51 protein-coding genes and 1 pseudogene (1 of these 52 running past the window's edge) are annotated in these 56,618 nt (G+C 70.1%); 29 read left to right on the plus strand and 23 right to left on the minus strand.

Annotation, left to right across the window (positions count from 1 at the left end; genetic code table 11):
• From ACIBBB_RS33945 to ACIBBB_RS33960, 4 genes are all read right to left on the minus strand, one after another.
• Positions 1-491: aminotransferase class III-fold pyridoxal phosphate-dependent enzyme (locus tag ACIBBB_RS33945; RefSeq protein WP_398988919.1), on the minus strand; the 491-nt coding region annotated here is incomplete at its 3' end.
• Positions 492-632: 141 nt separating this feature from the next.
• Positions 633-1,391, minus strand: a complete 759-nt coding sequence (locus ACIBBB_RS33950) for a hypothetical protein (protein WP_398988921.1) — start codon at positions 1,389-1,391, stop codon at positions 633-635.
• Positions 1,392-1,531: 140 nt separating this feature from the next.
• Positions 1,532-2,401: a hypothetical protein gene (locus ACIBBB_RS33955; protein ID WP_398988923.1), complete on the minus strand. Its 870-nt coding sequence runs from the start codon at positions 2,399-2,401 to the stop codon at positions 1,532-1,534.
• A complete protein-coding gene (locus tag ACIBBB_RS33960; RefSeq protein ID WP_398988925.1) occupies positions 2,394-3,044 on the minus strand; it encodes an RNA polymerase sigma factor in 651 nt (216 codons plus the stop codon). The genes ACIBBB_RS33955 and ACIBBB_RS33960 overlap by 8 nt, the downstream gene beginning before the upstream one ends.
• Before the next feature lie 58 nt (positions 3,045-3,102).
• On the opposite strand from ACIBBB_RS33960, the gene trpS reads away from it, so the two are divergent.
• From trpS to ACIBBB_RS33975, 3 genes are all read left to right on the plus strand, one after another.
• Complete coding sequence (gene trpS, locus ACIBBB_RS33965) at positions 3,103-4,122, plus strand: tryptophan--tRNA ligase (RefSeq protein ID WP_398988927.1); 1,020 nt, start codon at positions 3,103-3,105, stop codon at positions 4,120-4,122.
• A gap of 67 nt (positions 4,123-4,189) precedes the next feature.
• Complete coding sequence (locus ACIBBB_RS33970) at positions 4,190-4,456, plus strand: hypothetical protein (RefSeq protein WP_398988929.1); 267 nt, start codon at positions 4,190-4,192, stop codon at positions 4,454-4,456.
• 10 nt (positions 4,457-4,466) lie between these two features.
• On the plus strand, positions 4,467-5,063 hold the full coding sequence (locus ACIBBB_RS33975; protein WP_398988931.1) for a 2'-5' RNA ligase family protein: 597 nt from the start codon (positions 4,467-4,469) through the stop codon (positions 5,061-5,063).
• A gap of 37 nt (positions 5,064-5,100) precedes the next feature.
• Here ACIBBB_RS33975 and ACIBBB_RS33980 read toward each other — a convergent pair whose 3' ends face one another.
• Together ACIBBB_RS33980 and ACIBBB_RS33985 are read right to left on the minus strand one after the other, a co-directional pair.
• Entirely contained in the window at positions 5,101-5,856 is a 756-nt protein-coding gene (locus ACIBBB_RS33980) for a decaprenylphospho-beta-D-erythro-pentofuranosid-2-ulose 2-reductase (protein ID WP_398988933.1), read from the minus strand.
• Positions 5,857-5,937: 81 nt separating this feature from the next.
• The gene (locus ACIBBB_RS33985; RefSeq protein ID WP_398988935.1) at positions 5,938-7,359 is read right to left on the minus strand and encodes an FAD-binding protein; all 1,422 of its coding nucleotides are present in this window, start codon (positions 7,357-7,359) and stop codon (positions 5,938-5,940) included.
• A gap of 166 nt (positions 7,360-7,525) precedes the next feature.
• Here ACIBBB_RS33985 and ACIBBB_RS33990 point away from each other — a divergent pair, with 166 nt between their 5' ends.
• Positions 7,526-8,494, plus strand: coding sequence for a YihY/virulence factor BrkB family protein (locus ACIBBB_RS33990; protein ID WP_398988937.1), 969 nt, complete (start codon positions 7,526-7,528; stop codon positions 8,492-8,494).
• Here the strand turns inward: ACIBBB_RS33990 and ACIBBB_RS33995 are convergent.
• Entirely contained in the window at positions 8,491-9,780 is a 1,290-nt protein-coding gene (locus ACIBBB_RS33995; protein WP_398988939.1) for a D-alanyl-D-alanine carboxypeptidase family protein, read from the minus strand. The genes ACIBBB_RS33990 and ACIBBB_RS33995 overlap by 4 nt on opposite strands.
• 181 nt (positions 9,781-9,961) lie before the next feature.
• Between ACIBBB_RS33995 and ACIBBB_RS34000 the strand changes: the two genes are divergently transcribed.
• Positions 9,962-10,252, plus strand: a complete 291-nt coding sequence (locus ACIBBB_RS34000) for an SCO4848 family membrane protein (protein WP_189107532.1) — start codon at positions 9,962-9,964, stop codon at positions 10,250-10,252.
• Between the two features lie 35 nt (positions 10,253-10,287).
• Positions 10,288-11,568: a metallophosphoesterase gene (locus ACIBBB_RS34005; protein WP_398989050.1), complete on the plus strand. Its 1,281-nt coding sequence runs from the start codon at positions 10,288-10,290 to the stop codon at positions 11,566-11,568.
• Between the two features lie 256 nt (positions 11,569-11,824).
• On the opposite strand, the gene ACIBBB_RS34010 is transcribed toward ACIBBB_RS34005, so the two are convergent.
• Together ACIBBB_RS34010 and ACIBBB_RS34015 are read right to left on the minus strand one after the other, a co-directional pair.
• Positions 11,825-13,333: a sensor histidine kinase gene (locus ACIBBB_RS34010; protein ID WP_398988942.1), complete on the minus strand. Its 1,509-nt coding sequence runs from the start codon at positions 13,331-13,333 to the stop codon at positions 11,825-11,827.
• Positions 13,330-14,061, minus strand: a complete 732-nt coding sequence (locus tag ACIBBB_RS34015) for a response regulator transcription factor (protein WP_398988944.1) — start codon at positions 14,059-14,061, stop codon at positions 13,330-13,332. The genes ACIBBB_RS34010 and ACIBBB_RS34015 overlap by 4 nt, the downstream gene beginning before the upstream one ends.
• A 150-nt stretch (positions 14,062-14,211) precedes the next feature.
• Between ACIBBB_RS34015 and ACIBBB_RS34020 the strand changes: the two genes are divergently transcribed.
• Complete coding sequence (locus tag ACIBBB_RS34020; RefSeq protein WP_398988946.1) at positions 14,212-16,722, plus strand: MMPL family transporter; 2,511 nt, start codon at positions 14,212-14,214, stop codon at positions 16,720-16,722.
• On the opposite strand, the gene ACIBBB_RS34025 is transcribed toward ACIBBB_RS34020, so the two are convergent.
• Positions 16,682-17,416, minus strand: coding sequence for a TetR family transcriptional regulator (locus ACIBBB_RS34025; protein ID WP_398988949.1), 735 nt, complete (start codon positions 17,414-17,416; stop codon positions 16,682-16,684). The two genes, ACIBBB_RS34020 and ACIBBB_RS34025, sit on opposite strands and share 41 nt — an antisense overlap.
• An 86-nt stretch (positions 17,417-17,502) precedes the next feature.
• On the opposite strand from ACIBBB_RS34025, the gene ACIBBB_RS34030 reads away from it, so the two are divergent.
• Entirely contained in the window at positions 17,503-18,261 is a 759-nt protein-coding gene (locus ACIBBB_RS34030) for a nucleotidyltransferase domain-containing protein (RefSeq protein ID WP_398988951.1), read from the plus strand.
• On the opposite strand, the gene ACIBBB_RS34035 is transcribed toward ACIBBB_RS34030, so the two are convergent.
• From ACIBBB_RS34035 to ACIBBB_RS34060, 6 genes are all read right to left on the minus strand, one after another.
• Complete coding sequence (locus ACIBBB_RS34035) at positions 18,248-18,772, minus strand: hypothetical protein (protein ID WP_398988953.1); 525 nt, start codon at positions 18,770-18,772, stop codon at positions 18,248-18,250. The genes ACIBBB_RS34030 and ACIBBB_RS34035 overlap by 14 nt on opposite strands.
• Positions 18,773-18,898: 126 nt before the next feature.
• Positions 18,899-19,678 carry a succinate dehydrogenase iron-sulfur subunit gene (locus ACIBBB_RS34040; protein WP_398988954.1) on the minus strand — a complete coding sequence of 260 codons (780 nt, stop codon included), beginning with the start codon at positions 19,676-19,678 and terminating at the stop codon, positions 18,899-18,901.
• Positions 19,678-21,432 (minus strand): succinate dehydrogenase flavoprotein subunit, encoded by a 1,755-nt coding sequence (gene sdhA / locus ACIBBB_RS34045; RefSeq protein ID WP_398988957.1) that lies wholly within the window; start codon positions 21,430-21,432, stop codon positions 19,678-19,680. Before sdhA ends, ACIBBB_RS34040 begins: the two co-directional genes overlap by 1 nt.
• A gap of 21 nt (positions 21,433-21,453) precedes the next feature.
• Positions 21,454-21,945: a succinate dehydrogenase hydrophobic membrane anchor subunit gene (locus ACIBBB_RS34050; RefSeq protein WP_398988959.1), complete on the minus strand. Its 492-nt coding sequence runs from the start codon at positions 21,943-21,945 to the stop codon at positions 21,454-21,456.
• Between the two features lie 3 nt (positions 21,946-21,948).
• A complete protein-coding gene (sdhC, locus tag ACIBBB_RS34055) occupies positions 21,949-22,329 on the minus strand; it encodes a succinate dehydrogenase, cytochrome b556 subunit (RefSeq protein WP_189107523.1) in 381 nt (126 codons plus the stop codon).
• Positions 22,330-22,498: 169 nt separating this feature from the next.
• Positions 22,499-23,227: a 2-oxo-4-hydroxy-4-carboxy-5-ureidoimidazoline decarboxylase gene (locus tag ACIBBB_RS34060; protein ID WP_398988961.1), complete on the minus strand. Its 729-nt coding sequence runs from the start codon at positions 23,225-23,227 to the stop codon at positions 22,499-22,501.
• 130 nt (positions 23,228-23,357) lie between these two features.
• On the opposite strand from ACIBBB_RS34060, the gene ACIBBB_RS34065 reads away from it, so the two are divergent.
• From ACIBBB_RS34065 to ACIBBB_RS34080, 4 genes are all read left to right on the plus strand, one after another.
• Positions 23,358-24,998 carry a family 20 glycosylhydrolase gene (locus tag ACIBBB_RS34065; RefSeq protein ID WP_398988963.1) on the plus strand — a complete coding sequence of 547 codons (1,641 nt, stop codon included), beginning with the start codon at positions 23,358-23,360 and terminating at the stop codon, positions 24,996-24,998.
• Between the two features lie 245 nt (positions 24,999-25,243).
• Positions 25,244-25,867 (plus strand): hypothetical protein, encoded by a 624-nt coding sequence (locus ACIBBB_RS34070; protein ID WP_398988965.1) that lies wholly within the window; start codon positions 25,244-25,246, stop codon positions 25,865-25,867.
• A gap of 354 nt (positions 25,868-26,221) precedes the next feature.
• Positions 26,222-26,980 carry an RNA polymerase sigma factor gene (locus ACIBBB_RS34075; RefSeq protein WP_398988967.1) on the plus strand — a complete coding sequence of 253 codons (759 nt, stop codon included), beginning with the start codon at positions 26,222-26,224 and terminating at the stop codon, positions 26,978-26,980.
• Positions 26,980-28,269 (plus strand): hypothetical protein, encoded by a 1,290-nt coding sequence (locus ACIBBB_RS34080; protein ID WP_398988969.1) that lies wholly within the window; start codon positions 26,980-26,982, stop codon positions 28,267-28,269. Before ACIBBB_RS34075 ends, ACIBBB_RS34080 begins: the two co-directional genes overlap by 1 nt.
• 340 nt (positions 28,270-28,609) lie before the next feature.
• On the opposite strand, the gene ACIBBB_RS34085 is transcribed toward ACIBBB_RS34080, so the two are convergent.
• Positions 28,610-29,485 carry a L,D-transpeptidase family protein gene (locus tag ACIBBB_RS34085; protein ID WP_398988971.1) on the minus strand — a complete coding sequence of 292 codons (876 nt, stop codon included), beginning with the start codon at positions 29,483-29,485 and terminating at the stop codon, positions 28,610-28,612.
• Positions 29,486-29,855: 370 nt separating this feature from the next.
• On the opposite strand from ACIBBB_RS34085, the gene ACIBBB_RS34090 reads away from it, so the two are divergent.
• Both ACIBBB_RS34090 and ACIBBB_RS34095 read left to right on the plus strand, forming a co-directional pair.
• Positions 29,856-30,773, plus strand: coding sequence for a class I SAM-dependent methyltransferase (locus tag ACIBBB_RS34090; protein ID WP_398988973.1), 918 nt, complete (start codon positions 29,856-29,858; stop codon positions 30,771-30,773).
• A gap of 65 nt (positions 30,774-30,838) precedes the next feature.
• The gene (locus ACIBBB_RS34095) at positions 30,839-32,446 is read left to right on the plus strand and encodes a methylmalonyl-CoA mutase (RefSeq protein ID WP_398988975.1); all 1,608 of its coding nucleotides are present in this window, start codon (positions 30,839-30,841) and stop codon (positions 32,444-32,446) included.
• Positions 32,447-32,473: 27 nt separating this feature from the next.
• Here the strand turns inward: ACIBBB_RS34095 and ACIBBB_RS34100 are convergent, their stop codons facing one another.
• Positions 32,474-32,866, minus strand: a complete 393-nt coding sequence (locus ACIBBB_RS34100; protein ID WP_398988977.1) for a VOC family protein — start codon at positions 32,864-32,866, stop codon at positions 32,474-32,476.
• Positions 32,863-33,189 carry an ArsR/SmtB family transcription factor gene (locus ACIBBB_RS34105; RefSeq protein ID WP_398988979.1) on the minus strand — a complete coding sequence of 109 codons (327 nt, stop codon included), beginning with the start codon at positions 33,187-33,189 and terminating at the stop codon, positions 32,863-32,865. Before ACIBBB_RS34105 ends, ACIBBB_RS34100 begins: the two co-directional genes overlap by 4 nt.
• 65 nt (positions 33,190-33,254) lie before the next feature.
• On the opposite strand from ACIBBB_RS34105, the gene leuE reads away from it, so the two are divergent.
• The 3 genes from leuE (at position 33,255) to ACIBBB_RS34120 (ending at position 38,125) form a co-directional block, all read left to right on the plus strand.
• Positions 33,255-33,914 (plus strand): leucine efflux protein LeuE, encoded by a 660-nt coding sequence (gene leuE / locus ACIBBB_RS34110; protein ID WP_398988981.1) that lies wholly within the window; start codon positions 33,255-33,257, stop codon positions 33,912-33,914.
• Positions 33,915-34,202: 288 nt separating this feature from the next.
• Entirely contained in the window at positions 34,203-35,741 is a 1,539-nt protein-coding gene (locus ACIBBB_RS34115) for a hypothetical protein (RefSeq protein ID WP_398988983.1), read from the plus strand.
• Complete coding sequence (locus ACIBBB_RS34120) at positions 35,738-38,125, plus strand: glycosyltransferase (protein ID WP_398988985.1); 2,388 nt, start codon at positions 35,738-35,740, stop codon at positions 38,123-38,125. The genes ACIBBB_RS34115 and ACIBBB_RS34120 overlap by 4 nt, the downstream gene beginning before the upstream one ends.
• A gap of 76 nt (positions 38,126-38,201) precedes the next feature.
• Here ACIBBB_RS34120 and ACIBBB_RS34125 read toward each other — a convergent pair whose 3' ends face one another.
• From ACIBBB_RS34125 to ACIBBB_RS34135, 3 genes are all read right to left on the minus strand, one after another.
• Positions 38,202-39,032, minus strand: a complete 831-nt coding sequence (locus ACIBBB_RS34125) for a hypothetical protein (RefSeq protein ID WP_398988987.1) — start codon at positions 39,030-39,032, stop codon at positions 38,202-38,204.
• A gap of 166 nt (positions 39,033-39,198) precedes the next feature.
• Positions 39,199-40,560 (minus strand): polysialyltransferase family glycosyltransferase, encoded by a 1,362-nt coding sequence (locus ACIBBB_RS34130; protein WP_398988989.1) that lies wholly within the window; start codon positions 40,558-40,560, stop codon positions 39,199-39,201.
• Positions 40,560-41,540 carry a glycosyltransferase family 2 protein gene (locus ACIBBB_RS34135; protein WP_398988991.1) on the minus strand — a complete coding sequence of 327 codons (981 nt, stop codon included), beginning with the start codon at positions 41,538-41,540 and terminating at the stop codon, positions 40,560-40,562. Before ACIBBB_RS34135 ends, ACIBBB_RS34130 begins: the two co-directional genes overlap by 1 nt.
• Positions 41,541-41,727: 187 nt before the next feature.
• Between ACIBBB_RS34135 and ACIBBB_RS34140 the strand changes: the two genes are divergently transcribed.
• The 12 genes and pseudogenes from ACIBBB_RS34140 to ACIBBB_RS34195 form a co-directional block, all read left to right on the plus strand.
• The gene (locus ACIBBB_RS34140; protein ID WP_398988993.1) at positions 41,728-43,053 is read left to right on the plus strand and encodes a DUF6716 putative glycosyltransferase; all 1,326 of its coding nucleotides are present in this window, start codon (positions 41,728-41,730) and stop codon (positions 43,051-43,053) included.
• Between the two features lie 191 nt (positions 43,054-43,244).
• Positions 43,245-44,462, plus strand: coding sequence for a cytidylyltransferase domain-containing protein (locus ACIBBB_RS34145; protein ID WP_398989052.1), 1,218 nt, complete (start codon positions 43,245-43,247; stop codon positions 44,460-44,462).
• Positions 44,463-44,473: 11 nt separating this feature from the next.
• Positions 44,474-45,403 carry an N-acetylneuraminate synthase family protein gene (locus tag ACIBBB_RS34150; RefSeq protein ID WP_398988995.1) on the plus strand — a complete coding sequence of 310 codons (930 nt, stop codon included), beginning with the start codon at positions 44,474-44,476 and terminating at the stop codon, positions 45,401-45,403.
• Positions 45,404-45,408: 5 nt separating this feature from the next.
• Positions 45,409-46,479: a hypothetical protein gene (locus tag ACIBBB_RS34155; protein ID WP_398988997.1), complete on the plus strand. Its 1,071-nt coding sequence runs from the start codon at positions 45,409-45,411 to the stop codon at positions 46,477-46,479.
• Positions 46,480-46,726: 247 nt separating this feature from the next.
• Positions 46,727-47,968 carry an amidohydrolase gene (locus ACIBBB_RS34160; protein ID WP_398989054.1) on the plus strand — a complete coding sequence of 414 codons (1,242 nt, stop codon included), beginning with the start codon at positions 46,727-46,729 and terminating at the stop codon, positions 47,966-47,968.
• 158 nt (positions 47,969-48,126) lie between these two features.
• Complete coding sequence (locus ACIBBB_RS34165; RefSeq protein ID WP_398988999.1) at positions 48,127-49,176, plus strand: BMP family protein; 1,050 nt, start codon at positions 48,127-48,129, stop codon at positions 49,174-49,176.
• A gap of 271 nt (positions 49,177-49,447) precedes the next feature.
• Positions 49,448-50,974 (plus strand): ABC transporter ATP-binding protein, encoded by a 1,527-nt coding sequence (locus tag ACIBBB_RS34170; RefSeq protein WP_398989056.1) that lies wholly within the window; start codon positions 49,448-49,450, stop codon positions 50,972-50,974.
• Positions 50,974-52,146, plus strand: coding sequence for an ABC transporter permease (locus ACIBBB_RS34175; protein ID WP_398989001.1), 1,173 nt, complete (start codon positions 50,974-50,976; stop codon positions 52,144-52,146). Before ACIBBB_RS34170 ends, ACIBBB_RS34175 begins: the two co-directional genes overlap by 1 nt.
• Complete coding sequence (locus tag ACIBBB_RS34180; protein ID WP_398989003.1) at positions 52,143-53,408, plus strand: ABC transporter permease; 1,266 nt, start codon at positions 52,143-52,145, stop codon at positions 53,406-53,408. Before ACIBBB_RS34175 ends, ACIBBB_RS34180 begins: the two co-directional genes overlap by 4 nt.
• Positions 53,405-53,815, plus strand: coding sequence for a cytidine deaminase (locus ACIBBB_RS34185; RefSeq protein ID WP_398989005.1), 411 nt, complete (start codon positions 53,405-53,407; stop codon positions 53,813-53,815). Before ACIBBB_RS34180 ends, ACIBBB_RS34185 begins: the two co-directional genes overlap by 4 nt.
• A gap of 30 nt (positions 53,816-53,845) precedes the next feature.
• Positions 53,846-55,123: a thymidine phosphorylase gene (locus tag ACIBBB_RS34190; protein ID WP_398989007.1), complete on the plus strand. Its 1,278-nt coding sequence runs from the start codon at positions 53,846-53,848 to the stop codon at positions 55,121-55,123.
• Between the two features lie 191 nt (positions 55,124-55,314).
• Positions 55,315-55,569, plus strand: a pseudogene (locus ACIBBB_RS34195) (STAS domain-containing protein); the annotation flags it as partial.
• Between the two features lie 83 nt (positions 55,570-55,652).
• On the opposite strand, the gene ACIBBB_RS34200 reads toward ACIBBB_RS34195, so the two are convergent.
• Positions 55,653-56,618, minus strand: the 3' portion of a protein-coding gene (locus ACIBBB_RS34200; RefSeq protein ID WP_398989009.1) for a sigma-70 family RNA polymerase sigma factor. It continues 36 nt past the right edge of the window; the window shows 966 of its 1,002 coding nt (coding positions 37-1,002); the start codon falls outside the window, past its right edge — the gene reads right to left on this strand; its stop codon occupies positions 55,653-55,655.

Below are 56,618 nucleotides of genomic sequence, written 5' to 3' on the forward strand. Positions count from 1 at the left end.
TAGGGCCCGTAGTCCGCACGGGCCTCCTCGTCGGTGGAGAAGCTGATGACCGTGGTCGTACGCCCGTGGAAGTTGTCCGCCGCGACGATGATCCTTGCGGCGCCGTCCGGCACCCCCTTCCTCCGGTAGCCCCACTTGCGGGCCGTCTTCACGGCCGTCTCCACCGCCTCCGCGCCCGTGTTCATCGGCAGCACCATCTCCATGCCGCACAACTCGGCGAGCTCGGTGCAGAAGCCGGCGAACCGGTCGTGGTGGAACGCCCGTGAAGTGAGCGTCACCCGCTCCAGCTGGGCCCTGGCGGCGTCGATCAGACGCCGGTTGCCATGGCCGAAGTTGAGCGCCGAGTAGCCGGCGAGCATGTCGAGGAACCGGCGCCCCCCGACATCCGTCATCCACGCACCGTCCGCCGACGCGACGACGACGGGCAGCGGATGGTAATTGTGCGCACTGTGCGCCTCCGCAGACGCGATGGCACTCTCCGTTGTCGCCACGGGTTCTCCGTTCGGTCGGGACAAGCCATCCGGTCGGGGCGGGGTAGCGCCCCTGTTTCTATCGTTACTCGCCAGTGTGGACGAAGAAACCTTCCCCCCGGCGTGGCCTGGGAGACAACCCCACGAGCGGGGCCGGTTGGATCACGTGTCCAGCAGCTGCCGGCGAGGGCCTGCCTCGGGCCTGTCCCCTCCCCGCCCGAACGGCGGGCGGGGCAGCCGGCCCGCCAGCGGGCGCAGCACCAGACCCAGCACCACGCCGGCTCCCAGCGCCGGTATCGCCCACCACCAGCCGTCCGTGCCGCCGGAGGAAGCCCCCGCCGCCCCGGACCGCTCCTCCGGTGTCCGCTTCTGATCTTGCGAGGGAGCGTCGGCGGCGGTGGCCGGGTCGTCCGCCTCCGAGGTGGGAGGCACCGCCGCACCGTCAAAACCCCGCGGCTCACCCATGACGCCGATTTTCTCCAGCAGCGCGTGCAGCGAGGCCGGTTGCTTCGCCTTGTGCCAGACGCCGGTCTGGGCTCCCTGGGTGTCCGTCGACGTATATATCCAGACGGTCGAGAGGTCCGCGCTCGGATATACCTGGTCCAGCCGCCAGGGGTGCACATCGTGGGCCATCCACGTCACGTTGATCTGCCGGGAGCCCACCGCCGAGTCCACCGACGACGGGCGCTTCTTCTGGCCGTCCGGCAAGACCCCCACGCCTTGGGCGCCGAGCTGCTTCGACAGCGCCTCGTACTCCGCGTCGCTGTAGTAGAGAGCGGCCGTCTCCTGGCTCTCCGGGGAGGCGACCAGCACGCTCGTGGGCCCACCGGCCACCGCGCTCGGAGCGAACACCCAGGTCAGCGCCGTCACCGCGATCAGGGCCGCGAACCGTCGGACCGTGCCCGTACATAGAAGTCGCATGATTCCCCCTGCCGACGCCCGGCCCGGACCCTCCGGACCGCCTTCGCGTCACTTCCTGTACACCGCCCGACCCGAACCGGTTCCGTATTCCCGGAACCCTTTTCCGGGTGTCCGACGAGCGAGGGAGGGCCTTGACCGAATCAGGGCATCGACTGCGCGACGGCCGTCGCGCGAGCCGACGAGTCCACGCCCTCCAGCCGCAGCGTCAGCCGTTCGTCGGTGCTCCCTCCCGGGCCGGTTTCCTCCCAGAGCAACGTCGGACCCGTCAGCCGCGCCGAATGGGACCAGCGCGCCCCCCGCTCGTCGATCATCCGGAACCGCAGGAGATGAGGATCGGCGAACCACAGGGCCGTGGTCTCGTTCAACTCCCCGACGTTGAGGGGCACCCACTCCGGCATGTGCCGCACCTGCTTGGCGAACATCATGTCGAGGCCGGCCCGGAACTCGTCCAGGCGTATGGTCCGCCCGCCGGAGTCCGCCCAGCACAGGCTCATGACCGGACGGTCCGCCGACACCCACTCCAGCGACACCTGGTCTGGCGCCCCGAGCTCGGCCGGGATCCGGGGCGTGAATCCCGCTCTCCGTGTCGCTTCCCCGATCGGCATCGGATCGGCGCATCCAGGCACTCGCGCGCTCGGAGCGGGTGTCGCCTTCGGGTCGTACCGCACCTGGACCCCGCCGAAGTCGAACCAGTCGGCCACCGCCGCGCGCACCGGCGGCGTCAGCACCAGCACGACCAGCAACCCCGACAGACCGGCCACCAAGGCACGCCATCTGCGGCGCAGCAGGCGACGGAGCCGTACGCCACGAGCCGCCCACCCCCGGACCGGAGCCGAGGCCGGGGTGGGCGTCGGCGCGGGCGCCGCGTCGGCGAGGAGCTGTGCCAGGACACGCTCGGCCATCGTCTCGCCGTCGACATCCGGAACCGGCATACCGCGACCCAGCGCCCGCAGCTCCTCCGCGAGATCCCCCGCGCGCCCGTCCTCGTCCTCACGCTCGCCGTCAGTCATGCCCGCCACCTCCTCCCCTCTCCGATTTCTCCGACCCCGACCCCGACCCCGACGCGGGCGCCAGCAGCCCGCCCATCAGCTTCAACGCGCGACTCAGCCGCGACTTCACCGTGCCGCGCGGCCAGCCCAGCGCCTCCGCTGTCTCCGCCTCGTTCATCTCCAGCAGATAGCGGCACGCCACCACATCGCGGTGGTCGTCGCTCAGCTCGTCGAGCGCCGCCCACAGCTCGGCGCTCCGCTCCTCCTCCACCGCGGCCACCGCCGGATCGGCGGAATCCGGTATCCGCGGCTCGCCCCGCAGCAGCGCCGCCTCGCGCCCCGCCACGGCCCGCAGCCGGACCGCCGACCGCACGGTGTTCCTCGTCTCATTGGCGACGATCCGTATCAGCCAGGGTCGGAACGGCGCGCCGTCCTTGAAACTCCCCAGGGACAGGTACGCCTTGATGAACGCGGTCTGCACCACATCCTCCGCATCCGCACCCGCGCCGCAGGCCACCGCCACCCGGAGCGCGATCCCCGTATGGGCGCGCACCAGCTCCGCGTACGCCTCCCGCTCCCCGGAACGCACGCGCGCGATCACAGCCGACTCATCCGCAACCGTCAGGATGCGGCCCCCCTCCAGGGTCCCCTCCCGTGTCCTCACGCTTTGATACACCGCTCACCGGAGATCCGTTCCCGACTTGGCGGTGCCACCTGAGAGAATGTTCAGCATGGCCACTCGTCCTCGCGCGCTCTCCGGTATCCAGCCCACCGCAGGCTCGTTCCATCTCGGGAACTACCTCGGTGCGATCCGGCAGTATGTGGCGCTGCAAGAAACCCACGACGCGTTCTACATGGTCGTGGACCTTCACGCGATCACCATGCCGCAGGAGCCCGCCGACCTGCGCGCCAACACCAGGCTCGCGGCGGCACAGCTCCTCGCCGCCGGTCTCGACCCCCAGCGCTGCACCCTGTTCATCCAGAGTCACGTACCCGAACACGCCCAGCTCGGCTGGGTGATGAACTGTCTGACGGGCTTCGGCGAGGCCTCACGTATGACGCAGTTCAAGGACAAGTCAGCCAAACAGGGCGCCGACCGCGCCACCGTCGGGCTCTTCACCTATCCGATCCTCCAGGTCGCAGACATCCTGCTCTACCAGGCGGACTCGGTCCCCGTCGGCGAGGACCAGCGTCAGCACGTCGAGCTGACACGTGACCTCGCCGAGCGGTTCAACACCCGCTTCGGGAGCACGTTCACGATCCCGAAGCCGCACATCGTCAAGGAGGTCGCGAAGATCTACGACCTCCAGGACCCGTCGATCAAGATGAGCAAGTCGGCGTCCACGCCGAAGGGCCTGGTCAATCTGCTCGACGACCCCAAGGTCACGGCGAAGAAGATCAAGAGCGCCGTCACCGACACCAGCACCGAGATCCGTTTCGACGCCCAGGCCAAGCCGGGAATCAGCAACCTCCTCACGATCTACTCCACCCTCACCGGCGCGGGCATCGCGGATCTTGAGCGGAGGTACGAGGGCAAGGGATACGGCGCCCTCAAGGTCGACCTGGCCGACGCCATGGTCGACTTCGTCACACCGTTCCGCAGCCGCACCCAGGAATATCTGGAGGATCCCGAGACGCTGGACTCGATCCTGGCCGAGGGTGCGGAGAAGGCCCGCGCGGTCGCCGCGGAGACGCTGGCCCAGGCGTACGACCGGATCGGCTTCCTGCCCGCGAAGCACTGAACCCCTCCGGGGCGGGCCGGCCGATCCCGGACCGCCCGCCCCGGTCGGCTGCCCGGCCCCTTACCGCATGCGCGCCACCCGCGTACTGCTGACCAAGGACTCTGGCCAGCCGGGCGGTGCGAGCGTCACACTGACGCAGGGACGGAATCGGCCACACCGCATCCAGGGTGTGGCCATACGTACCACCCGAGGCGGCACGCACCACCGCCTCACCACGCAGTACCGCGACACCACGCAGCACCGCGACACCACGCAGCACCGCGACACCACGCAGCACCGCGACACCACGCAGAAGTACCAGGCAGCACGCACCACCCGCACACACACGGAATGAGGAGAACGACGTGGGGACCGTAACGCTCGGCGTTTCGATCGCGGTCCCGGAGCCGTACGGCAGCCTGCTCCAGGAGCGCCGCGCGAGCTTCGGCGATCCCGCCGCGCACGGCATCCCCACCCACGTCACGCTTCTGCCGCCGACCGAGGTCGACGCCGCGACGCTGCCCACCATCGAGGCGCATCTCGCCTCGGTCGCCACGGCGGGCCGCCCCTTCCCGATGCGGCTCTACGGCACCGGCACCTTCCGCCCGCTGTCGCCGGTGGTCTTCGTCCAGGTCGTCGAGGGCGCCGCGGCGTGCACCTGGCTCCAGAAGCGCGTCAGGGACGCGTCGGGGCCGCTGGTGCGGGAGCTCCAGTTCCCTTATCACCCCCATGTGACCGTGGCACACGGCATCTTTGAGGAGGCGATGGACCGGGCGTACGAGGAGCTGGCCGACTACACGGCCCAGTGGAGCTGCGCGTCCTTCGGCCTCTACGAGCAGGGCGCCGACGGCGTGTGGCGGATGCTGCACGAGTACGCCTTCGGGGGCGGTACGGAGATCACGGGAGTGCCCTCGCAGAGCACCCCCGCCGACCTGCCCGCCACCTCGTCCCTGCGCCAGTAGCCGCCGCCTTCCCAAGAAGCCAGAGGCCCGGCGTCCGTCAGACCGGCAGCCGCCGGAAGAGAGACCTCGGCAGATGCCTGAGCACCGACATCGCCACCCGCAGCGCGCCCGGCACCCACACCGTCTCCGAGCGCCGCCGCAGCCCCAGCTCCACGGCCACCGCGACCGCCTCCGGGGTCGTCGCCAGCGGTGTCTCCTCCCGCCCGGCCGTCGTCCTCGTCCGTACGAAGCCGGGCCGCACGACCATCACATGCACCCCGGTGCCGTACATCGCGTCCCCGAGCCCCTGCGCGAACGCGTCCAGGCCCGCCTTGCTCGACCCGTAGATGAAATTGGCGCGCCGCGCCCGCTCACCGGCCACCGACGAGAGCACCACCAGTGAACCGTGCCCCTGCGTCTGCATCGCCGCCGCGCACACCAGACCGGCCGAGACCGCCCCCGTGTAGTTGGTCTGCGCGACCCTGACGGCGGCGGCCGGATCCGCCTCGTCGTGAGCCTGGTCGCCGAGCACGCCGAAGGCGAGCAGTGTCATGTCGATGTCGCCCTCCGCGAAGACCTTGCCGAGCACTTCGGCGTGCGAGGCCGGATCGAGCGCGTCGAAGTCGACGGTGTGGACGTCCGCGCCCTGGGCACGGAGATGGTCGGCGGCGGCGTCGAGCGCGGGTGACGCGCGGCCGGCCAGCCAGACCGTACGCGTACGGCGCGCGATCAGCCGGCGCGCCGTGGCCAGCGCGATCTCGGACGTCCCACCGAGGACGAGCAGGGACTGCGGGATGCCGAAGGCGTCCTTCATGGTGCGGTGCTCCTTGCAGCGAGGGTGCGGGGCGAGCGTCACAGAGGGGTCAGTGGGGTCGAAGCAAGTAGGGAGAGAACGTCAGATCGAGAGTCGGCGGGAGAGATCGGAGACGAAGACCGCGCGCGGGTCGAGTTCGGCCCGCAGCGCCCGGAACTCGTCCAGCCGCGGATACATCGCGGCCAGCAGTTCGGGACGCAGCCGGGAGTCCTTCGCGAGACAGACCCGGCCCCCGGCGGCGGCGACGTCCTCGTCCAGCTCGTCGAGGAAGGGACCCAGTCCGGTCCGGTCGGTGGGGACGTCCAGCGAGAGAGTCCAGCCGGCCATGGGGAAGGACAGCCAGCCGGGATCGCCCGCGCCGAAACGCTTGAGTACGGCGAGGGGGGAGGGACAGCCGCGCCGGACGATGCGCCGCACGATCCGGATCAGCGCCTCCTCCTGGCCGCGTCCGACCACGAACTGGTAGCGGACGAAGCCGCCGCGCCCGTACAGGCGGTTCCAGTGCGGCACGCCGTCCAGCGGGTGGAAGAACGCCGAGATCCGCTGGAGTTCACCGGTCCGCCGGCGCCCGGCCCCGCGGTACCAGAGCTCGTTGAAGAGCCCGACCGTCGTTCGTCCCAGCAGCCCCTGGGTTACGTAGGAGGGCGCGCCGGGCAGCTGTCCGGGCCGGAAGGCGAGCGGCTGTCTGCGGGCGCGCGCCGCCGCGCCCCGGCTGCCCCACTCACCCCAGCCACCCCAGCCGCCGCGCCCCCGCGCGGCATGCGCGGACAGCGTGTCAAGTGTCGTGTGTTCGCCGTGCGTCAGGACGGAGCGTCCCAAGGAGGAGCCGCCGGCCAGCAGATCGACCCAGGCGACCGAGTAGCGGTGGCGCCGGCCGGACGTGGTGAGACGGGCCATCAGATCGTCGAGGTCCGTGGCGCGTTCGGTGTCGACGGACATCAGGGAGGTCTCGACGGGGTGCAGCCGGAAGGCCGCGCTGAGGATCACTCCCGTCAGCCCCATGCCGCCCGCCGTCGCCTCGAACAGGGGCGTGCCGGGGACGACCGTACGTACGTCGCCGTCGGCGGTGATCAGGTCCAGGGAGAGTACGTGGCGGGAGAACGAGCCAGACACCTGGTGGTTCCTGCCGTGGATGTCGGAGCCGATCGCCCCGCCCACCGTGACATGGCGGGTCCCGGGGGTCACCGGCACGAACCAGCCCAGCGGCAGCAGCACCTCCATCAGCCGGTGCAGGCTGATCCCCGCCTCGCACTCGACGATCCCGGCCTCGGCGTCGACCGACAGGACGCGGTCCAGGGCGGTCATGTCGATGAGGGAGCCGCCCGCGTTCTGCGCCGCGTCGCCGTACGCGCGGCCGAGACCGCGCGGGATGCCGCCGCGCGTACCGCAGTCGCGTACGGCGCGGGCCGCCTCCTCATAAGAACGCGGCCGGACGAGACGGGCGGCGGCCGTGGGGGCGGTGCGGCCCCAGCCGGTGACAGGGTCGGCGATCTCGGCAGGCATGGTCGAGACGGTATCGCCCTAAACGTCATTCTTTGCGTTGTAAGCCGTATTTGCTGCTGTGCTCGTATGAATGGGTGGTTGGCTGGGTGTCGGTGAATGATGACGTGAGGATCGGCTCTCGGGGTACCTGACCGTTGGTTCTCCGATCCGAGGGCAGGTCTCCGTCATGGACTGGCTGAAAAAACTCCCCGTCGTCGGCCCGCTCGTGGCCAGGCTGATGCTGACCCATGCCTGGCGTTCCTTCGAGACCCTCGAACGCACCCACTGGACCCGGCTCGCGGCGGCGATCACCTTCATCAGCTTCCTGGCGCTCTTCCCGCTGATCACCGTCGGCGCGGCGATCGGGGCCGCGCTGCTCAGCACGGACCAGCTCGACCGTCTCAAGCACAACATCACCGAGCAGGTCCCGGGCATCTCCGACCAGCTGGACATCAACTCGCTGGTCGACAACGCGGGCACGGTGGGGCTGGTGGCAGGCGCCCTGCTGCTGTTCACCGGAATCGGCTGGGTCGGCCAGGTGCGGGAGTGTCTGCGCGCCGTCTGGGAGCTGGACGACGTGGACGAGGGCAACCCCTTCCTGATGAAGGGCAAGGACGCGATCATCCTCGTTGGCCTCGGCGTCACCGGTCTCGCCTCGATCGGCGCGTCGGCCCTCGGCTCCACGGCCATCAGCTGGACCGCCCACCGGCTCGGCATCAAGGAGGACGGCGTCGGCGGTGTGCTGCTCCAGATCGCGGCGATCGCGATCGCCGCCACCGCGGCCTTCCTGATCCTGCTGTACGTACTGACGCTGCTGCCCGGCGTACGGCCCCCGCGGCGCCGGCTGATCGTGGCCGGGGTCATCGGCGCCGTCGGCTTCGAAGTGCTCAAGCTGCTGCTGGGCGGCTACGTGCGGGACGTCGCGGGCAAGACCATGTACGGCGCTTTCGGCGTGCCCGTCGCGCTGCTGCTGTGGATCAACTTCACGGCGAAGCTGATGCTGTTCTGCGCGGCCTGGACGGCGACACCGAGCAAGCCGGACCGGGAGGAGCGGCCGGACGGACCGCCGGAAGGGGAAACGGACGGGGAAAGGGACGGAGAGACGGACACACCGAGCACCCCGCCGCCCGGCGCGACCCGGTACGCCGGTGGCTAACGCCCCGGCAGGCGCTTGACCAGGTCCGGCAGCGGCCATCGGCGGTTCACCAGGAACACGGCCGCCGCGAGCAGCAGCAGCGCACCGCCCGCGATGGCCACCGCGGTCCCCGCGCCGTTCGACCCCGACGCGGAAGCCTTGTCGCCCAGCCCGGCCTGGTCCGTGCCGCCGCTGCCGCCGGCCTCGCCCTTGTCGCCCGAGTCGTTCCCGACGGCCTCCTTGTCGGAGCCGCCGTCGGCGGATCCGGGCTTCACCAGCTCACCGATCGGTTCGACCTTCCCGGCGGCGGTGAAGCCCCAGTCCAGCAGCCGGGCCGTCTCCTGGTAGACCGCCAGGCCCTCCTCCTCGGACGGGTTCATGACGGTGACCAGCAGGACCCTGCCGTCGCGCTCGGCGACGCCGGTGAAGGTCGAGCCCGCGTTGGTGGTGTTGCCGTTCTTGACCCCGGCGATGCCCTTGTACGGCTCCAGGCCGGAGTCCCCGGTCAGCAGCCGGTTGGTGTTCTGGATCTCGAAGGTCTCCCGCTTCGGGGCCTTCTTGCCCTTCTTCGGCTTCTTCTCCTCGCCCGGGAACTGCACCCGGACGGTGGAGGAGTACTCCCGGAAGTCCTTCTTCTGCAGCCCGGAGCGGGCGATCAGGGTGAGGTCGTACGCGCTGGAGACCTGCCCCTTCTCGTCGTAACCGTCCGGCGAGACGACATTCGTGTCGAGCGCCTGGAGGTCGGCCGCGTGCTTGTTCATGTCGGCGACCGTCTTGCCGACGCCGCCGTTCATCCGGGACAGCACGTGCACCGCGTCGTTGCCCGAGCGCAGGAAGACACCCATCCACAGATCGTGGACGGTGTACGTGCTGTTCTCCTTCACCCCGACGAGACTGCTGCCCTCGCCGATACCCGCCAGGTCCTCGGGCGTCACCTTGTGGGACTCGGTCTTCGGCAGCACGGGCAGGACAGTGTCGGCGAACAGCATCTTCAGTGTCGACGCCGGCGGCAGCTGCCAGTGCGCGTTGTGCGAGGCGAGGACCTCGCCGCTCTCGGCGTCCGCGACGATCCAGGACTTGCCGGTCAGCTTCTTCGGCAGCACGGGCACGCCGGGGGCGAGATTCACCTGGGTACCGGGTTTGCCGAGGAGAGTGCCGCCGACCGTCGACATCGCCGCCGGTGGCTTCGGCTGCTTGTCCTCGGACTTCTCCGCGTTCACGTCGTCCGCCAGGACGGGCGCGGCGGTCAGAACGGGCAGCAACGCGGCGGCTAGGACCGTCAAGGCGGTCTTTCTCAATGCGGACACGGTCGAGAACGTACATGGCCTGACGGGCGATCCGAACACCGGCGGGCGGACCGGTCGCTTCCACCGGCGGGACAGACCACTTTCCGGCCACCGGCGAACTGCCGCGTCGGTGGACTCGCCGCCTCCCTGGCCGGGCAGCCCCCGGCGAAGCGTCGGGGAGGGCTCCGGCGATACTGGATCCATGAAGCTCAGCCGCCCCGTGTCCTGGTTCCTGCTCGCCTTCGGGGTGTGGAGCTGGTTCATCTGGATCACTTTCGTCAAGAACTTGTGGCAGGACGGCAGCGGACTCGCCTTCGACGACGCCGGTGACCCCACGGGTTACTTCTGGGTCCATCTGCTGCTCGCCATCACGTCCTTTCTTCTGGGGACGGGAGTCGGGGCGGTGGGGTTCCGTGGAGTCCGCGCCTGGCGGGGCGAGTTGAGGAACGAACGCGGTGACGAGCACGTAGTACAGAGACAGCGACAGGGATAAAGGGGAATCGGCTCGTGATCGTCGTGGTAGTCCTGATGGCGCTTGTCGCCGTCACACTGGTGGCAGGCGCGCATTACTACATATGGCGGCGCCTGGTCCGCGACACGACGGCGGCGGGAGGTACGGCCCGCAGGACGGGCACCGCCGTGATCATCCTGCTGCCGGTCATGACCTTCGCCGGCGTGGGGATGAGCCGGGGCGACGTGCCGTTCTCCCTGAAGCAGATCTTCGGCTGGCCCGCGTACATGTGGCTGGCGACGCTGCTGTATCTGCTGCTGGCGCTGCTGGTGGGCGAAGCCGTACGGCCGCTGCTGAGCCGGGTGCTCGACCGCCGGGCGGCGGCAGCGGGGGCGGCGGGGGGTACGGCGACGGCCACCGCGCCCGCCGAGGAGCCGGTGACCGTCGGCGCCGGGTCGACCGCGCCCGCCGCGCCGGAGACCGACACCGACACCGACACCGCCGAGGTCTCTCCGGCCGCCCCGGCGCCCGATCCCTCCCGGCGGCTCTTCGTCTCCCGCGTCGTCGGCGGCGCCGCTGCCGCCGCCGCGCTCGCCACGGTCGGCTACGGCACGGCGAACGTTCTGCGCGGCCCCAGCGTCAAGCGCGTCACGGTGCCGCTCGCGAAGCTGCCGCGCGCCGCGCACGGCTACCGGATCGCGGTCGTCAGCGACATCCACCTCGGCCCGCTGCTGGGCCGGGCCCACGCGCAGCGCGTCGTGGACACGATCAACTCCACCAGCCCCGACCTCGTCGCGATCGTCGGCGACATGGTCGACGGGACCGTCGCGGACCTGGGGCCGGCGGCCGAGCCGCTGGCCCAGTTGACGTCACGGCACGGTTCGTACTTCGTCACCGGGAACCACGAGTACTTCGGCGACGCGGCCGAATGGATCGACCTCGTACGCGAGTTGGGCGTGCACCCGCTGGAGAACGCCCGCGTGGAGATCGCCGGATTCGATCTCGCGGGCGTCAACGACATCGCGGGCGAGGAGGAGGGCCGGGGCCCCGACTTCAAGAAGGCGCTCGGCGGACGCGACCCGGCGCGCGCGTCCGTACTCCTCGCGCACCAGCCCGTCGTCATCCATGACGCGGTGAAGCACGGCGTCGACCTCCAGCTCTCCGGGCACACGCACGGCGGTCAGATGTGGCCGGTGAACTACATCGCGGCGGCCTCCAACCCGACCCTGGCCGGTCTGGAGCAGTACGGCGACACGGCGCTCTACGTGACGCGCGGGGCCGGGGCGTGGGGCCCGCCGGTACGGGTCGGTGCGCCCTCGGACGTCACGGTCGTGCAGCTGGCGTCCCGCCAGGCCTAGGGCGTGTCCGCAGAGTCCCGCCTGGCCCGCGACGCCTGGCACGGACCTCGCCGCGTTGTCTTCAGCCGGCCACGTACGTCCGGTCCATCCACAACGCCGATCCTCCGCCTCGCGACGCACCGCACCAGCCGCCGCGGGCCCCGCCCTGCGGGCGGACGGCGCTACTTCGCGGACACGCCCCAGGAAGAGAGGCGGAGGCCGAGCACGGCGTGCGGCGTACGGCCGGGGACGGCGTACGGGGAGGGCAGCCCGTGCGTCATCTCGGCAGCGTGACCGTCACCGCCAGGCCCGCTCCCGGTGCCGTCCGGATCGCCACCTCGCCGCCGTGGGAGCGGACCACCGCGTGGACGATCGCCATCCCGAGGCCGCTGCCGGCACCGCCACCACCGGCCCGGAAGAAACGGTCGAATATCCGGTCCGCGTCCTCGTGGGTCATCCCCGGGCCGTCGTCGGTGACGCACAGCCGCACCACGCCCTCGTCCGAGCGGCCCAGCTCCACCCGGACGGGGGCTTCGGCCGGTGTGTGGGTGCGGATGTTCGCCAGCAGGTTGCCGATGACCTGCCGCAGCCCGGACTCGTCCGCCCGGACGAGCATCGAGCCCGCCGCCGCCACGTCGAGCGGCCGGTCCGGCTGCTGCGCCCGCAGATCGTCCGCCGCGTCGCGGACCAGCCGGCTCAGGTCCACCGGGCGCAGCCGCAGTACCGGCCGCTGGTCGAGCCTGGCCAGGGTGAGCAGTTCGTCGACGAGGCGGCCCATCCGGTCCGCCTCGCCGGTCATCCGGGCCAGGGCGCGCGTGCGTTCCGCCGGTTCGCCGAGCATGCCCTTCTCGTACAGCTGGAGGTAGCCGCGGATCGCGGACAGCGGCGTACGCAGCTCGTGCGACGCGTCCGCGACGAACCGCCGCAGTTGCGTCTCGCTGCGTTCGCGCGTCACGTACGCCGACTCGACCTGCTGGAGCATGGCGTTGAGGGCGAGCCGCAACTGCTCGATCTCGGTCACCGGGTCACGCCGGCCGGGGACCCGGCGGGTCAGATCGCCCTCGGCGATGGCCGTCGCCGTCTCGACCATGTCCCCGAGCGGCCGCAGCGTACGGTTCGCACTCATCAGGGTGATCAGGGCGAGCAGCACGAGCAGCAGACCGCCGATCGCGGCGTCGAACTTGAACGCCAGGAAGAGACTCTTCTGCACCGCCTTGGTGGAGGTCGACATCAGCACGGTGGAGCCGTCGCTGAGGCGGGCGCCCACCACCCGGTACGGGTCGCCGTCCACCGTCACGTCGCGGACGCCGTCCTCCTGGCTCAGCGCCGTGGGGTCGGTCACCGCCCGCGCCAGCGCGATCTGCCGCTCGGTCACCACGACCCCGGCGAAGTTGATCGGCCTGCGCTGCGCGTCGACGAGGACGAAGACCGACTCGGGGGGCGGCAGCATGCCCGTGCCCGGCCGGCGCGGGGATATGTGTTCCACGATGGTCGCGAGCGAACTCAGCGACTCGATCTGACTGACCGTCAGCTCCGTACGCTGCAACCCGTCTCGGGACCTGGTCAGTTCGGAGTCGATGTTCTGGAGCAGGTAGTGCCGCAGCCCGAAGAGGCTGACCCCGGTCGCTATGGTGATGCCCAGAGCGAGCAGCACCACGTTGATCAGCGTCAGCTTCGTACGCAGCGAGTGCGTACTGGGTCCGGGCCCCCGCGGGGACCACGGACGGCCGATCCGGACCGCCCCGCGCGACACCGCACCACGCCACGCCTCGGCGCGCAGCCTCATCGTGAACCCGGGCTCGCGAGACCGTAGCCCACCCCGCGTCTCGTCATGATCAACGGCGGCCCGTACACGTCGAGTTTGCGCCTCAGATAGCTGATGTAGGTCTCCACCACCGTGGACTCCGCCGCGTGCTCGTACCGCCAGACATGCCGCAACAACTGCTCCTTGGTCACCACCGCACCGGCGTTGCGCACCAGGAACCTCAGCAGCGCGTACTCGGTCGGGGTCAGGTCCACCGCGCGCCCGGCTCTTCGCACCGTGTACGTCGCCTCGTCCAGCTCCAGATCGCCGTACCGCAGCGGCGGCCGCACCGCGATCCGGTCGCCCGGCAGGGTCCTGCGAAGCACCGCGCGGACCCGGGCGACCACCTCGTCCACGTTGAACGGCTTGGTGATGTAGTCGTCGCCGAGCGACAGCCCGCCGACGATCTCCGCGGGCGCGTCCCGCGCGGTGAGGAAAACCACTGCCATCTCCGGTCGGGACACCCGTAGTTGGTGGGCGATGTCGCGGCCGTCGCCGTCCGGGAGCATCACGTCGAGCAGCGCCACGTCGGGGCGTGTGCGCCGTACGGCCTCCGCCGCCTCCCGTACCGAGCCCGCCACCACCACCTCGAACCGGTGGTAGCGCAGGGCGATGGTCAGGACGTCGGCGATGCTCGGCTCGTCCTCGACGAGGAGCACGGTGGCCGCCGCGTCGGTCGTGCCCGCGTCCGTCAGGGCTGCATCCGTCATGGCATCAGTATCCGCGCGCCCCCCGCGCCGATCGCCGGGCGCCGTCTTGGAGTTCCTTGAGAGTCACGCCGACGACACCGCCCCCGCCGGTGCCTCCACCCGATTCTGGGTCTGTCCGAAGCGGCCGATCATCAGCGGAAGGAACAGATCGTGGAGGCATGGGCACGGTGGTGCTACCGGCACAAGCTCCTGGTCCTGGTGCTGTGGGTGTCGGCGCTGGCCGGTCTCGGGGCGGCCGGGACCGCGGCGGGCGGCAGTTACGCCAACATGTTCGGCATCCCGGGCACCGACTCCTCCCGGGCTTACGACCGGATGGCCGAGGTCTTCCCGGAGAGCGCGGGCGACACGGTCAACGTGGTGTGGCGTGTCGACTCGGGGGCCGTCGGCGACAGTTCCGTACGCGACCGGCTCGAACCGGCACTCGACCGCATCGGCTCCCTGCCCGGCGTCGGCGACGTCGTCGGCCCGTACGGTCCGGGCCCCGACGGGGCCGCGCGGATCAGCGAGGACGGGCGGACGGCGTACGCGCAGGTGACCTTCGCCCAACAGGCCGACGCCGTACCGAAGGAGCTCGTCCAGGACGTCGTGGACACCGCGCGGAGCGCCGAGCGTGCCGGACTCCAGGTGGAGCTCGGCGGGCAGGCGATCACCCGCATCTCCGCACCGCCCACCGGCATCGCCGAGGTGGTCGGCATCCTCGCCGCGGGCGTCGTCCTCTTCCTCGCCTTCGGCTCGCTCTTCTCCATGCTGCTGCCGATCACCGTGGCGGTCTTCGGAGTCGGTACGGGACTCATGTCGACGCTGCTGCTGAGCCATGCCGTCGACGTGCCCGAAGTGGCCTCGCTGCTCGGCTCGTTGATCGGTCTCGGCGTCGGTATCGACTACGCGCTGTTCATCGTCACCCGGCACCGCAGAGCACTCCTCGGCGGCAGATCACCCGAGGAATCGGCCGTCCAGGCGCTCAACACGGCAGGCCGCGCGGTGCTCTTCGCGGGCGGCACCGTCTGCGTCGCGCTCGCCGGCATGCTGGTGACGCGGATGAGTTTCCTCGAAGGCGTCGTCATCGCCACGTCGTTGACGGTCGTCCTGAGCGTGCTGGCCGCGATCACCCTGCTGCCCGCGCTGCTCGGACTCCTCGGCGAGCGGGTACTGAGCCGCGGGCAGCGCCGCAGGCTCGCGGCCGAGGGACCGGAGCCCGCCGAGGCGAAGGGCGCGGCGGCCCGCTGGTCGGCCACCGTGCAGAAGCGCCCCAGGGCCGTCGCGGCGGTCGCGGCAGTCCTGATGGCCGCGCTGGCGATCCCCGTCCTGTCGCTGCGGCTCGGCGCGACCGACCAGGGCAATCATCCCGAGGACCGGACGACCCGGCAGGCGTACGACCTGCTCGCCGAGGGCTTCGGCCCCGGCTTCAACGGACCGCTCCAGCTCGTCGTGGAGACGGGTGAACTCGGCGCCCCCGGCGACCCGGACGTGAAAGCGGCCGTGGACGCGCTGGTCGAACGGGTCGCCGCCGACGACGGCGTGGCGATGGCCGCCGCGATGCCTCCGCCGCCCGGCTCGAAGGTCCCCGTGACGGTCGTCCAGGTCGTCCCCACCACCTCGCCGCAGGACGTGCGGACGGACCAGCTGATCGACCGGCTGCGCGACGACGTCATCCCCGGCTCCGGCATGGAGGTCCATGTCGGCGGAGTGACCGCCGTGTTCAAGGACTTCTCCTCGGTCACCGCCGACCGGATGCCCCTGTTCATCGCCACGATCATCGGCCTGGGCTTTCTGCTGCTGCTTCTCGCCTTCCGCTCCGTCGTGGTGCCGCTCACGGCCGCCGTGATGAACCTGGTGGCCGCCGCCGCGTCCTTCGGGGTGCTGGTCGCGATCTTCCAGTGGGGCTGGGGGGCGGAACTGCTCGGCTTCGGGAGGGAGGGCCCCATCACCGCGTTCCTGCCGGTGATCATGCTGTCGATGCTCTTCGGGCTCTCGATGGACTACCAGGTCTTCCTCGTCAGCCGTATGCACGAGGAGTGGGTGCACACCAAGGACAACGCCCGCGCCGTACGGGTCGGGCTCGCCGAGACCAGCCGCGTCATCAACTCCGCCGCGCTCATCATGATCTGCGTCTTCGGAGCGTTCGTACTGAGCGGCGACACCGAGGGGGCCGTGGCGGGGGTCGGACTGGCCGCCGCCGTCGCGCTGGACGCGTTCGTCCTGCGTACGGCGCTGGTCCCGGCGGCGATGCACCTGCTCGGAAGGGCCAACTGGTGGCTGCCGGGCTGGCTGGAGGAGCGGCTGCCGCACCTGGCCGTGGAGCCCCCGGAGCCGGCCACGCGGACGACGGCTCAGGTCCCCGGCACGCACGCGGACAAGGGAACGGCCTCCGGCGGCGGCACCACTGTCGTACACGGCTTCGTCCTCGACCAGGAGGGCGCGCCCGTCGCCGACGCCGTACTGACCTTGGTCTCGCCCGCGGGCAAGCAGCTCGACCGGGTGGCGACCCTCGCCGACGGCGGGTACATTCTCAGCGCCCCGGCCGGCGGCTCGTATCTGCTCGCCGTGACCTCCGACGGCCACGAACCGTGGACCAGGCACATCCTGGTCGGCGGCGAGCCGCTGATCCACGATCTGACGCTCAGCCCTTCGGAGGCCGCGTCACCATCGCACCCGGCATGAACTCCAGCAGAAGTTCGTGGAGTTGATGTACGACAGGGCGCAACAGCCGGTACCGGGAGAGTGCTATCACGCGGGCGACCACCGGTGTGGCACGCACCACCAGCCTGCGGCTGCGCCCGGCGTCCTCCGTCCGGTCGTACACCCAGTACAGGACCAGACCCATCTGCATCAGCCACAGCAGGTGCGGCAACTGCTCCGCCAGTTGGGGGTCGATCCGGGCCGACGAGCCGGCGAGCACCCGCTCGTGGATGGCGACGGCGGCCTCGCGGGCCGGGGCCGAGTCCGGCGAGAAGGGGCTGAGCGGGCTGTCGGGGTCGGCGGCGTTCTTGAAGAACTGCGCGGCGAAGCGGTGGTACGGCTCCGCGATGTCCAGCCAGGTCAGCAGGACGCCCGTCAGGCGGACCGCCAGATCGGTCTCGTCCGCGAGGACCGGCCTCACGGCGGCCGCGTGCTCGGCGGCTATTCGGTCGTAGAAGCCCTGGACGAGATGTTCTTTGGAGGAGAAGTAGTAGTACGCGTTCCCGACGGAGACGCCGGCCTCCCCGGCGATGGACCGCATGGTCGTCCGGTCGTAGCCCTTCTCCTCGAAGAGGCGCAGCGCTGTTTCGAGGATGAGTGTGCGGGTCTGCTCGCTCCGGGAGGCCTTGATGTCGTCTCTGTCCTTCGGATCCTCGGGGCCCGTCGCTTCCCTCACGCCGAGCGGGCCTGAACGGTGGAGCACGCCGCACCACCCGTCGAAATATGATGCCGTCCGCCGCCTCTTCGGGAAGAGTCGGGCCCATGATGCGTGCGGAGGATGTGCTGGCCGTCCTGGACCTGCTCGACCGGGCCGGTGTCGAGGTCTGGCTCGACGGCGGCTGGGGCGTCGACGCCCTCCTGTGCGAGCAGACCCGTCCCCACGACGACCTGGACGTCGTCGTACGGGCCGAGAGCCTGGCCCACCACGAACGGACGATGCGCGACCACGGCTTCCGGCCGCTGTGCGAGGACGGGCCGTACAACCACGTGCTGGTGGACGACGCCGGCCGAACGGTCGACGTCCACGTGGTGGACCTGGGCGCCACCCGGACGGACGAGCGGGGCGTCAAGGTGCACGGGCCCGGCGGGCTGCCCTATCCGGTGGGGTCGCTGACCGGCGGCGGCCGGGTCAGGGGCCGCCGGGTCGGCTGCTGCACGGCGGAGTACCAGGTCGCCTCGCACACCGGGTACGCGATCGACGAGGACGACGAACGGGACGTCCTGGCCCTGCACCACCGCTTCGGCGTACCGCTGGCCGGGCGGGTGCGCGCGTGGCACGAGGAGGAGGGCTGGGGCGTGCTGGACGCCGCCAACCTCCGGGAGGACGTGTGGGCGCACTTCTCGGCCGTCGCCGGCGAGGAGTATGCCGAGCCGACGGTGGGTCAGGCCGTCACCTTCTCCGTCGAGGAATCGGAGCGGAACGGCTACCGCCGCCGCGCGGTGGCGGTCTGGCCGGAAGGCACCGCGCCCGAAGGCACGGCGCCCGACGGCGCCGCGCCCTCCACCGTTACATCGAGCTGAGCGAACGGGCGTAGCTGATCTGCCCCATGACGATCTGGAAGCTGTCCGGACCGGTCGCGGGGAGCATCGTCGAGTGGTGCTTGCCGCCGCTGGTCACCGTGACCTGGATGAAGCCGGTGGTCGTCTTCTCCTTCATCAGGAGGAAGAGCAGACCGAGCAGACAGAAGATGAAGAAGACGATCGCCAGGATGATGGCGTGGGTCGGGATCTTCTCCTCCGTCCGCGACATGTCCGTCGCGTTCCACACCGCGCCGCGCAGCGGCAGCGTGCCGGACGGCGTCACGATGCCGTCGTTCATGACGGTGATGTCCCCGATCGACACCAGCGGCGTGCCGCCGTAGGACGTGGGAACGAGCTGGCCGGCCGCCAGCGTCGGGTCGTACCCCGGGCTGCCCTGACCGGGATAGCCGTACCCCGGCGCCGGATTGGGATAGCCGTAGCCCGGCTGGGTGGGGCCCCATCCATAGGCCCCGTCCCCGTCCGGATTCGGGTTCGGATTCGCCTGGCTCATGTCTCCCCGCTTCCCCTGTTTCCGCTTGGTCTGACTGAATCCTGGCACAGAAAGGGCCCGTACCGTACTGGCCGTTACGGCTTTGTACGGAAACGGGCCCTCACCGCGCGGGCGGGCGCCGGGCGCTCAGAAGCGCCGTGTGATCAGCGCGCGCTTCACTTCTTGGATCGCCTTGGTGACCTCGATACCGCGCGGGCAGGCGTCGGTGCAGTTGAACGTCGTGCGGCAACGCCACACGCCGTCCTTGTCGTTGAGGATCTCAAGACGCTGCTCGCCCGCCTCGTCACGCGAGTCGAAGATGAACCGGTGCGCGTTCACGATGGCCGCCGGGCCGAAGTACTGCCCGTCGTTCCAGAACACCGGGCACGACGACGTGCACGCGGCGCACAGGATGCACTTCGTCGTGTCGTCGAACCGCTCGCGGTCCTCCGCCGACTGGAGCCGCTCACGCGTCGGTTCGTTCCCGGTGGTGACCAGGAAGGGCATCACGTCGCGATACGCCTGGAAGAACGGCTCCATGTCCACGACCAGGTCCTTGAGGACCGTGAGGCCCTTGAGGGCCTCGACCGTGATCGGCTTCGTCGCGCCGGTCTTCTTGTCGAACGACGTGATGTCCTTGATCAGCGTCTTGCACGCGAGACGGTTCTTGCCGTTGATCCGCATCGCGTCCGAGCCGCAGATCCCGTGCGCGCAGGAGCGCCGGAAGGTCAGCGAGCCGTCGACGTCCCACTTGATCTTGTGGAGGGCGTCGAGGACGCGCTCCTTGGGGTCGATCTCTATCGAGAAGTCCTCCCAGTGGGACTCGTCGGAGATCTCCGGGTTGAAGCGGCGGATCCGCAGCGTGACCGTGATGTACGGCGATGCCGCGGCCTCGGCCTCGACCTTGTCCAGTAGGGGAGTTGCCATCAGTACTTACGCTCCATCGGCTGGTAGCGGGTCTGGACGACCGGCTTGTAGTCGAGACGGATGGACTCCGTGCCGTCGTCGCCGACCTCGCGGTACGCCATGGTGTGGCGCATGAAGTTCACGTCGTCCCGGTTGGGGAAGTCCTCGCGGTAGTGGCCGCCGCGCGACTCCTTGCGGGCGAGCGCCGACACGGCCATCACCTCGGCCAGGTCGAGCAGATTGCCCAGCTCGACGGCCTCCAGCAGATCCGTGTTGAAGCGCCGGCCCTTGTCCTGGATGGACACGCGCAGATAGCGGTCGCGCAGCTCGCCGATCTTCTCGACGGCCGTCTTGATCGTCTGCTCGGTGCGGAAGACCATGACGTTCGCGTCCATGGTCTCCTGGAGCTCGCGGCGGATGTCCGCCACCCGCTCGTTGCCGGTCGAGGAGCGCAGCCGCTCGACCTGCGCCTCGACCAGCTCGGCCGGGCTCTCCGGGAGTTCGACGTGGTCGTGCTTGGCCGCGTACTCGGCGGCGGCGATGCCGGAGCGCTTGCCGAAGACGTTGATGTCGAGCAGCGAGTTGGTGCCCAGCCGGTTGGCGCCGTGCACCGACACGCACGCGACCTCGCCTGCCGCGTACAGACCGGGCACGACCGTCGTGTTGTCGCGCAGGACCTCGCCCCGGACGTTGGTCGGGATGCCGCCCATCGCGTAGTGCGCGGTGGGCTGGATCGGGATCGGGTCCGTGTACGGCTCGATGCCCAGGTACGTACGGGCGAACTCGGTGATGTCCGGGAGCTTGGCGTCCAGCTGCTCCGGCGGCAGGTGCGTCAGGTCGAGGTAGACGTGGTCGCCCTCGGGACCGCAGCCGCGGCCCTCGCGGATCTCGGTGTAGATCGACCGCGAGACGACGTCACGCGAGGCGAGGTCCTTCATGACGGGCGCGTACTTCTCCATGAAGCGCTCGCCGTCCTTGTTGCGGAGGATGCCGCCCTCACCGCGGGCGCCCTCCGTAAGGAGGATGCCCATGCGCCAGATGCCCGTGGGGTGGAACTGGAAGAACTCCATGTCCTCCAGCGGCAGTCCGCGCCGGTAGCAGGCCGCCTGGCCGTCGCCGGTGAGCGTGTGCGCGTTGGACGTCACTTTGAAGAACTTGCCGGTGCCGCCGGACGCGTAGATGACCGCCTTCGCCTGGAAGACATGGATCTCACCGGTGGCCAGCTCGTACGCGACCACGCCCGCCGATGTCTTGACGCCGCCGATGTCCACGATCAACTGGTCCAGGACGTAGAACTCGTTGAAGAACTCCACGCCCTCCTTGACACAGTTCTGGTAGAGCGTCTGGAGGATCATGTGGCCGGTGCGGTCCGCCGCGTAGCAGGACCGGCGGACCGGGGCCTCGCCGTGGTTACGGGAGTGGCCGCCGAAGCGGCGCTGGTCGATGGTGCCGTCCGGCGTCCTGTTGAACGGCAGACCCATCTTCTCCAGGTCCAGGACCGCGTCGATGGCCTCCTTCGCCAGGATCTCGGCGGCGTCCTGGTCGACCAGGTAGTCGCCGCCCTTGATCGTGTCGAAGGTGTGCCACTCCCAGTTGTCCTCCTCCACGTTGGCGAGCGCGGCGGCCATGCCGCCCTGCGCGGCGCCCGTGTGGGACCTGGTGGGATACAGCTTCGTCAGCACGGCGGTACGGCTGCGCTTGGTCGACTCGATGGCCGCGCGCATACCGGCGCCGCCGGCGCCGACGATGACGGTGTCGTACTTATGGATCTTCATTGCTCTCGTCAGCCCCGGGCCTTAGCGGATGTTCGGGTCGAAGGTGAAAATCACCAGCGTGCCCAGAAGGATGGTGAACACCGTGGCGGTGTACAGCAGACCCTTGAGCCACAGGCGGGTGTTGGCACGCTCCGCGTAGTCGTTGATGATCGTGCGCATGCCGTTGCCGCCGTGCAGCATCGCCAGCCACAGCATCAGCAGATCCCAGGTCTGCCACCACGGGGACGCCCAGCGGCCGGCCACGAAGGCGAAGCCGATCCTGGCCACACCGCCGTCCAGCACCAGTTGGATGAGCAGATGGCCGACGACCAGGACGACCAGGACGACGCCGGACAGGCGCATGAACAGCCAGGCGGCCATCTCGAAGTTGCCGCGCGTCGCCTTCGGCGTCTTCGCGGTGCGTTTGCGTGGCGGCTCGATGAGCGGAGCCGGGTGGTCGACGTCGAAGACGCTCACGCCCTCGACGGGACTGATCGCGGCCGTGGAGCCGTTCGCGGTGGTGTCTGCGGACATCGGTCAGCTCCCCCAGAGTTCGCGTGCGGCATGACCGAGTACGGGGTAGATGGCGCCCAGCATGAGGACGAGCCAGACTCCCACGACGCTCCAGAGCATCTGCTTCTGGTAGCGCGCGCCCTTGGACCAGAAGTCCACGGCGATGACACGCAGGCCGTTGAGCGCGTGGAAGAGGACGGCGGCCACGAGGCCGTACTCCAACACGCCGACGATGGGCGTCTTGTAGGTCGCTACGACGTCGTCGTAGGCCTCGGGGGAGACGCGGACGAGTGCGGTGTCCAGTACATGGACGAACAGGAAGAAGAAGATGGCGACGCCGGTGACTCGATGAGCCACCCATGACCACATTCCTTCCCGGCCGCGGTACAGCGTTCCAGCCGGCACGGAAAAGCCCTCCGGGAGCGGGGATCGGGGCCGGCCGCCATCTTCTACTCGATGAAGCACAGTGGTGTCGGTCGCGCCCGGCCGGGTACGGTCCACCGGCCCTGGCCATCGTAGCGACGCTTTGTCGGCTCGACTGCCCGGGGGCCCGCTCGTGTGATCAAACAGGCAGTCAAACAGCCACGGACGGGCTATCCGGACGGCCGTAGTCGTTCGATTCCTGCGAAACACGGGGAGCGGGCGGTTCCGGTTGGCGGCCCGCCAGGTGCCCGTCGGGGTGGTCGGGCTGGTGGGGCTGGTCCACCAGGCGCGCGACCCTGGAGCGCGCGAGCCGGCGCAGTTCGTCGGCGGCGACGGCGCGCTCCTCGTCCGGGTCGTGGGCCAGCCGCTCGCGGATCCGGGTCAGCACCTGGTTCAGGCGTTCCTCGGGGCGGTAGTGGTCGAGACTGATGACGAACGCGTGGCCGAAACTGCTCTCGTACGCGGCGTGCGCCGCCCGCAGCGCCGTCCGGGCGGCGAGCGGCGCCCCGTGGTGCGGGTCGGCCGACGTCTCGTCGGCGAGTGCTCCGGCGAGGTCGGCCAGGGACAGGTCGTAGCTCGCCTCGTCGGCGGCGGCCAGGAGCGCGTCGACGGTCGGATAAGGGCGATGGTCGGTGAGCCGGCGGGCCCAGCGGCGGTTTCCGCAACAGGCCAGCAGCGCGTGCTCGACGGTGTCGGCCGGGGCGGCGTTGAAGCGCGCCAGACCGGCGTGGGAATCGCTGGACAGCGTGGGCTCCTCGGACGCGGCGTCACAGCTCGGGCGGCAAAGGCCGCAGGCCGAACGGGTGACAGGAGGTGATAGGAGTAGTGACGGAAGTGAGGGCCGATAAGGGCGAGACGGATGTTTCGCAACGCTAACCATGGCCGGTGGCGGGCGCCCGACAGATGCGCGAATTTCACCCGGACGGGACGGCTTCGGCTCGCGCGACGGACGCGGACATGGGACGTTCGCCCTACTTCCTTCCTCTTTCTTCTATTAGGGATGGTCACGGATGAGGTGGAACTCCCCAGGGACTCTGGTGGGCGGCGCCGCTGTCGTGGCGGCCGCCGTCACCCTCACGGTGGTGGCCTGGCCCGACGCCACCCCGCCCGACCGCGGCGCGTCGGCGGGAACCACCGCAACGGCGCCCGCCGCCACCAGCGAGGCGTCGTCGGCACGGTCCGACACCCGCCCGGCCGCACCCGACCCCTCGCGCAGCTTCGCGCTCTCCAAGGCGCCGCGCACCGTGCCCTCCGTACGGCAGCACGAGGCGGCCCGCGGGCCCGGCTGGCGGCCCGGCGGCGACAGCGGTGTCGTCATCGCGAAGAACAGCGGGAAGCTGGCCGACGAGGGAAAGCTCCTCGCCACGGAGCTGAAGATCGACTACCGGGGCGCGGTCGCGGCCAAGGCCGGTGACGTCGAGCTGGCCCTGGAGTCGGGCAAGCAGGCGGGCCCCGAGTCGTACACCCTCACCGCACGCGACGGACGCGTCCGGATCGCCGGGCCCGATGAGGCCGGGGTCTTCTACGGGACGCGCACGCTCAAGCAGTCGGTACGCGCGGACGGAGGGATACCGGAGGGTGTCGTACGGGACCGGCCCGACCGCCCGCAGCGCGGACTCAACCTGGACATCGCGCGCAAGTACTACACACCCGGCTGGATCGAGGACCGGCTGCGCGAGATGGCCGACCTCAAACTGAACCAGCTGGGCCTGCACTTCTCCGACGACCAGGGCTTCCGTATCGCGTCGGACACCCATCCCGAGATCGTGTCGGAGCAGCACCTCACCAAGGCCGAGGTCCGCGGGATCGTCGCCCTCGCAGGGCGGCTGCACATCAACATCATCCCGGAGATCGACTCACCGGGGCATCTGGGCGCCGTGATGGCACCCCATCCCGAGCTCCAGCTCCGGAACGTCAACGGGCAGCCCACCCGCGGGGCCATCGACATCTCGAAGCCCGCCGCCGCGAAGATCGTGGACGAACTGCTGCGTGAGTACGACACGTTGTTCCCCGGGCCGTTCTGGCACATCGGCGCCGACGAGTACCAGGCGCTCGTGGTCCGTAACCCCGAGGCGTCCTTTCCCCAACTGGCCGCCGCCGCACGGAAGAAGTACGGCGCCGACGCCAAGGTCCAGGACCTGACGACCGGTTGGATGAATGACCGCGCGGCCGTGGTGCGGGCGCAGAAGAAGGACGTCCATGCCTGGAACGACGGCTTCTTCGCCGGCGGTGTCGTCAAGGCCGACCAGAACCTCCAGGTCGACTACTGGACCGGCAAGGAGATCGGCGCGCGGCCCCCGCTGGACTATCTGCGGGAGGGCCGGCCGGTGGTGAACCTCAACGACGAGTTCCTCTACTACGTGCTAGGCCAGCCGAACGACTTCGTGTACCCGACCGGGCAGCGGATCTACGAACAGTGGACCCCGTTCGTGCTGCGCGGCACGACGCCGGTGCCGGAGAGGTACTCGAAGCTGATCCTCGGCGCGCGGTTCGCGGTGTGGGGCGACATCGCGACCGCCCAAACACAGGACCAGGTGGCGGACGGGATCCGGCTGCCGCTGGCGGCGCTCTCGCAAAAGGTGTGGAACCCGGTCAAACCGGGGCTCACCTGGGCGCAGTTCAGATCGCTGGCGAACGAGGTGGCCGGGTAGGCGCCGGAGTTCTGTCCTTGATCGCCGAACCCGCTGTGTTCTGTCCTCAATCGCCGGACGGGCTTGCTGTGTTCTGTCCTCAGTCGCCGGACGGGCTTGAATCAGCCTGTCCGGCGATTGAGGACGTAGCGGTCGTTGGGTGGGTCTTCCTCGCGAACCGAACCGGTTTTTCTGAGCCATCAGTGACGTTTTTCAGCCGCCGGGCGCTTTAATGAGCAGTATTCTGCCCGCGACGGGAGACGTGAATGAGCCTGGTGGAACTGATCGTTCAGGCGGATGAGCGAGGGCTCGCCGCGAGTGGGGTCGCCTGCCTCGACCGCTGCCTGCCGCTGCTCGCCGACGAAGGCGAGGTACTGCGCCCGCTCTGGTCGGGCATCGCGGACGGCGCCGAGACCTGGGCCCCGCGCCTCGCGGCGGCCAGGGAAACCATGGAGGCGGCCGTCATCAACGACGAAACGGCCGTCCTCGTACGGAAGATGCTCGCCGCCGCGCCCTCCGAGTGGTCGGCCGAACCACTGCGCGCCTGGTCCGACAGCTGCTCGGTGGTGGCGCTGGAGATCCACCAGCAGTTCGATGTGGTGGGCGACCGGGTCATCGGCGCGGCCGGCACCGCCGTGGGCGGCGCGTACAGCGACTGGGTCGAGCGCTGCCGTACGGGAGTGGCCGACGGCGACGAAGGGAAGCCCGGCATCGGACCGTTCACCGCCGGGCCGCTGGTCTCCGGTGAACTGCGCCGGCAGATCCAGATCCTGGAGATCCTGTCCGAAACAGCGGGCGCGGCGGGCTTGCGCCAGGCGCTCGACCTTTCGATCGAGGGCCAGCGGGTGCTGCGTGCCGTCGTGTCGCGCCGGGCCAGGGCCCAGGGCTGACCCCGGGCTCGTACGGCATCGCGGCCACGGGTGTCAGAGGCGCCACAGGGCCGCTCCACGTCTGCTGAGAATCAGCGAACGGGCAGGTCACAGCTGTGCACGCGGGGGGTGGAGAGGACGACCGGGGCCGCCACCCCCCACAGGAGAGGCCCCGGTCGTCTTCCGGCGGGGACGCTCTGCGGCCCCGTACTCATGTCAGCGTCAGGAGAGCGTTTTCTGTCACACCGGGGTCGGTCAGTTAGTTGTTGCCGGTTGTACAAAATATGGACTTGGGCATCCGAGAGGCCGTAGCGTGCAGGAGCGCGTGGGGGCGCGCGGCAGTGACCAGCCGCGATTCAAGACAGGTTGTGTGGAGTGCTGGGGGACGACGCGGAGCTCACCGCCGCGGTGCTCGCGGCACAGGACGGGGACGAGACTGCGTTCCGGACTGTGTACCGCGCAGTGCACCCGCGGTTGTTGGCTTATATACGAACGCTCGTCGGCGAGCCTGATGCCGAGGACGTGGCTTCTGAGGCCTGGCTCCAGATAGCCCGCGACCTCGAACGCTTCAGCGGCGACGCCGACCGCTTCCGCGGCTGGACCGCGCGCATAGCCCGTAACCGCGCCCTCGACCTCATACGGATGCGCGGCAGGCGCCCGGCGGCCGGCAGCGACGAGACCGAACTGGCAGGCAAGCCCGCCGATTCGGACACCGCCGACGAGGCGATGGAGGCCCTGTCCACCGGCACGACCATGGCACTGATCGCGCAACTGCCGCAGGACCAGGCGGAGGCCGTCGTGCTGCGCGTCGTGGTCGGGCTCGACGCGAAGAGCGCGGCCCGGACACTCGGCAAGCGGCCCGGCGCCGTACGGACGGCGGCCCACCGAGGGCTCAAGCGGCTGGCCGAGATGCTGGGCGCCGACGGCCCGGAACCGCTGGACGGCCCCGACGGATCCGACCGTTCCTCCTCGGCGGACGCCGCCGAACGCACCCCACACGGTGCCATCGCGCACGGTGGTGCGGTCAACGGCCTGGAGCTCGGATCCGTACCGCCGCAGCGCGGCCGTCACCAGGACGCTCCCGAGCCCGCCGGTGTGACGCATTCGCCGCCGGGGACGCAGAAGGACATGTGATGGCGCACGAGCGTGAGACGTGGCTCAACCACGGCGTCGCGGAGCTTCTGCTGCGCGGCCGGCCGGTCGAGACCGCCGATGAACACGCCCAAGCGCAGGCCGACCGGCTCGCCAGGGTCCTGGCGGAAGCCGCGCGCGTCGCGAGCCCGAGCGAGGGCGGGGGCGACCGCGAGGGCGGGGACGCGCGCGCCGGTGTCGCCGCGGGCTCGGGCGAACTGCCGGGCGAGGAAGCCGCGCTGGCCGCGTTCCGGCAGGCCGTCGGGACGTCGGGACGGACCGTTGCGCGGAACCGGGTCACGGACGCCGATGCCGACGCCGATGGGATCGGGACCGTACGCCTCGGACCCGAGCAGCGGCGCCGGGTAACTCTGCCGAGCTTCGGACGCCCGATCCGGCTGGGTCTGGCCGCGGCCATGGCCGGGTGCGCGCTCAGCGGGGTGGCCGCCGGAGCGGGTTATCTGTACGCGCCGTCCGCCGGTGAGAGTTCGCCCAGGCCGGCGAATTCCGTCTCGGGCGCCATGACTCCGGAGGCCCTGGTGTCCGAATCGCCGAGCACCGGCGTCAGCCCGCCGCCCCTTCCGGGCGAGTCGTCGGGCAGCGACGGCTCGGGCTCGGTAGTGCCCGGGGCCACGGGCACGCACTCGACGGCGGGTACGCCCGGCTATGGCGGCCCGAAGGGCGGCAAGGACAAGGGCGACAAGGGGCAGGTGGCCGGCGACGGCTGGAAGAGCGGAGACGGCGAGAAGCGGTACGCCAAGCTCGTCCAGGCCTGCCACGAGTACCGGAACGGCACGATCGCCGCGGGAAAGAAGAAGCTGCTGGAGGAAGTGGCCAAAGGGCCCGAGGGTGTCACCCGGTTCTGTGACGAGTTGCTGAGCAGCGGCTCGGGCGGCGACGGCCATTACGAGGGCGCTCCCGGCCACGGCGACGACGGCGGCAGTACCGGTGGCGACGACGGCGACGACGGTGGCAGTGGCGGTGGCGACGACGGCGACGACGGTGGCAGTGGCGGTGGTGACGGGCCGCAGAACGGCGGCCCAGCCGACGGTGGCGGCACCGGCGGAGGCACCGACGGTCCTGGCACGGACGGCGGCGGTACCGACGGTGATTCCGGACAGCCGTCGACCGGCTGGCCGGGCGGCAACTACGGCGAGACCATCGGGATGGACCCGGACCCCGAGGGAACGGACTTGCCTCCCCTGCTCCCGGTGACGCCCAACGAGGGTACGGACGCCGGTACGGACTCCGACGCGGGCTCGGATCCCGGTACGGACCAAGCCACCCCGTAGCCACGCGCAGGGTGACCGCGCACGTGGCCGGTTCCCGTCATCCGCTCCCGAAACTTATTCCGGGTCATCGCGCCCGCATCCACCCGAACCGCCCGCGCCGCCCTCGATTTTCGGCCAGGATCGGCGCCCGGGACGCCGGTGTGACGTTTTTCCGCGCAGTGACGCAGTAAAGAGTGAGCCGACTGGTCATCGGCCGCGTCTGAGCCGGGGTTCCCCCCGTACCTTCGGCTCGACGCACATTGGCGCGGGCGGGATACGTTCCCCCGGTCCCGCCCGCGCCTCTCAACTCCCACCGCTTCGGGCCGGTCCGGTCACTCCGGCCGGCCCGTCGCTGTCACCGTCACCAGTAGACGACGACCTTGTCGCCGGTCCGCACCTGGCCGAAGAGCGACGCGAGCTTCTTCTCGTCCCGTACGTTGACGCATCCGTGCGAGGCCCCGCTGTAGCCCCTGGCCGCGAAGTCCGCCGAGTAGTGCACCGCCTGGCCGCCGCTGAAGAACATCGCGTACGGCATCGGGGTGTCGTACAGCGTCGAGACGTGGTGCCGGGACTTCCAGCCCACCTTGAACGTGCCCTCGCGGGTCGGCGTGTACTGCGAGCCGAACCGGACGTCCATCGTCGACATCACCTTGCCGTCGATCACCCAGGACAGCGACCGGCTCGTCTTGCTGATGCACATCACCCGGCCCGTCATGCACCGCGGGTCCGGCTTGGGCGCGGGCTTCTCGACGGCCGGCGGGCGCAGCTCGGCGGCCGTCGGCTTCTTCGTCATGCCGAGAAGCCGCTCCCAGGTGACGGTGTCGGTCGTGCCGGTGAGCGGCAGCCCGCGCTTGGCCTGGAACGACGTCACGGCATCGGCGGTGACCGAGCCGTAGTAGCCGGTGGGCGCGCGGTTGAAGTGGGCGATCTGCCGGAGCCTGGCCTGGAGTTCACGTACCTGCTCGCCCTCGGCGCCGCTCGCCATGACCGTCTTCGGCTTCGGCTCGGGCTTCGGCGGCGCCGGCTTCCGGCTCGCGCTCTTCGACGGCTCCGCGGACGGTGTGACCGGCGGCTTCGACGCGGCGGCCGGCTTCGCCGAAGGGCTGCTCGACGCGGGTCCCGCCGGCTCGATCCTGACGCCGCTGCCGGCCTTCTCGTCGGCGCCACCGGCCGGATCGGTCACCACCTGCGCCGAGCAGCCGACGGTGACAGCGAGCACGGCACCGGTGGCGAGCACGGCGCGGAGCGTGGCCGTGCGCGGCTGCCGCGGTCCCGTCCGCGTCCGCGTTGCGGGCCGCGTGGATGTTCTGGGCACGTTCGTCCCCCTGTCTGCCACTGAGCTGTCCGATGGCGAGTATCTCCGAGCCGGTTGAGCCGGCATATATCTCCTGAGACAACTCAGGACCCGTTCCGGTTGCCCGGACGGCCCCGTCGTCGCCGAAAACTTACCGGCAGATGAATTTCACATTGCCGATCCGCGAAAGATAAGCATGTCTCGACCGGTGAGCCTTCCTGACCGACGCCGTCGCGCGCAACCATGCGAAACCGGAAATCACAGCCGGAGCCCAGGAGAAGCGCGCCCCGACCGACCGAAGGTTCATATCACCATGACGACAGTTCACGACGACAAGCCGCGCCCAGGCGAACTCGCCGACGTACGAGGCTGGTTCCCCCATCTCGACCAGCTGATTTTCGGCACACTGCTCGACCGCCAGGAGGAACACGGAGAGCCGGGTGATCTGCTGGAACTCGGTGTCTTCATGGGCAAGAGCGCGATCTTCCTCGGACACCATCTGCGCGACGGCGACCGCTTCACCGTCTGTGATCTCTTCGAGTCCGACGCCCCGGACGCCGCGAACAGCGCCGAGACGTCGCGGTCCTACCGGATGCTCACGCGCGAGGCATTCGAACGGAACTACCTCTCCTTCCACGACACGCTCCCGCGCGTGCTCCACGGACCCAGCTCGATGGTCCCCGGCGAGGTCGAGCCGCGGTCGTGCCGATTCGTCCACATCGACGCCTCGCATCTGTACGAGCACGTCCGCGGTGACATCGTCGCGGCCCGCGACATCCTGCTGCCCGGCGGCATCGTCGTCCTGGACGACTTCCGTTCCGAGCACACACCGGGCGTCGCCCTCGCCACCTGGGAGGCGGTGCTCGACGGCGATCTGCGCCCGGTCTGTCTGACCACACAGAAGCTGTACGCCACCTGGGGCGACCCCGAGCCGCTGCGCAAGGCCATGATCGCCCTGGCCGACAGCCGTACCGACTGCGACGTGAGCGTGGAGGAGGCAGCCGGGCAGCAGCTCGTACGGCTGAAGGCGCGTGGCATGGAGGCGCCGCCGTTCCCCCGCTCCAAGTACTACGAGGAGCCCGCGGCGCCCGAGCCCGACCCCGCGCCCGCCCGGCGGTCGCCGCGGGCGCGGGTGCGCCGTGTCGTCATCGACCTCCTGCCGCCGCTGGTGACACGCGCGGTGATGCGCTCCCGTGCGCGGCGGCGGGAGGCGGACGCGCGCAAGATATAGGGGGACGGCACCCCCGAGCGCGGGGCCGGCCACCCCGAGTGCGAGCGAGCGATGGAGGCGGAGCGATGGCACCCGAGCCCGGCGAGAAGGGAGCGGCCCGGCGGACGGAGAGCGGGGTGCCGATCGAGCCCGTCTACGGCCCCGGCGCGCGGGCCGGCTGGGACCCGGCCGAGCGGCTCGGCGAGCCGGGCTCGTATCCGTACACCCGGGGTGTGCACCCGTCGATGTACACCGGCCGGCCGTGGACCATGCGCCAGTACGCGGGCTTCGGCACCGCCGTCGAGTCCAACGCCCGCTACCGGCGGCTGATCGAACACGGCACGACCGGCCTCTCCGTCGCCTTCGACCTGCCGACCCAGATGGGCCACGACAGCGACGCGCCGATCGCGAGCGGTGAGGTCGGCAAGGTCGGGGTCGCGATCGACTCCATCGACGACATGCGGATCCTCTTCGACGGGATTCCGCTGGACCAGGTCTCCACGTCGATGACGATCAACGCGCCGGCCGCGCTTCTGCTTCTCCTCTACCAATTGGTGGCCGAGGAGCAGGGCGTACCGGCCGCCGCGCTCACGGGCACCGTGCAGAACGACGTACTCAAGGAGTACATCGCCCGCGGCACTTACATCTTCCCGCCGAAACCCTCACTGCGGCTGATCGCGGACATTTTCCAGTACTGCCGGACGGAGATTCCCCGCTGGAACACGATCTCGATCTCCGGCTATCACATGGCCGAGGCGGGGGCGACGCCCGCGCAGGAGATCGCGTTCACGCTGGCGGACGGTATCGAATATGTTCGTACGGCCGTCGCCGCCGGAATGGACGTGGACGACTTCGCCCCCCGGCTCTCGTTCTTCTTCGTCGCCCGTACGACGATTCTCGAAGAAGTGGCCAAATTCCGTGCCGCGCGCCGTATTTGGGCGAGGGTGATGCGCGAGGAATTCGGTGCGAGGAATCCCAAGTCCCTGATGCTCCGCTTCCACACCCAGACGGCGGGGGTGCAGCTCACCGCGCAGCAGCCCGAGGTGAATCTCGTACGGGTGGCGGTGCAGGGGCTGGCCGCCGTCCTCGGCGGTACGCAGTCCCTGCACACGAACTCCTTCGACGAGGCGATCGCGCTCCCGACGGACAAGTCGGCGCGGCTCGCGTTGCGCACGCAACAGGTGCTCGCGTACGAGACGGATGTCACCGCGACCGTCGACCCGTTCGCCGGTTCGTACGCCGTCGAGAGCATGACGGACGATCTGGAGGAGGCGACGCTGGCGCTGATGGCCCGCGTCGAGGACCTCGGCGGCGCGGTCGAGGCCATCGAACGCGGCTTCCAGAAGGGCGAGATCGAGCGGAGCGCGTACGCCGTCGCGCGTGAGCAGGACAGCGGGGAGCGTGTCGTGGTCGGCGTCAACCGTTACCGGCTGGCCGAGGAGGACCCGTACGAGCCGCTGCGTGTCGACCCGGCGATCGAGGCCCAACAGGCGGCCCGGCTGGCCGCGTTGCGCGCGGAGCGTGACCGGGACGAGGTGGACGCGGCGCTCGCCGAGCTGCGGCGGGCGGCGGGGGGTACGAGCAATGTGCTCCACCCGATGAAGCGCGCGCTCAAGGCGCGGGCGACGGTGGGCGAGGTGTGCGGCGCGCTGCGGGAGGTGTGGGGCGCGTATGTGCCGACGGAGACGCTCTGACGCGTCCCACGGCCCGGCCCCCCTGTGCTATTGGGGCGCCGTCGCGATCTGGATCAGATTGCCGCAGGTGTCGTCGAAGACGGCGGTGGTGACGGGGCCCATCTCCAGGGGCTCCTGGGTGAAGCGCACGCCGAGGCCGCTCAGACGCTCGTACTCCGCCGTCACGTCATCGACGGCGAACTGGGCGAGCGGGATGCCGTCCGTGACGAGCATGGAGCGGTACGGCTTGACGGCCGGGTGGCCGGCGGGCTCCAGGAGGAGTTCGGTGCCACCGGGCTCGTCGGGCGAGACGACGGTCAGCCACCTGTCCTTCTCGCCCACCGGGACGTCGTGCTTCTTCACGAATCCGAGGATCTCGGTGTAGAAGCGCAGGGCTTTGGCCTGGTCGTCGACGAAGACGCTGGTCAGATGGATCTTCATGGGGTGCTCTCCTCCGGTGTGGATGTGCGGGCGGATGTGCGGGCGGATGTGCCGGGCACGGGCCATCGCTCGGCGATCTGCCGCAGCGGGGCTGTGTTCAGGTCATGGAACTTGTAGCGGCCTTCCCGCCTGGTCTCGACGAGCCCGGCGGATTCCAGCACGGCGAGGTGCTGGGAGACCGCCTGGCGCGAGATGCCGAGGTGGTGCTTCATGCTCAGTCGCGAGCAGATCTCGAACAGGGTCTGTCCGGACTTGTCGGTGAGCTCGTCGAGGATGGTGCGGCGGGTCGGGTCGGCCAGGGCTTTGAAGAGGTCGTCGGCCACACCCACAGTATAGGCAAGTCCATGCTTGCCTATCAAGCTGTACGACGCGTGCCATACTCCGCCGCATGCTGGGTGCCACGGATCTGCCGACCTACCTCGTCGGCGTTGTCATGATCATTCTGCTGCCGGGACCGAACTCGATCTATGTGCTGTCGCTGGCCGCCCGACGCGGCGTCCGCGAGGGCTACAGAGGCGCGGCCGGGGTCTTCTGCGGAGACGCCGTGCTGATGGTGCTGTCGGCGGCGGGCGTCGCCTCGCTGCTCCAGACCAACGAGCTGACCTTCTCCGTGGTGAAGTACGCGGGCGCGGGCTGTCTCGTCTATCTGGCCGTCGGCATGATGCGTACGGCCTGGTCGATGTGGCGGACGCGGCACGAGAGCGTGCCGGACGAGCCCGTGGCCGAGGCGCCTGCGGTCACGGGGGAGGAGCGGCCGTTCCGGCGCGCGTTCGTGATCTGTCTCTTCAATCCGAAGGCGATACTTTTCTTCGTCTCCTTCTTCGTGCAGTTCGTGGACCCGGCCTACGCCCATCCCGCGCTGTCGTTCCTGGTGCTCGGCGTGATAGCGCAGGTGGTCAGCCTCCTGTACCTGACGGCGCTGATCTTCGGCGGCACGGCTCTCTCCACCGCCTTCCGCCGCCGCAAGCGCCTCTCGGCCGCGGCGACGTCCGCGATCGGCGCGCTGTTCCTGGGCTTCGCGGCGAAGCTGTCGCTGAGCGGCGCGTAGCGCGCGCCGCGCCGCGGGTCGCCGGGCCGCGCAATCCGCCGGCCGCGGCCCTCGCGTGCCCCGTCTCCGGCGTGTGGCGCGCAGGATCACGCCAAATCCCGTGCGCCGTACGGAAATCGCGTGCGGTCTCCGCACCCCCTTCCACCGGCCCCTATGTACCCGTGACCATGTTTCGGGTTCCCGGCGTTCCTCCTGTCGACGCAGTCAGTTCACCTTCCCGTCGTGCGGGTTTCCTAGCCTGTCGCCGACCCGCAACCTGATCGCGGGCAGACAGACGCTGGGAGCACCATGACGAAGGTCCGCAACCGATGGCTCAGGCCGCGCGACGGGGACGGTCCGGCCGGGCCGCCCGACGGGGCCGGGCAAGCCCCGGGTCGGGGGGACCGGATCACACCGACCGAGCTGGACGTGTGCCTGCGGGCCTGCGCCGTGCACAGCGGGAAGATGGTCGGCAGCCTCGACCGCAAGCGCGGTGAACTCGCCGAGAAGCTGCGCCTCGTCCTCGCCGCCCACGCCGCAGGCTCCGGCGAGAGCGCCCAGGCCGCGCCCGCGAGCACGCCGCTCATCCGGCGGGCGGCCAAGAAAGTGGTCGCCGGGCCGACGGGCTCCCTCAGCGGAGAGCTGCTGGACGCGCTGCTGGCCGTCGGCAACAAGTCCCTGGAGTGCGGGTACGACGACGAGCTGAAGCTGGCGCTGCTCATCAGCGACGCCGTGCTGACCCAGCGCAAGAACTCGCGCGCGGGCTGGCGCCTGCGCGCCCGCACGCTGGAGGCCATGGGCGACGAGTCGGCGACCATCGCCGCGTACCAGCGCTATCTCGACCTGACCGAGGAGGACGGCTTCGGTGTCGCCCCCCGGATCGCCGGTCTGCACACCGGCGGCGAGAAGCAGGACGAGATCCTGCGGCTGCTCGAACGCGGCTGCCCGGGGGCCGCGGTATACGCGGACGGCCCCGCCACCGACGTCTGGGCCGACGGTGTCGCGCTGCACGACGCGGGCGACGTCGCCGGCGCCGAGGCGCGGCTGATCGGCGCGCTGCTCGCGATGCGCGGTGAGAACAGCCCGGTGACGGACCTTCAGGTGTCCATCGGGCAGTACCTCGACCTGCGGCTGAGCCGTCCCGACGCCCTCACGGCCGACGGCGATGTGCGCCAACTGGCCGAGCTCTACGGTGAGATGCGCCGGAACCGGCAGCGCGGTCCGGTCCCGGACCCCACCTTCGGCGATGTCCAGTGGCTCACCCTGGGCGAGTTCCGCAACCAGATCGCGGGCAAGTCCATCTGTCTGATCGCCAATTCGCAGAGTGTCGGGCGCGGTTCGCTCGGGGCCGAGATCGACGCGTACGACCTGGTGGTCCGCTTCAACTCGTACAAGATCGACGCGGCGGCGACCGGCAAGCGCACCGACATCCACGCCTCGATCCACAAGCACGGCTTCAACTGGGACAAGAAGGTCACCACCCGGCTGATCTTCGGCGGCCTCAGCGGCGACTGGAAGAACTCGCTGCGCAACCGGCTCGTCCCCGGCGCGCAGACCTACGTCAACGACGAGTCGCTGCGCTGGCCGCTGCGGAACATCGGCCGCGTCGGCAACGACGAGTGGTCCGCCATCCCGACCAGCGGCTTCAACATGCTCTGGCTGCTGGACTTCCTGGACGCCAGCCCGAAGCTGGACCTGATCGGCTTCGACTTCTACGAGAGCGGCGCGTACCGCATCAAGGAAGCGATGCGCATGCCCATCACGTCCGTGCACGAGTACACCAGCGAAAAGGCGTGGGTCATGGAACGCGCCCAGAGCGTGACCGACACGAGGATCTCCCTGCGATGACCGCCACCCCCCATGCCCCGGTCGGGGCGGCCTCGGCCGCAGCCGCCACCGCGCCGCTGTCCGCCAACGCCCTGACCGGCAAACGACGTCTGGCGTTCGCGTCCTTCGTCGACGAGAACTATCTGCCCGGTTTCCTGGCGCTGCTGCGCAGCCTCGCGCTGTCCAACCCCGGTGTGTGCGAGGACTTCATCGTCCTCCACGACGATCTGCGGCCCCAGTCGGTCGCCTCGATACGAGCACTGCACCCACGGGTCCGGTTCCACCGTGTCGACGCCGCGCGCTACGACAGCTACGAGAAGGGCGACCAGGACAACTACCTGGTCCGCAAGGCGTACTTCATCCTCGACGTCTTCCGGCTCCGCGACTACGACACGATCATCACCCTCGACACCGACATGGTGGTCCTCGGCGATCTGTCCGAACTGCTCCAGCTGCGCGAGGGTCTCGCCGCGGTCCCGCAGTTCTTCTACGGGCAGCACAAGCTCAACAGCGGGCTGCTGGTCATCCAGCGCGAGTATCTGAGCGACGAGTTCTGCGCGCGGATCGACGCCACGGGACGCAGCGGCGACTACGAGCTCGACAAGCACGACCAGGGCATCCTCAACTCGGTGCTCGACGGCGACTTCGTGCATCTCGACTCGCGCTACAACTTCGTCAAGCGGCGGCTCTCCGGCGACAAGCCCGTCCCCGACGACACCGCGATCCTGCACTTCACCGGGCGCCACAAGCCGTGGCAGGGCGGCGAGTCCGGTTACACGCAGGCCGAGGACCGCTGGCGGGAGTTCGAGCTGACGGACGCGGAGTTCTACGCCGCGTACATGGCCGTGTCCGGCACCATGCACCACGACCTGGTCGTCAAGTACGGCACCGAGCACGTCGCGCGCACCGGGGACGTCGAGAGCGCCCGCAAGGTCGCGCACGCGCACATCAACGCCGGCGGGTTCCAGGAAGCCGCCGACATCCTCGGGGGCGTGCACATCCCGGTCGACGACACCTGGCCGCACGAGGTGCTCGGCCACGCCCTGATGAGCGTCTCCCGCTACGAGGAGGCCAAGGTCCAGCTGCACCTCGCGGCGGGCTCGCCCGTCCGCGCAGCCACCTCCTTCGGGCGGCTCGCGCAGATCGCCTGGATTCACGGCGACGACTCGGCGGCGCACGCGTACGCCATGCAGGGGCTGGCCGTCGACCCCACGCACCGGCCCAACCGGCTGATGCGGCTGCGCACCCAGGGCCACGATCTGCCGGCCCCGCGCGAGGGCAGGCCCGAGGACCAGCTCGCCCATGTGGCCTTCTACATGCCGCAGCAGGGCAACGCGGGCGACAAGCTGCTGCCGGAGTCCGTGCGGCTCGCCGTCGGCACCAGCACCGGTGCGAACGGCGGCGCCGACACCGAGACCGGTGACCGCCGCTGGCACTCCATCCATGCCCACCGGCTCTTCGACAAGGCGGCGCTGGAGCGCGTCAACGCCCGTCGCGGCCTGGTCATCGGCGGCGGCGGACTCTTCATCCCGGACACGGCGCCCAACGGCAACAGCGCCTGGCAGTGGAACGTCCCCGACGAGAACCTGAACGCCATCGACGTACCGATCGTGGTGTACGCGGTCGGCTTCAACGCCTTCGACGGCCAGTCCTACCGCGCCGGCCGCTTCAACTCCTCGCTGCGCCAACTGGTAGAGCGCAGCGCCTTCTTCGCGCTCCGCAACCACGGCTCGATCCAGAAGGTCCGCGCGCTGCTGCCGGCCTCGCTCCACGACAAGGTGCGCTTCCAGCCCTGCCCGACCACGGTCACCCGGCAGCTGGTCGACGGCTGGACGGACCCGGCCCCCTCGCAGCGCGAGAACACCGTCATGATCAACGCCGCGTACGACCGGGCGGGGCTGCGCTTCGGCCACGACTACGCGCACTTCCTCGCCGAGATGGCGAAGGCGGTACGGGCGCTGGACCAGCACGCCGAGGTCCAGTGCGTGGCGCACTCGCTGGACGACGAGAAGATCGCCTTCGACCTGCGGCGCGAGCATGACGTGTCGCTGCCGGTCATCCCGATGTACGACTTCGACAACGACGCGATCAGGGACACCTACGCCCGTACGAAGCTGGTCATCGGCATGCGCGGCCACGCGGGGATGATCCCGTTCGGCTGCGGCACACCGATCATCTCGCTGATCTCGCACCCGAAGATGGCGTACTTCCTCAGCGACATCGACCGCCCGGAGTGGGGCGTCTCGGTCCATGACAAGAACCTCGGCTCGGTGCTGACCGAGCGGGCCCTGGGGCTGCTGGACGACCACGCCGGGTCGGTCGCCGACGTGCACGGCAGGCAGCAGGAGCTGTGGAAGGTGACGCAGTCGAACGCGGCGGACCTGCGGGCGATCCTGGGGGCCTGATCCCGGGGACGTACAGAGCACGAAGGGGGGCGGGGCGCCGAAAGCGCCCCGCCCCCTCGTGCTGTCGTCCCGTCCGTCAGGAGTGGACCTGCGTGGGGAACGTGGCCGTGGGGCTGAAGAGCGCCGCGTAGGCCTCTTCGTGGTGTCTGCGGTGCCGGCCCGACCGGTTCGCGTCGGTGGCCTGGGAGGACGCCGGAGTCAGCATGCCGCTGTCGGCCAGGGCCTGTACGCGCAGCAGCAACGCCCGCACGTCCAGGCCCAGTTCGCCGGCCACCGTCTGGAGGTCGAGTCCGGACTGCCAGCTCCAGAGCAGTACCGAATCCATGCTCGACGACCAGACCACCGGGTTGTTCTCGGCCTCGGAGGTGTGCAGCACGGGGGAGGCGGAGTCCTGGTGGGCCATCTCCTGGAGCGGCGCTGCCTCGGTGCGCGGATGCGGCAGATGGACCTCGCCGGGACCGCCCGGGGACGCCTGGTGCTGGTGATATGCCTGCGATGACTGGTTTGCCTGAGATGACTGGGCCAACAGGGAAACGTGGGGTGTCTGGTCGGTAAAAGGTTCCTCCACCGGCTGTGCGAGCGGCGCCGACGCCGCGGAGGCCGGTTGTGCCTGCGGGATCGGCTGTGTGCTGGCCCCCGGGTAGCGGTCCAGCAGCTCTTCGGCGACGCTGCGCGCGTTGGTCTTGCCGACCGTGCGCCGCGCCAGCCGTACCTCGCGCTCGTTCAGACCCATCAGATCCGCGACGGCCCCGTCGTTGCCTACGGTGACGGCGAACGCGGCGAGCGTACGGCTCCGTTCGGCCTGTGCCTCGTCCAGCACGGCCTGGGCCTGCCGCACCTGCTCGTCGCTGGCGCAGAAGGCCTCGGCGAGGACGCTGTTCCGATCCCAGAGTTCACGTGGTTCCACGTGGCTATCAACGCTGTCGCGGCGATGAGGAATACGACTTTCCGTCGATTGCCGCCAAATGGATCAAAACTTCACTATCGTCCGAAAGGGTGGCAGATTAACGGTTAGCAGATGAACGGGCGACAGAAGGCCGTCCCCGGCCGAAGACACCGCCCGCGGACAGGGCTTAGGCGCGCAGCCTCAGTACCGCCCTGCGCAGCCGCCTCGCCCGGCGCACCACACGCTGCGCCGCCGCGTTCTGCGGGATACGGACGAGCTGTGGGCCGACCGCGCCCGGCAGTCCGAGCGTGGTCAGCCGGCGCCGCTTGAAATACCGCAGCGTGTGCGGATCCAGCCGCGTGGCCAGGAACTTCTCGGCCCCCGGCCGCAGTTCGGGGTGCATCTGCGGCTGCATCACGAAGCCGACGGCCGCGACCAGTTCGGCGGGGTGCTCCTCCGGCCGGTACGTACCGTCGTCGTCCAGCGGCGGGACCAGCGCGTCCACCAGCGTGACCGGCACCCGGTTGCTGTTCTGGTACGGGGAGAGCCGGTCGAGCAGCATGTCCGTGCCCGTGCGGGCCACCGGGACGCCGTAGAACGCCGACGCCGTGAACAGCGCCGTGGAGAAACAGCCCACGACCAGGGCCGGCTTCAGCCGCATGTACAGCACCTCGGCGAGCACCGGGCTGTCCAGCACGGTCAGTTCGGCGCCGAGCTTCGACGCCTCCTCCTCCAGCCGCCGGGACCAGATCGCCGGCGCGGTGGGGTGCGGCTTGAACACCACGTTCCTGTGGCCGAGTTCGACCACGCCCCGCACCATCCGCAGGTGCAGCTCTTCCTCCTCGCGCTCGGTGATGATGCCCAGCGTGGAGAGGTACTGCCCCAGCAGCAGCGCGGGGGCCACGTCCGGAGTCTCGAAGTCCCGTGCCGCGTCCGCCAGTTGGTCCAGCACCCGCAGGAAGTCCGGCGTCGGCACCGTCTCGGCCGGAACGCCGAACTCGGTGAGCAGCAGCGGTACGAGACCCGGTACGAGGTCGAGATGCAGCAGCCTGCGGATGCGCGCGCCGACCTGGAGGTCGAGCCGGTTGCGGGTGGGGCCGTAGCTCATCAGCCCGTCCGCGTACACCTCGATCCGGGCGGCCGTGAAGATCTCCGCGAGCGTCAGCGCGGGACTGACCTGGATCGATTCGAGGACCAGCTCCACGGTGTCGTCGCCCAGGCCCCAGGCGAGCCGCAGATGGCGTTCCCAGATCGGCAGGTCGTCCTCGCGGGGGACCCAGCCGCCGGGATGGAACGGCGCGATCGTCTCGTTCCACGACAGGATGTCGTCGAAGCGGTGGCGCAGCCGCCGGAAACCGGGCATCTCATGGACGGCCGGGGTCAGTTCGGGCGTACCGGCGTTGTTGCTCACGACCAGGACGGTGCGGTCGACGGCCGGGAAGAGCCCGGCGTCGATGGCGGCGGTCAGCGTGGCGGCGCCGTACAGGGTGGAGGCGTAGAAGACCCGCGTCGTACGGGAGCCGGCGGTGCGGGAGAAGGAACTGGTCATCAGGCCGCCGCCTTCCCGGTCGCGCCCTGGCGCCTGCGCAGCCTGCGCAACTGGGTCGAGCGGTCCAGGTCCATGGAGTTCAGCGCTTCTTTCAGTACGTCCTGCGGGAGCCGTTTCATGGCGGCGGCGCTCATCGTGCGCAACTTGCGTGCCACGGCGGGTTCGAACCGGTCCTTCGCCGCCAAGTGGTGCGAAATGATGGCCAGATAGGTCCGTACGGCCTTCAGCAGGAACCGCTCGCCCTCCGGGTCGGCCGCCGTCTCCTCGATGACCTGGTCGAAGGCGCGGATGAAGTCCAGCTGTCGTACGTCGCCGATCTGGGTGAGTGACGAGGCGACGCCGCGCCGGTAGAAGAGGCCCAGCAGCCCCACGGCGGCGAAGGACTCCGCCTCACGGTGCAGCCGCCAGATCCACGGCCGGTCCTCGGCGGTCCGCAGCCCGTCGGTGAAGTGCAGCAGCCCCCGGTCGGCGAGGCGGCGGTGATACATGCCGGCCCAGGCGTACGCGTAGTCCACGGACGTCGTCTTGTCGGCGGGCAGGATCGTCTCGCGCGGCTTCAGGACCTCGCCGCGCGGGCCGACCGGCACACGGTGCACCGTGCGGACCCGGCCGGTGAACTGGACGTGGTCGGTGCGCACGAAATCGCAGCCCAAGTCCTCGATGGCGGCGAGCAGTTGCCCGAAGTAGCCAGGCGCCACCCAGTCGTCGCCGTCGAGGTAGGTGATGTACTCACCGCGCGCCGCTTCGAGACCGGTGTTGCGCGCGGTGGCCAGCCCGCCGTTCTTCTCGTGTCTCAGCAGGACCGCGCCGGGGAGATCTCGCTCCGCCCGCCGCAGAAGTTCAGGGGTCCCGTCGGTCGAGCAGTCGTCGACGAGGAGGAACTCGAAATCTTCCCGCTTGTTCGCCGAGAGGCTTCGAAGGGTTTCTGGGACGTATGTCTGCACGTTGTAGAACGGCACGACGACAGAGAGCTTGACCACCCGGGTGACGCTAGGCGGCGGCTCGTCATTCGTTCCGACATCCACGGGTATGCGAGGTGAACGAAGGATGGCGGGATGGTTAACCCACGCCGTTCCTGAGCCATTTCGCTCGCTGTCGACCCTCTGTTAACCCTTTATTGCTGTTCCGTTGGGCCGCCAAACGGAATGCCTTCCTAACGTCCAACACGTGCCATCACGTACCAGCAACGCGGTCCGGGTCGCTGTGCTCGCCGACTCCGACACACGGTGGAAGTGGGGCGCGCTGACCGCGCGCCGCATCACACCCGAAGACCGCGACATCGAGCTCAGTGGATTCCTGCTGCGCGGACGAGCGACGCCCACCGCCCGTCAGCTTGAGGAGGTGGGGGCGGAGGCCGACGCGCTGCGCGAGATGACCGGGACCGATTTCCTGGACCTGCTGCGCGCGGAGTCGTACGACGTCATCGTCCTCGCCCTCGTCGGTGGTGCCGTACAGGCGATGCTCCACGGGATATCCGCCCTCGGTCTGCCCGACCGGCCGGCGCTGGTCACCGGCTACGTGGGCGTCGTCTACGAGAAGCTGTCCGACGGACTCCTGCTGCGCCACGGCGCGGACATCGTCCTCGCCAACTCCCGCCACGACGCGCAGCGTTTCCGCGCCGTGTACGAGGGTGTGGGCGCCGGATCCGACTCGGTGACCGAGGCCGCGCTGCCCTTCCTCGGCGGCGCCCGCTACACCCCCGAAGAGGGCCGGGACACGGTCGTCTTCGCGGCCCAGCCGTCCGTCCCGCTGACCCGCTCCGACCGTATGTACCTGCTGCGGCGGCTGGTCGAGCACGCGAGACTGCACCCGCGCCGCGAGGTCCTGCTCAAGCTGCGCAGCCGCGTGGGGGAGCAGACCACGCACGTCGAGGAGTACCCGTACCAGCGCCTCGCCGAGAAGCTGCCCGGCGGTCTGCCGCCCAACTTCCGCCTGGTGTACGGGAACATGGGCGAGGTCCTGGACGGCACCGACCTGCTGGTCACCGTCTCCTCCACGGCGGCGCTGGAGTCCCTGCACCGCCGAATCCCCACCGCGATCCTCACCGACCTCGGGATCCGCGAACCGCTCGGCAACCACCACTTCATCGGCTCCGGCTGCCTCGCCTCCTGGGACCAGCTCGACGGCGGGCAGCGGCCGAAGGCCGACCCCGTCTGGGCGGACCGGCAGGGCGTCGCCGCCGACGGTTCGTACGCCTCCGCCTTCGACCTGGCCCGCACGCGCGTCGCGAAGCTGCTGGCCGACAGTGATCTGCCGCCGATCACCCCGTACTACACGGCGACCACCGCGCCCGGCTATCTGCCCGGCCTCCTCGCCCGCTACCACCTGGCGCCCGACGGCCACCCGCTGTCGGCGTCGAACCGCACGGCGGCGGCGGGCGCGACCGGCGTCCGCCGTGTGGTCCGCGACACGGTGCGCGCCGCCGCCCGCGGCGCCTACCGCCACGGGGTCCAGCGCGTGGCCCCGGTGATCCGCCGGATGGGCGAGCTGTGACCGCGGACCCGCCGGGCCAGGGCGCGGCCCCCGCCCCCCGGGTACGCCGCCCCCTGCCGGCCGACGTACTCGCCGGTTACGGCTGGACCGGCTGGGCCGCCGAGACCCCCAACGCCGCGTCGGGGGAGCGCCCGCCGGGCCGGCCCGGCGCGGAGAACCAGCAGGACGCAGTGAACCAAGGAGAACCGTCCATGACCGTCCTCGCCGTGATCCCCGCCCGCGGTGGATCCAAGGGCGTCCCCGCCAAGAACCTCGCCCAGGTCGGCGGTGTGCCGCTCGTCGTACGGGCCGTGCGCGCCTGTCGCGCCGCCCGGCTGGTGACCGACGTCGTCGTCTCCACGGACGACGCGGCCATCGCCGACGCCGCCCGCGCGGCCGGGGCCGAGGTCGTGCTGCGCCCGGCCGCCATCGCGGGCGACACCGCGACCAGCGAGGCCGCCGTCCTGCACGCGATGGACGCCTACGGGGCGATGCGCGGCGCCGCGCACCGGGCCGAGGTGGTCCTGCTCGTGCAGTGCACCAGCCCCTTCATCACCCCGGGGGACCTCGACGGCGTCGTGTCCGCCGTGACGGAGAACGGCGCGGACAGCGCGCTGACCGTCGCCCCGACCCACGGCTTCATCTGGCGCTCCGAGAGCGACGGCTTCGGCGTCAACCACGACAAGTCGAACCGTCCCCGCAGGCAGGACCGCCCCCAGGAGTTCCTGGAGACGGGCGCCGCCTACGCGATGCGCGCCGAGGGCTTCCGCGAGGCCGGCCACCGCTTCTTCGGGCGCACCGAGCTGGTGACCACCGACCCGGAGCGGGTGCTGGAGATCGACGACCCGCACGACCTGGAGCGCGCCCGCGCCCTCGCGCCGCTCCTCGACACCCCCGCGCTCCCCGGCCGCGCCGACATCGACGCGGTCGTCCTGGACTTCGACGGCACCCAGACGGACGACCGGGTGCTCGTCGATTCGGAGGGCCGCGAGACCGTCGCCGTACACCGCGGTGACGGCCTCGGTATCGCCGCCCTCCGTCGCGCCGGCCTGGAACTGCTCATCCTCTCCACCGAGCAGAACCCGGTCGTCGCCGCACGCGCCCGCAAGCTGCGCGTGCCGGTGCTCCACGGCATCGACCGCAAGGACCTCGCACTGAAGCAGTGGTGCGACGAGCACGGAGTCACACCCGAGCGGGTGCTGTACGTCGGCAACGACGTCAACGACCTTCCGTGCTTCGCGCTCGCCGGCTGGCCGGTGGCCGTCGCGAGCGCACACGACGCCGTACGCGCGGCGGCGCGTGCCGTCACCACGACCCCCGGCGGCGCCGGCGCGATCCGCGAGATCGCCACCTGGCTCCTCGGACCCGGTCTGGACGTCAACACCCCCACCGCCCCCCATGGCACCACCGCCGACATCTCGACCAGTTAAGGAACCCTCTGATGAGCACCAACTCCCGCCTGCGTACCCTCGGCACCCGTACCGCGGGTCCCGGCCGCCCCGTCTACGTGACCGGTGAGATCGGCATCAACCACAACGGTGACATCGACAACGCGCTCGCGCTGATCGACGTCGCCGCGGAGGCCGGCTGCGACGCGGTCAAGTTCCAGAAGCGCACCCCGGAGATCTGCACCCCGCGCGACCAGTGGGACATCGAGCGGGACACCCCCTGGGGCCGGATGACGTACATCGACTACCGTCACCGCGTCGAGTTCGGCGAGGACGAGTACGCGACGATCGACGCGCACTGCAAGAAGCGCGGCATCGACTGGTTCGCCTCCCCGTGGGACACCGAGGCCGTCGCCTTCCTGGAGAAGTTCGACGTGCCGGCCCACAAGGTCGCCTCCGCGTCGCTCACCGACGACGAGCTGCTGCGCGCCCTGCGCGCCACCGGCCGCACGGTCATCCTCTCCACCGGCATGTCGACGCCGAAGCAGATCCGTCACGCGGTCGAGGTGCTGGGCAGCGAGAACATCCTTCTCTGCCACGCCACTTCGACGTACCCGGCCAAGGCCGAGGAGCTGAACCTGCGGGTCATCAACACCCTGCAGTCCGAGTTCCCGAACGTGCCGATCGGCTACAGCGGCCACGAGACCGGTCTCCAGACGACTCTCGCCGCCGTCGCCCTCGGTGCCGCGTTCGTCGAGCGTCACATCACCCTCGACCGCGCCATGTGGGGCTCCGACCAGGCCGCCTCCGTCGAGCCGCAGGGCCTCACCCGCCTCGTCCGCGACATCCGCACCATCGAGGCCTCCCTCGGTGACGGTGTCAAGAAGGTCTACGAGTCGGAGCTCGGCCCGATGAAGAAGCTCCGCCGCGTCGCCGGTGTCATCGCCGACTCCGCGGACGGCGCGCAGCCCGTGGCGGTCTGACAGCCATGAGCCGTCCCTCCGGGGTGCGCACCCCGTCGCCCCGCACCATCGCATTCGTGGAGAGCCCGGTCCAACTCCTGAACGTGCTGGAGTGGGCGCGGGCGAGCGCGGCCGGTGAGGAACTCACCGTGATCGTCCTGTCGCCCACCGACCCCATGTCGCGCGGCCAGCTCAGGCGGATGGCCGAGCTGGCCCGCGACGCGGGTTTCACGGTGCGCTGGCAGGAGGCCCGCGGCGGCGCGAGCGCGCCGCTGCGGACGATACGGGAGCTGGCTCCGCTGCTGCGCAAGGCGGAGCGGATCGTTATCGGGGATCCGTTCTCCCGGTACGTACAGCTCATGCTGACCCTCGTCAGCAGCAAGGAGCTGACCGTCGTGGACGACGGGACGGCGACGATGGAGTTCATCGCGCAGCTCGTACACGGCGAACCGCTGGTGCGCTGGCACCGGAGGGGCGGCAGGCGCGGGCCGCGCGAGCTGGCGCTCGCGCCGGTCTCCGCCGTGGCGCGGCGTCGGCTCACGCCGTCACGCACCCGCAGCGTCGAGGTCTTCACCTCGATGCCCGTGGAGGCACCGCCGAACATCACGGTGACGGCCAACACCTTCGAGTGGACCAAGGCGACCTTCGGGCCGCCGCGGATCGCGAAGGGCGCCGACATGGTCGGAACCTCGCTCGTCGAGACGGGCGTGGTCGACCTGGAGAGTTATGTGACGGCGGTCGGCTCGCTCGCACGCACCCATGGCGCGACGCGGTACTTCGCGCATCGCAGGGAGAGCGTGGAGAAGCTGCACCGCCTCGCCACGGAGACGGGTCTGGAGATCGTCCGGCCCGATCTGCCGCTGGAGCTGATCGCACGGCGCGGCCCGATCGGGTCGACCGTGCTGAGCTTCCCGTCGACGGTCGTGCACACACTGCCGCTCGCGCTCGCCGGTACGGGCGTGCGGGTGGCCGTGTGGGACATCGCACCGGAGTGGCTGAAGGACAACGCCTCGCCGCGCGCGCACGGTTTCCTGTCCGGAGTCACGGGCACGGCCAGGGACGTACACAGGCTGCCGAGGCTGCCCGCCTCCGCGTGAGGTGGCGGGCAGCCGCAGCCGGAATCAGGGCCGGGGCCCGGACCGCGTACCCCGGAATCTCACCGTCCGGTAATCGCGGGCCGTAACTTTCCGTCGCCGCTTCGCGACGGAGGGCCGAGCTTACCCATCCGGACATGCGGCTATTCGTTCCCCGCCCGGTTTTCTTACGCCTTTCGGGCTGAAGTTTTGTTGATCGTCGGGCAGTTGCCCCCTCCGGGGGCCTACCCTTCAACAGGTGAACCAGTTGATGTCCCGTGAGTCCCAGGCCGACCTGTCCGGTGAGCCCAGCGCGACGGCGCTGCCCGGCACGCTGTCCGAAAACCTGCGTACCGAGCTGATCGCCTTCCGGCGTGACATGCACATGCATCCGGAGCTCGGCAACCAGGAGTTCCGTACCACCGCCGCGCTGAAGCACCGCCTGGAGCGGGCCGGCCTCACGCCCCGGGTACTCACCACCGGCACCGGACTCTTCTGTGACATCGGCACCCGCGAAGGCACCACGGGCGTACGCCCCATGCTCGCCCTCCGCGCGGACATCGACGCACTGCCCATCCCGGACACCAAGGCCGGTGTGGCCTACCGCTCCACCGTGCCCGACCGCGCGCACGCCTGCGGTCACGACGTCCACACCACCGCCGTCCTCGGCGCCGGTCTGGTCCTGGCCGAACTCGACCGCGAGGGCCTGCTGCCCCAGCCGGTGCGGCTGATCTTCCAGCCCGCCGAGGAGGTGCTGCCCGGCGGTGCGCTCGACGCCATCGAGTCCGGCGTCCTGGAGGGTGTCGGCAGGATCATCGCGGTGCACTGCGACCCGCGTGTGGACGTCGGCACCATCGGCCTGCGCACCGGCCCGATCACCTCCGCCTGCGACCGGCTGGAGGTCGCCCTCGACGGCCCCGGCGGCCACACGGCCCGCCCGCATCTGACCACCGACCTGGTCACCGCCGCCGCGAAGGTCGCCACCGAGGTGCCCGCGCTGCTGGCCCGCCGCGTCGACGCCCGCTCCGGCCTCGCGCTCACCTGGGGCCGTATCGCCGCCGGCCATGCCTGCAACGTCATCCCGCAGCACGCCGAACTGTCCGGCACCGTCCGCTGCCTGGACCTGAAGTCCTGGCGCGAGGCGCCGGACCTGGTGCACGCCGCGATCGACGAGATCTCCGCGCTCTACCACGCCAAGTCGCAGATCAACTATGTGCGCGGGGTGCCGCCGGTCGTCAACGACCTGGTGATGGCGGAGCTGCTGCGCGACGCCCAGACCGCGCGCCGCGGCCCGCAGTCGATCGAGGACACCGAGCAGAGCCTCGGGGGCGAGGACTTCTCCTGGTATCTGGAGCAGGTCCCCGGCGCGATGGCGAGGCTCGGTGTACGGACACCGGGCGACACCGCCCGGCACGATCTGCACAGGGGGGATTTCGACGCGGACGAAAGGGCGATTCAGGTCGGTGTGGAGCTTTTCACCGCGGCCGCGCTCATCGACGGCGACCGTTCGTAACCGGCGGTGCGCCTTCCCGTAATCGGACGTCACACCTCCTGTTCGCGACGATCCGATAACAGCTTCCGTACGGGGCTTTATCTGACATCTACGCGCGTTACGATCGCGGCGAAACCAGCGCCGGAAGAGGCGCTTAGGTCGCTTTGAAGGAGCCTCCCTTGCGCCGGATCACCAGGATCGCAACCGTGGGCGTCGCGTCCGCGGCGCTCGCGCTGACCGCCACCGCGTGTGGCAACACCTCCTCGTCGGACGCCGCGTCCGACTCGAAGGAGAAAAGCGTCGCCATCGCGTACGACATCGGTGGCCGCGGTGACCAGTCCTTCAACGACGCCGCCTACGCGGGACTGGTGAAGGCCGAGAAGGACCTCAAGGTCAAGGGCAACGACGCGGAGCCCTCCGACGGCGAGTCCGACGCCGACAAGGTCCAGCGCCTGACCGAGCTCGCGCGGGCCGGCAACGACCCGGTGATCGGTGTCGGTTTCGCCTACGCGCCCGCCATCAAGAAGGTCGCCCCGAAGTTCCCGAAGACGACCTTCGGGATCATCGACGACGCCTCGGTCACGGGGAAGAACATCGCCAACCTCGTCTTCAACGAGGAGCAGGGCTCCTACCTCGCCGGTGTCGCGGCGGCCAAGACCACCAAGACCAAGACGGTCGGCTTCATCGGCGGTGTCGAGACCCCGCTGATAAAGAAGTTCGAGGCGGGCTACCTCCAGGGCGTCGAGGACACGGACCCCTCGGTGAAGGTGCTCTCCCAGTACCTGACCCAGCCCCCGAACTTCGACGGCTTCTCCAAGCCCGACCTCGGCAAGGCCGCCGCCCAGGGCCAGCTCGACAAGAAGGCCGACGTGATCTACGCGGCGGCCGGTCTGGCCGGCTCCGGCTCGATCGAGGCGGTCTCGGCCGCGGGCAAGTGGAACGTCGGCGTCGACTCCGACCAGTACAAGCAGGCCGGTCTCGCCGCGTACAAGGACAGCATCCTGACCTCGGTCACCAAGGACATCGCCGACGCGGTGTTCAACCTGATCCAGTCGGTCGAGGACGGCAAGCCGCAGAACGGTGAGATCCGCTACGGCCTCGACAAGGACGGCGTCGGCCTCACCGACTCCAACCCGGCCTACGTCAAGATGACCGACGTGACCGCGGCCGTGGACAAGGCCAAGCAGGAGATCGTCGACGGCACGATCACCGTCAAGACGGCTCCGTAACACCGCGATTCCCGGCCACGCCGTACGCAGACGTACGGACGTCGTGAATGACCCGCGGGCCCGGAGCGACGCGAGCCGTCGCTCCGGGCCCGGTCACGAAACCGGGCCCGTTCTCCGCAAGATCTACGCTCACGATTCGGCAGCGCTACGCGTGTAGACGCCCCTTGGGCGCGATAGCTTCACCCCCGCCCTGCCCTCCGCCCAGCCCCAGCTCCTTTCCGGCCAAGGAGAGTGCGTCATCAACGCGTCCAGCAGTCCCCCCGCCGTAGAACTGCACGGCATCACCAAGCGGTTCCCCGGCGTCGTCGCCAACCACGACATCGGCATCACCATCGACAAGGGCACCGTGCACGCCCTCGTCGGTGAGAACGGTGCCGGCAAGTCGACCCTGATGAAGATCCTTTACGGCATGCAGAAGCCGGACGAGGGGACCATCACCGTCGACGGCTCGCAGGTCACCTTCAACAGCCCGGCCGACGCCATCGCGCGTGGCATCGGCATGGTGCACCAGCACTTCATGCTGGCCGACAACCTCACGGTCCTGGAGAACGTCGTACTGGGGGCCGAGAAGCTGCACGGCATCGGCCAGGGGGCGCGGAACAAGATCAACGAGATCTCCGGCGCGTACGGTCTCGGCGTCCGTCCCGACGCCCTCGTCGAAGACCTCGGCGTCGCCGACCGCCAGCGTGTGGAGATCCTCAAGGTCCTCTACCGGGGCGCCCGCATCCTCATCCTCGACGAGCCCACCGCGGTCCTCGTCCCGCAGGAGGTCGACGCGCTCTTCGACAACCTGCGCGAGCTCAAGGCCGAGGGCCTCACCGTCATCTTCATCTCGCACAAGCTGGGCGAGGTGCTGTCCGTCGCCGACGACATCACCGTCATCCGGCGCGGTACGACCGTGGGCACGGCCGACCCCGCCAACACCACCACCAAGCAGCTCGCCGAGCTGATGGTCGGCACCGAACTCCCCTCGCCCGAGACCCGCGAGTCGACGGTCACCGACGTACCGGTGCTCAAGGTCGCGGGCCTGCGGCTCACCGCCACCGACTCCGACGGTGTCGTACGCGAGGTGCTCGCCGAGATCGGCTTCACCATCCACCGCGGCGAGGTCCTGGGCATCGCGGGCGTCGAGGGCAACGGGCAGACCGAGCTGATCGAGACGCTGATGGGCCTGCGCGACCCCGACGGCGGCGTGATCACCCTCGGCACCGCCGACATCTCGCACGCGCCCACCCGCGAGCGCCGTGAGGGCGGCATCGGCTACATCCCCGAGGACCGGCACCGGCACGGACTGCTGCTGGAGGCGCCCCTGTGGGAGAACCGCATCCTCGGCCATGTCACCGAGCGCCCCAACAGCCGGCGCGGACTCCTCGACCCCAAGGCCGCGCGGACCGACACCAAGCGCATCGTGGTCGAGTACGACGTCCGCACCCCCGGCATCGATGTCACGGCCGCGTCCCTCTCCGGCGGCAACCAGCAGAAGCTGATCGTCGGCCGCGAGATGAGCCACAGCCCGAAGCTGCTGATCGCCGCCCACCCGACGCGCGGTGTCGACGTCGGGGCGCAGGCCCAGATCTGGGACCAGATCAAGGCCGCCCGCCACGACGGGCTCGCGGTGCTGCTGATCTCCGCCGACCTGGACGAGCTGATCGGGCTCTCCGACACCCTGCGCGTGATGTACCGCGGCAGGCTCGTCGCCGACGCGGACCCCGCGACCATCACCCCGGAGGAGCTGGGCACCGCCATGACCGGCGCCGCCGGCGGTCACCTCAAGGCAGCCCCGGAGGACGAGGCCTGATGAAGAAGTTCGACAAGGACCGGCTGATCCTGGGCCTCGCCGGCCCGGTGCTCGCGCTGGTCGTCGCCATCGCCCTCACCACGGTGGTGCTGCTCGTCTCGGGCACCAACCCGTGGGAGCCGTACCGGATCATGTTCGAGTCGGCGAGCTACGTCGACGTACAGGTCCTGATCGTCAACCAGGCCGGTACGTACTACCTCGCCGCGCTCGCCGTCGCCGTCGGCTTCCGGATGAACCTCTTCAACATCGGGGTCGACGGCCAGTACCGCCTCGCCGCGATGATAGCGGCGCTCGTCGGTGCCAGCGTGAACCTGCCGGGACCGCTCCAGATCGCGCTCATCGTCGTCACGGCGATGCTCGTCGGCGCCTTCTGGTCCGGTATCGCGGGCATCCTCAAGACCACGCGCGGGGTGAGCGAGGTCGTCTCCACGATCATGCTCAACTCGATCGCGACCAGCCTCGTCGCCTGGCTGATCCTGCCCAAGAACTTCGGTGAGCAGCCGCCCGGCTCCAACAACCTGACCACCGGCGAGATCCCGTCGTCCGGCTGGTTCCCCGGCCTGAACATGGGCGCCGAGGCCGGCGAGATCTACGGCTTCACCTTCGTCGCCGCGCTCTGCGGTGTCATCTACTGGTTCGTCCTCGGCCGTACCCGCTTCGGCTTCGACCTGCGCGCCACCGGCGCCAGCGAGAGCGCCGCGCAGGCGTCCGGCGTCGACGCCAAGAAGATGGTCCTCACGTCGATGCTGATCTCCGGCGGGATCGCCGGCCTGGTCGGTATGCCGACGCTGCTCGGCGACACCCATACGTACAGCCTCGACTTCCCCACCGGTATCGGCTTCACCGGCATCACCATCGCGCTGCTGGGCCGCAACCACCCGCTGGGGATCGCGTTCAGCGCGCTGCTGATCGCGTTCCTCGACAAGTCGTCCGCCTCCCTCGACCAGTTCGGGTACGAGAAGGAGATCGCGACGATCATGCAGGGCCTGATCGTGATCTCGGTCGTGGTCAGCTATGAACTGGTCCGCCGGTACGGTCTCCGCCGCCAGCAGCAGAAGGTCGGCGAGGAACTCGCGGCGGGCGGCGCGATCCGGACCGAGGCCGACTCCGGACCTGGTTCCGGGCCCGGCTCCGACTCCGTTTCCAAGGACGACAAGGGGGCTGCCCTGTGAAGACCAAAACCGTTACCGCAGCGAGTGCGGCTCCCAAGAAGGGCCGCGGGCGGCGCAAGCTCACCCTTCCCATAATCCTGCTGATCATCGCCTGCGGGCTGGCCCTGATCTCCCTGGTCCGGCTCATCAGCGGCGCCGAGGACATCACCTCCGTAGGACAGGTGGCCGGCGCGCTCGAACTCGCCGTCCCCATCGGCCTCGCCGGACTCGGCGGCCTGTGGGCCGAGCGCGCGGGCGTCATCAACATCGGCCTCGAAGGGATGCTCGTCCTCGGCACCTGGTTCGGCGCCTGGGCCGGATTCCAGTGGGGCCCCTGGGTCGGTGTGCTGTTCGGCATCCTGGGCGGGGCGCTCGGCGGTCTGCTGCACGCGATCGTCACCGTCACCTTCGGCGTGAACCACATCGTCTCCGGTGTGGCCATCAACATCCTCGCCGTCGGCGTGACCCGCTACCTCTCCAACTTCACCTTCGCCAACGAGCCCGGCGGCTCCTCCAAGCAGTCCCCACGCATCGACTCGATCACCGAGATCACCATTCCGGGGCTCTCCGACGGGCTGGTGGATCTCCAGCAGAGACACTGGTTCCTGATCTCCGACCTGGCCGGAGTGCTCGGCGGTCTGGTGACGGGCCTGTCCCTGCTGACGATCGTCGCCGTCCTGCTGATCCCGGGCACCTGGTGGATCCTGTGGCACACGTCGTTCGGACTGCGGCTGCGCTCCTGCGGCGAGAACCCGATCGCCGCCGAGACGCTCGGCGTGAACGTCTACAAGTACAAGTACATCGCCGTCACCGTCTCGGGCGGCCTCGCCGGACTCGGCGGTGCCTTCCTGGCGATCGTCGCCACCGGCATCTACCAGGAGAACCAGACCGGCGGCCGCGGTTACATCGGTCTCGCCGCGATGATCTTCGGCAACTGGATGCCGGGCGGCATGGCGCTGGGCGCCGGGCTGTTCGGCTTCACCGACAGCCTCAAGCTGCGCGGCGGCGCGGAGAACGTGCACGCCATGCTGCTTCTGCTGGCGATCCTGCTGGTGTTCGTCGTGGGCTGGCAGCTCTACAAGCGCCGTTACGTCTCGGCCGTGATCTCGGCGGTCGTCGCCGCGCTGCTGTTCCTCTGGTACGCCCTGACGGACCAGGTGCCGAGCCAGTTCGTCGACGCGGCGCCGTATGTGACGACGCTGCTGGTCCTGGCCCTGTCCGCGCAACGGCTGCGGATGCCCAAGGCCAACGGCATGACCTATCGAAGAGGCCAGGGCACATGACGGACACCGAAGCGGATGGCGGCGGCGTTGACTGGGAGACTCTGCGCGCGGCGGCACGGGACGCCATGTCCCGTGCGTACGCGCCGTATTCGGGCTACCCGGTCGGCGCCGCCGCCCTGGTGGACGACGGCAGGACCGTCACCGGCTGCAACGTCGAGAACGCCTCGTACGGCGTCGGCCTCTGCGCCGAGTGCGGGCTCGTCTCCCAGCTCCACGCGACGGGCGGCGGGCGGCTGACGCACTTCACGTGCGTCGACGGCGCGGGCGAACCGCTCGTGCCGTGCGGCCGGTGCCGTCAGCTGCTCTCCGAGTCCGGCGGGCCCGGACTGCTGCTGGACACCCCGGCCGGGATCCTCCCGCTCTCCGAGATGCTGCCCCAGGCCTTCGGCCGGCAGCACCTCGGATAACACCAACTCGCACCCGCGCTAAGGAAATCCATGGACGTCATCTCCGTCATCCGCACCAAGCGGGACCGCGGCGAGCTGAGCCCCGAGCAGATCGACTGGGTCATCGACGCCTACACGCGTGGTGATGTCGCCGACGAGCAGATGTCCGCGCTCGCCATGGCGATCCTGCTGAACGGCATGAACCGCACGGAGATCGCCCACTGGACGGCGGCCATGATCGCCTCCGGTGAGCGCATGGACTTCTCGTCGCTCTCCCGCCCCACCGCCGACAAGCACTCCACCGGCGGCGTGGGCGACAAGATCACACTGCCGCTCGCGCCGCTGGTCGCCGCTTGTGGAGCGGCCGTTCCGCAGCTCAGCGGACGCGGCCTCGGCCACACCGGGGGCACCCTCGACAAGCTGGAGTCCATCCCCGGCTGGCGCGCCGGGATCTCCAACGCGCAGATGCTGAAAGTGCTGGACTCCGTCGGCGCCGTGATCTGCGCCGCCGGTGACGGTCTGGCTCCCGCCGACAAGAAGCTGTACGCGCTGCGCGACGTCACCGGGACCGTCGAGGCGATCCCGCTCATCGCCTCCTCGATCATGTCGAAGAAGATCGCCGAGGGCACCGGCTCACTCGTCCTGGACGTCAAGGTCGGCTCCGGCGCCTTCATGAAGACGGTCGAGGACGCGCGAGAGCTGGCCGCGACGATGGTCGGCCTCGGCACCGACCACGGCGTACGGACCGTGGCGCTGCTCACCGACATGGCGACCCCGCTCGGCCGGACGGCGGGCAACGCCCTGGAGGTACGCGAGTCGGTCGAGGTCCTCGCGGGCGGCGGCCCGGCCGACGTGGTCGAGCTGACGCTGGCCCTGGCCCGGGAAATGCTGGACGCCGCCGGGCTGCCGGACACCGACCCGGCGAAGGCGCTGGCCGACGGCTCGGCCATGGACGTCTGGCGGCGGATGATCGCGGCCCAGGGCGGCGACCCGGACGTGGCGCTCCCGGTGGCGCGCGAGCGCCAGGTGCTCACCGCGCCGTCCTCGGGTGTGCTGACCCGGCTCGACGCGTACGACGTCGGCGTCGCCGCCTGGCGCCTGGGCGCGGGCCGCGCCCGCAAGGAGGACGCGGTCCAGGCGGGGGCGGGCGTGGAGCTGCACGCCAAGCCGGGCGACACCGTGACGGCCGGGCAGCCGCTGCTCACGCTGCACACCGACACCCCGGAAAAGTTCGACTACGCGCTCGACTCGCTGACGGCGGCGTACGACATCGCTCCGGCCGGAACCGCGTTCAGCGCGGCCCCGATCGTGCTCGACCGGATCGCCTGAGGGACCGTACGTCCAGCCCGTTCGGCGGCCGAGGACGGACCGGTCACCGGCCGGGTCCGTGAGCTCGGTCACCGGTCGGCCCCGGTGGGCTTTTCCGGCTCACCGCACGGGCTCAGGCCCGGAGACACCTCGCACGGACCGTGTCCGGCGCACTGCGATGAGTTCCGGCCCCCGCGCCGGTCTCATTGGTTGTGGAAGCCACCAACACGATCCTCCTCGCCCTGCGCGGACCGATCACCGCGGCCGATGTCCCGCGGCTCTGCGACCAGCTGGCCGCACGGCTGAGGGACAGCGACGCCACCGACGCGGTCTGCGACGTCGGCGAGCTCGGCCGGCCGACCGTGGCCACCGTGAACGCCCTGGCCCGACTGCAACTCGTCGCCCGCAGACGCGGCTGCCGGATCCGGCTGCGGGGCGCGGGGCCCGAGCTGCTCCTGCTGCTGGAGCTCGTCGGACTGACGGACATCGTCCGGTCCGACGAACCCCGGGGCGGCCCGGTGGAGACGGGCCCCGATCCCCCCCGGCCGTCCTACGGCCGGGCCTGCCGCTCGTCCCTCTCCAGGCGCGCCGGGAGGTCGAACAGCGGGAACCAACGCTCGGTGTCCAGGAACGAGTTGATCCCCGTGACCTTGCCCTCGCTGATCTCGATGACCATGAGCGCCCACGGCACATACCCGTCGCCGTCCGGGCTCGGGTGGTAGTGCGCGAAGGCGGGCGTGCCGTTGGCGACCGTCGGCACCAGCTTGGAACCGCGGCAGACCGAGCCGACACCGAGCATCCAGCCCACGATGTTGTCGTGCCCGCGCAGCCACAGGTCGTACGGGGGCATGGAGAGCGTCGCGTCCTCGTGGAGGAGCGCGGTCAGCGCCTTCATGTCATAGCCCTCGAACGCGGCCACGTACCGCTCCAGGAGCTCTTTCTGCTCCTCGTCGAGCGGGTCCGACGCGTCGGTCGCCGCCGGTTCCGACTCGGCGATCGTCGCGCGGGCCCGCTGGAGCGCGCTGTTGACCGAGGCGACTGTCGTCTCCAGCAGTTCGGCGACCTCGCTCGCCTTCCACGCCAGCACCTCGCGCAGGATCAGCACGGCCCGCTGCTTCGGCGGCAGATGCTGGAGCGCGGCGACGAAGGCGAGCCGGATCGTCTCCCGCTCCACAGCCGTCTCGGCGGGGTCGACCACGGAGGGCAGCACCCGGCCGTCGGGGACCGGCTCCAGCCAGGTGACCTCCGGACGTGAGTTCAGCTTCGCCTGGGACACCGGGGTCGCCTCCGAAAGATCCATCGGCCGGGCCCGTCGATTGCCCGCGTTCAGCATGTCCAGGCACACGTTCGTCGCGATGCGGTAGAGCCACGAGCGCAGCGACGAGCGGCCCTCGAACTTGTCGAAGCTCCGCCAGGCACGCACCATCGTGTCCTGCACGGCGTCCTCGGCCTCGAAGGCGGAGCCCAGCATCCGGTAGCAGTACCCGGTCAGCTCGGTCCTGTGCTTCTCCAGCCG

It is taken from the genome of Streptomyces sp. NPDC051217, from assembly GCF_044455465.1.
Classification (GTDB): Bacteria; Actinomycetota; Actinomycetes; order Streptomycetales; family Streptomycetaceae; genus Streptomyces.

Bases quoted from the DNA above. Each gene is read 5' to 3' on its own strand.
- ACIBBB_RS33950 (WP_398988921.1), bottom strand. From the start codon at position 1,391: ATGCGACTTCTATGTACGGGCACGGTCCGACGGTTCGCGGCCCTGATC.
- ACIBBB_RS33955 (WP_398988923.1), bottom strand. From the start codon at position 2,401: ATGACTGACGGCGAGCGTGAGGACGAGGACGGGCGCGCGGGGGATCTC.
- trpS (WP_398988927.1), top strand. From the start codon at position 3,103: ATGTTCAGCATGGCCACTCGTCCTCGCGCGCTCTCCGGTATCCAGCCC.
- ACIBBB_RS33970 (WP_398988929.1), top strand. From the start codon at position 4,190: ATGCGCGCCACCCGCGTACTGCTGACCAAGGACTCTGGCCAGCCGGGC.
- ACIBBB_RS33980 (WP_398988933.1), bottom strand. From the start codon at position 5,856: ATGAAGGACGCCTTCGGCATCCCGCAGTCCCTGCTCGTCCTCGGTGGG.
- ACIBBB_RS33985 (WP_398988935.1), bottom strand. From the start codon at position 7,359: ATGCCTGCCGAGATCGCCGACCCTGTCACCGGCTGGGGCCGCACCGCC.
- ACIBBB_RS33990 (WP_398988937.1), top strand. From the start codon at position 7,526: ATGGACTGGCTGAAAAAACTCCCCGTCGTCGGCCCGCTCGTGGCCAGG.
- ACIBBB_RS34000 (WP_189107532.1), top strand. From the start codon at position 9,962: ATGAAGCTCAGCCGCCCCGTGTCCTGGTTCCTGCTCGCCTTCGGGGTG.
- ACIBBB_RS34005 (WP_398989050.1), top strand. From the start codon at position 10,288: ATGGCGCTTGTCGCCGTCACACTGGTGGCAGGCGCGCATTACTACATA.
- ACIBBB_RS34010 (WP_398988942.1), bottom strand. From the start codon at position 13,333: ATGAGGCTGCGCGCCGAGGCGTGGCGTGGTGCGGTGTCGCGCGGGGCG.
- ACIBBB_RS34015 (WP_398988944.1), bottom strand. From the start codon at position 14,061: ATGACGGATGCAGCCCTGACGGACGCGGGCACGACCGACGCGGCGGCC.
- ACIBBB_RS34030 (WP_398988951.1), top strand. From the start codon at position 17,503: ATGATGCGTGCGGAGGATGTGCTGGCCGTCCTGGACCTGCTCGACCGG.
- ACIBBB_RS34035 (WP_398988953.1), bottom strand. From the start codon at position 18,772: ATGAGCCAGGCGAATCCGAACCCGAATCCGGACGGGGACGGGGCCTAT.
- ACIBBB_RS34040 (WP_398988954.1), bottom strand. From the start codon at position 19,678: ATGGCAACTCCCCTACTGGACAAGGTCGAGGCCGAGGCCGCGGCATCG.
- sdhA (WP_398988957.1), bottom strand. From the start codon at position 21,432: ATGAAGATCCATAAGTACGACACCGTCATCGTCGGCGCCGGCGGCGCC.
- ACIBBB_RS34050 (WP_398988959.1), bottom strand. From the start codon at position 21,945: ATGTCCGCAGACACCACCGCGAACGGCTCCACGGCCGCGATCAGTCCC.
- ACIBBB_RS34060 (WP_398988961.1), bottom strand. From the start codon at position 23,227: ATGGTTAGCGTTGCGAAACATCCGTCTCGCCCTTATCGGCCCTCACTT.
- ACIBBB_RS34065 (WP_398988963.1), top strand. From the start codon at position 23,358: ATGAGGTGGAACTCCCCAGGGACTCTGGTGGGCGGCGCCGCTGTCGTG.
- ACIBBB_RS34070 (WP_398988965.1), top strand. From the start codon at position 25,244: ATGAGCCTGGTGGAACTGATCGTTCAGGCGGATGAGCGAGGGCTCGCC.
- ACIBBB_RS34080 (WP_398988969.1), top strand. From the start codon at position 26,980: ATGGCGCACGAGCGTGAGACGTGGCTCAACCACGGCGTCGCGGAGCTT.
- ACIBBB_RS34090 (WP_398988973.1), top strand. From the start codon at position 29,856: ATGACGACAGTTCACGACGACAAGCCGCGCCCAGGCGAACTCGCCGAC.
- ACIBBB_RS34095 (WP_398988975.1), top strand. From the start codon at position 30,839: ATGGCACCCGAGCCCGGCGAGAAGGGAGCGGCCCGGCGGACGGAGAGC.
- ACIBBB_RS34100 (WP_398988977.1), bottom strand. From the start codon at position 32,866: ATGAAGATCCATCTGACCAGCGTCTTCGTCGACGACCAGGCCAAAGCC.
- leuE (WP_398988981.1), top strand. From the start codon at position 33,255: ATGCTGGGTGCCACGGATCTGCCGACCTACCTCGTCGGCGTTGTCATG.
- ACIBBB_RS34115 (WP_398988983.1), top strand. From the start codon at position 34,203: ATGACGAAGGTCCGCAACCGATGGCTCAGGCCGCGCGACGGGGACGGT.
- ACIBBB_RS34120 (WP_398988985.1), top strand. From the start codon at position 35,738: ATGACCGCCACCCCCCATGCCCCGGTCGGGGCGGCCTCGGCCGCAGCC.
- ACIBBB_RS34130 (WP_398988989.1), bottom strand. From the start codon at position 40,560: ATGACCAGTTCCTTCTCCCGCACCGCCGGCTCCCGTACGACGCGGGTC.
- ACIBBB_RS34145 (WP_398989052.1), top strand. From the start codon at position 43,245: ATGACCGTCCTCGCCGTGATCCCCGCCCGCGGTGGATCCAAGGGCGTC.
- ACIBBB_RS34150 (WP_398988995.1), top strand. From the start codon at position 44,474: ATGAGCACCAACTCCCGCCTGCGTACCCTCGGCACCCGTACCGCGGGT.
- ACIBBB_RS34155 (WP_398988997.1), top strand. From the start codon at position 45,409: ATGAGCCGTCCCTCCGGGGTGCGCACCCCGTCGCCCCGCACCATCGCA.
- ACIBBB_RS34160 (WP_398989054.1), top strand. From the start codon at position 46,727: ATGTCCCGTGAGTCCCAGGCCGACCTGTCCGGTGAGCCCAGCGCGACG.
- ACIBBB_RS34175 (WP_398989001.1), top strand. From the start codon at position 50,974: ATGAAGAAGTTCGACAAGGACCGGCTGATCCTGGGCCTCGCCGGCCCG.
- ACIBBB_RS34185 (WP_398989005.1), top strand. From the start codon at position 53,405: ATGACGGACACCGAAGCGGATGGCGGCGGCGTTGACTGGGAGACTCTG.
- ACIBBB_RS34190 (WP_398989007.1), top strand. From the start codon at position 53,846: ATGGACGTCATCTCCGTCATCCGCACCAAGCGGGACCGCGGCGAGCTG.